The 44,921-nt window shown below is 72.5% G+C and carries 37 protein-coding genes; 11 read left to right on the top strand and 26 right to left on the bottom strand.

The genetic code is table 11. The annotated features are described in order from the left end of the window. Positions 1-137: 137 nt before the first annotated feature. The 6 genes from rpsO to ACFT2C_RS11145 form a co-directional block, all read right to left on the bottom strand. The gene (gene rpsO, locus ACFT2C_RS11120) at positions 138-407 is read right to left on the bottom strand and encodes a 30S ribosomal protein S15 (RefSeq protein ID WP_020016810.1); all 270 of its coding nucleotides are present in this window, start codon (positions 405-407) and stop codon (positions 138-140) included. Between the two features lie 137 nt (positions 408-544). Further along, complete coding sequence (locus ACFT2C_RS11125; protein ID WP_377207113.1) at positions 545-2,104, bottom strand: DUF6297 family protein; 1,560 nt, start codon at positions 2,102-2,104, stop codon at positions 545-547. Continuing rightward, entirely contained in the window at positions 2,101-2,781 is a 681-nt protein-coding gene (locus ACFT2C_RS11130) for an ATP-binding cassette domain-containing protein (protein ID WP_377207114.1), read from the bottom strand. The genes ACFT2C_RS11125 and ACFT2C_RS11130 overlap by 4 nt, the downstream gene beginning before the upstream one ends. Before the next feature lie 46 nt (positions 2,782-2,827). Continuing rightward, the gene (locus tag ACFT2C_RS11135) at positions 2,828-4,261 is read right to left on the bottom strand and encodes an ATP-binding protein (RefSeq protein ID WP_377207115.1); all 1,434 of its coding nucleotides are present in this window, start codon (positions 4,259-4,261) and stop codon (positions 2,828-2,830) included. Positions 4,262-4,321: 60 nt separating this feature from the next. Further along, entirely contained in the window at positions 4,322-5,344 is a 1,023-nt protein-coding gene (locus ACFT2C_RS11140; protein ID WP_377207116.1) for a bifunctional riboflavin kinase/FAD synthetase, read from the bottom strand. Positions 5,345-5,473: 129 nt separating this feature from the next. Next, entirely contained in the window at positions 5,474-6,067 is a 594-nt protein-coding gene (locus tag ACFT2C_RS11145) for a TetR/AcrR family transcriptional regulator (protein ID WP_377207117.1), read from the bottom strand. A gap of 121 nt (positions 6,068-6,188) precedes the next feature. Here ACFT2C_RS11145 and ACFT2C_RS11150 point away from each other — a divergent pair, with 121 nt between their 5' ends. Then, complete coding sequence (locus ACFT2C_RS11150; RefSeq protein ID WP_377207118.1) at positions 6,189-7,364, top strand: hypothetical protein; 1,176 nt, start codon at positions 6,189-6,191, stop codon at positions 7,362-7,364. A 7-nt stretch (positions 7,365-7,371) separates the two neighbouring features. Here the strand turns inward: ACFT2C_RS11150 and truB are convergent, their stop codons facing one another. From truB to rimP, 6 genes are all read right to left on the bottom strand, one after another. Continuing rightward, complete coding sequence (gene truB, locus ACFT2C_RS11155) at positions 7,372-8,352, bottom strand: tRNA pseudouridine(55) synthase TruB (RefSeq protein WP_377207119.1); 981 nt, start codon at positions 8,350-8,352, stop codon at positions 7,372-7,374. Between the two features lie 136 nt (positions 8,353-8,488). Then, complete coding sequence (rbfA, locus tag ACFT2C_RS11160; RefSeq protein ID WP_377207120.1) at positions 8,489-8,926, bottom strand: 30S ribosome-binding factor RbfA; 438 nt, start codon at positions 8,924-8,926, stop codon at positions 8,489-8,491. Between the two features lie 89 nt (positions 8,927-9,015). Next, on the bottom strand, positions 9,016-12,015 hold the full coding sequence (gene infB, locus ACFT2C_RS11165; protein WP_377207121.1) for a translation initiation factor IF-2: 3,000 nt from the start codon (positions 12,013-12,015) through the stop codon (positions 9,016-9,018). Between the two features lie 177 nt (positions 12,016-12,192). Beyond that, positions 12,193-12,465, bottom strand: coding sequence for a YlxR family protein (locus ACFT2C_RS11170; RefSeq protein WP_377207122.1), 273 nt, complete (start codon positions 12,463-12,465; stop codon positions 12,193-12,195). Between the two features lie 78 nt (positions 12,466-12,543). Continuing rightward, a complete protein-coding gene (gene nusA, locus ACFT2C_RS11175; RefSeq protein ID WP_377207123.1) occupies positions 12,544-13,593 on the bottom strand; it encodes a transcription termination factor NusA in 1,050 nt (349 codons plus the stop codon). A gap of 1 nt (position 13,594) precedes the next feature. Further along, complete coding sequence (gene rimP / locus ACFT2C_RS11180) at positions 13,595-14,188, bottom strand: ribosome maturation factor RimP (RefSeq protein WP_377207124.1); 594 nt, start codon at positions 14,186-14,188, stop codon at positions 13,595-13,597. 292 nt (positions 14,189-14,480) lie between these two features. Between rimP and ACFT2C_RS11185 the strand changes: the two genes are divergently transcribed. After that, entirely contained in the window at positions 14,481-15,449 is a 969-nt protein-coding gene (locus ACFT2C_RS11185) for a DUF4439 domain-containing protein (protein ID WP_377207125.1), read from the top strand. 120 nt (positions 15,450-15,569) lie between these two features. Here the strand turns inward: ACFT2C_RS11185 and ACFT2C_RS11190 are convergent, their stop codons facing one another. Next, positions 15,570-17,396 carry a proline--tRNA ligase gene (locus ACFT2C_RS11190; protein WP_377207126.1) on the bottom strand — a complete coding sequence of 609 codons (1,827 nt, stop codon included), beginning with the start codon at positions 17,394-17,396 and terminating at the stop codon, positions 15,570-15,572. 457 nt (positions 17,397-17,853) lie between these two features. Between ACFT2C_RS11190 and ACFT2C_RS11195 the strand changes: the two genes are divergently transcribed. Beyond that, positions 17,854-18,780, top strand: a complete 927-nt coding sequence (locus ACFT2C_RS11195) for an Fpg/Nei family DNA glycosylase (RefSeq protein ID WP_377207127.1) — start codon at positions 17,854-17,856, stop codon at positions 18,778-18,780. Then, positions 18,777-19,331, top strand: a complete 555-nt coding sequence (locus ACFT2C_RS11200) for a putative glycolipid-binding domain-containing protein (RefSeq protein ID WP_377207128.1) — start codon at positions 18,777-18,779, stop codon at positions 19,329-19,331. The genes ACFT2C_RS11195 and ACFT2C_RS11200 overlap by 4 nt, the downstream gene beginning before the upstream one ends. Before the next feature lie 7 nt (positions 19,332-19,338). Here ACFT2C_RS11200 and ACFT2C_RS11205 read toward each other — a convergent pair whose 3' ends face one another. The 3 genes from ACFT2C_RS11205 to ACFT2C_RS11215 all read right to left on the bottom strand — a co-directional run bounded on the left by ACFT2C_RS11205 (position 19,339) and on the right by ACFT2C_RS11215 (position 22,862). Beyond that, positions 19,339-20,298 carry a GNAT family N-acetyltransferase gene (locus ACFT2C_RS11205; protein ID WP_377207129.1) on the bottom strand — a complete coding sequence of 320 codons (960 nt, stop codon included), beginning with the start codon at positions 20,296-20,298 and terminating at the stop codon, positions 19,339-19,341. A 26-nt stretch (positions 20,299-20,324) separates the two neighbouring features. Then, positions 20,325-21,467, bottom strand: coding sequence for a flavodoxin-dependent (E)-4-hydroxy-3-methylbut-2-enyl-diphosphate synthase (gene ispG, locus ACFT2C_RS11210; RefSeq protein WP_377207148.1), 1,143 nt, complete (start codon positions 21,465-21,467; stop codon positions 20,325-20,327). Positions 21,468-21,539: 72 nt separating this feature from the next. Further along, positions 21,540-22,862 carry a M50 family metallopeptidase gene (locus tag ACFT2C_RS11215; protein WP_377207130.1) on the bottom strand — a complete coding sequence of 441 codons (1,323 nt, stop codon included), beginning with the start codon at positions 22,860-22,862 and terminating at the stop codon, positions 21,540-21,542. Positions 22,863-22,999: 137 nt separating this feature from the next. Here ACFT2C_RS11215 and ACFT2C_RS11220 point away from each other — a divergent pair, with 137 nt between their 5' ends. After that, entirely contained in the window at positions 23,000-25,306 is a 2,307-nt protein-coding gene (locus ACFT2C_RS11220; protein WP_377207131.1) for a hypothetical protein, read from the top strand. Here the strand turns inward: ACFT2C_RS11220 and ACFT2C_RS11225 are convergent. The 5 genes from ACFT2C_RS11225 to ACFT2C_RS11245 form a co-directional block, all read right to left on the bottom strand. Beyond that, the gene (locus tag ACFT2C_RS11225; RefSeq protein WP_377207132.1) at positions 25,284-26,120 is read right to left on the bottom strand and encodes an ABC transporter permease; all 837 of its coding nucleotides are present in this window, start codon (positions 26,118-26,120) and stop codon (positions 25,284-25,286) included. The genes ACFT2C_RS11220 and ACFT2C_RS11225 overlap by 23 nt on opposite strands. Continuing rightward, complete coding sequence (locus tag ACFT2C_RS11230) at positions 26,117-27,007, bottom strand: ABC transporter permease (protein WP_377207133.1); 891 nt, start codon at positions 27,005-27,007, stop codon at positions 26,117-26,119. The genes ACFT2C_RS11225 and ACFT2C_RS11230 overlap by 4 nt, the downstream gene beginning before the upstream one ends. Beyond that, positions 27,004-28,167, bottom strand: a complete 1,164-nt coding sequence (locus tag ACFT2C_RS11235; protein ID WP_377207134.1) for an ABC transporter ATP-binding protein — start codon at positions 28,165-28,167, stop codon at positions 27,004-27,006. Before ACFT2C_RS11235 ends, ACFT2C_RS11230 begins: the two co-directional genes overlap by 4 nt. Beyond that, complete coding sequence (locus tag ACFT2C_RS11240; RefSeq protein ID WP_377207135.1) at positions 28,164-29,435, bottom strand: PotD/PotF family extracellular solute-binding protein; 1,272 nt, start codon at positions 29,433-29,435, stop codon at positions 28,164-28,166. Before ACFT2C_RS11240 ends, ACFT2C_RS11235 begins: the two co-directional genes overlap by 4 nt. Before the next feature lie 108 nt (positions 29,436-29,543). After that, a complete protein-coding gene (locus ACFT2C_RS11245) occupies positions 29,544-31,004 on the bottom strand; it encodes an aminobutyraldehyde dehydrogenase (protein ID WP_377207136.1) in 1,461 nt (486 codons plus the stop codon). A gap of 165 nt (positions 31,005-31,169) precedes the next feature. Here ACFT2C_RS11245 and ACFT2C_RS11250 point away from each other — a divergent pair, with 165 nt between their 5' ends. Together ACFT2C_RS11250 and ACFT2C_RS11255 are read left to right on the top strand one after the other, a co-directional pair. Then, positions 31,170-31,649, top strand: a complete 480-nt coding sequence (locus ACFT2C_RS11250; RefSeq protein WP_377207137.1) for an Lrp/AsnC family transcriptional regulator — start codon at positions 31,170-31,172, stop codon at positions 31,647-31,649. Between the two features lie 5 nt (positions 31,650-31,654). Further along, positions 31,655-33,064 (top strand): aspartate aminotransferase family protein, encoded by a 1,410-nt coding sequence (locus ACFT2C_RS11255; protein ID WP_377207138.1) that lies wholly within the window; start codon positions 31,655-31,657, stop codon positions 33,062-33,064. A 105-nt stretch (positions 33,065-33,169) separates the two neighbouring features. On the opposite strand, the gene ACFT2C_RS11260 is transcribed toward ACFT2C_RS11255, so the two are convergent. Beyond that, positions 33,170-34,165: an SDR family NAD(P)-dependent oxidoreductase gene (locus ACFT2C_RS11260; protein WP_377207139.1), complete on the bottom strand. Its 996-nt coding sequence runs from the start codon at positions 34,163-34,165 to the stop codon at positions 33,170-33,172. Positions 34,166-34,167: 2 nt separating this feature from the next. After that, positions 34,168-35,196: an aldo/keto reductase gene (locus ACFT2C_RS11265; RefSeq protein WP_377207140.1), complete on the bottom strand. Its 1,029-nt coding sequence runs from the start codon at positions 35,194-35,196 to the stop codon at positions 34,168-34,170. A 123-nt stretch (positions 35,197-35,319) separates the two neighbouring features. On the opposite strand from ACFT2C_RS11265, the gene ACFT2C_RS11270 reads away from it, so the two are divergent. Both ACFT2C_RS11270 and ACFT2C_RS11275 read left to right on the top strand, forming a co-directional pair. Then, positions 35,320-35,910 (top strand): TetR/AcrR family transcriptional regulator, encoded by a 591-nt coding sequence (locus ACFT2C_RS11270; protein WP_377207141.1) that lies wholly within the window; start codon positions 35,320-35,322, stop codon positions 35,908-35,910. Continuing rightward, positions 35,907-36,887, top strand: coding sequence for a hydroxymethylpyrimidine/phosphomethylpyrimidine kinase (locus tag ACFT2C_RS11275; RefSeq protein WP_377207142.1), 981 nt, complete (start codon positions 35,907-35,909; stop codon positions 36,885-36,887). The genes ACFT2C_RS11270 and ACFT2C_RS11275 overlap by 4 nt, the downstream gene beginning before the upstream one ends. 80 nt (positions 36,888-36,967) lie before the next feature. Here the strand turns inward: ACFT2C_RS11275 and ACFT2C_RS11280 are convergent, their stop codons facing one another. Next, positions 36,968-37,543 (bottom strand): TetR/AcrR family transcriptional regulator, encoded by a 576-nt coding sequence (locus ACFT2C_RS11280; protein WP_377207143.1) that lies wholly within the window; start codon positions 37,541-37,543, stop codon positions 36,968-36,970. A 141-nt stretch (positions 37,544-37,684) separates the two neighbouring features. On the opposite strand from ACFT2C_RS11280, the gene ACFT2C_RS11285 reads away from it, so the two are divergent. Continuing rightward, entirely contained in the window at positions 37,685-38,569 is an 885-nt protein-coding gene (locus ACFT2C_RS11285) for an NmrA/HSCARG family protein (RefSeq protein ID WP_377207144.1), read from the top strand. On the opposite strand, the gene dxr is transcribed toward ACFT2C_RS11285, so the two are convergent. Together dxr and ACFT2C_RS11295 are read right to left on the bottom strand one after the other, a co-directional pair. Beyond that, positions 38,566-39,735, bottom strand: a complete 1,170-nt coding sequence (gene dxr / locus ACFT2C_RS11290) for a 1-deoxy-D-xylulose-5-phosphate reductoisomerase (protein ID WP_377207145.1) — start codon at positions 39,733-39,735, stop codon at positions 38,566-38,568. The two genes, ACFT2C_RS11285 and dxr, sit on opposite strands and share 4 nt — an antisense overlap. A 26-nt stretch (positions 39,736-39,761) precedes the next feature. Further along, positions 39,762-41,606, bottom strand: a complete 1,845-nt coding sequence (locus ACFT2C_RS11295; RefSeq protein ID WP_377207146.1) for a RyR domain-containing protein — start codon at positions 41,604-41,606, stop codon at positions 39,762-39,764. 150 nt (positions 41,607-41,756) lie between these two features. Here ACFT2C_RS11295 and ACFT2C_RS11300 point away from each other — a divergent pair, with 150 nt between their 5' ends. Beyond that, the gene (locus tag ACFT2C_RS11300) at positions 41,757-44,885 is read left to right on the top strand and encodes a hypothetical protein (protein ID WP_377207147.1); all 3,129 of its coding nucleotides are present in this window, start codon (positions 41,757-41,759) and stop codon (positions 44,883-44,885) included. Positions 44,886-44,921: the final 36 nt, after the last annotated feature.

The following is a 44,921-nucleotide window of genomic DNA, read 5'->3' on the forward strand; positions in this document are numbered from 1 at the left end:
CGAGGCCTACCGAACCAGGTGTTCGGGAAGCCACTACCGAGGACCGGACGAGGTCACGGGCGGCGCCTTCTTGTACTACAGCATCTCACCAGACCAGCCCGGCCCCCGCAGCGGGGGCCGGGCTGGTGGGCGTCATGTCAGCGGCGCAGGCCGAGCTTGTCGACGAGGGCGCGGTAGCGCTCGATGTCGATCCCCTTGAGGTAACCCTGGAGACGACGGCGCTGGCCCACGAGGAGCAGCAGACCACGACGGCTGTGGTGGTCGTGCTTGTGCTCCTTGAGGTGCTCGGTGAGGTCCTTGATGCGCTGCGTGAGGAGCGCGATCTGCACCTCCGGCGAGCCCGAGTCGCCCGGCTTGGTTCCGTACTCGGAAATGATCTGCTGCTTCGTGGCAGTGTCGAGCGGCATGGCTCTCCTTCAGTGTCGTTGCGCGGTGCTCCGGGACTTGTTCACCGGGGCGCTCTCGATCCGCGGCCGTTCAGACGGCGATACCACACTACCAGTGCCAGCCCTGCCCGCCCGACGCGAGAGTGAGACCTCCGGCACTACCGACCAGCCGCCTTCACGTGCGCCGCCCACAGCACCGCGCCGGTCGCGAACAGCACCTGCACGACGACGAGTGACGGCGTCGCAACCCCCGCGACCGCCACCCACGCGAGCGGGAGCGTGCCGAGCACCGCCAGGTCCAGCCCCTTGAGCTGGTGGAGCACCAGCCCGGTCGGCACGCCGCCCGCCGGCGTCGCGATCATCGGCACGTCCCACGGCACGGGCCCGCGGTACGCGGTACGCACGGCCGCGGCCCCGAGCACGACGGCGGAGGGCACCGCCATCGCGAGCCACTGCCCGCCCCCGACCGCCACCGCGACGGCGCCCAGCACGATCCCCGCGGTCAGCACCGGCCACGCCGTGCGGACGACCCGCGCGGCCCGGGCGCTCAGCGGCACCAGCGCGTCCAGGCGCGGGTTCTCCCCCGCCGACCGCGGGCCGACGGCGCCCGCGAGCGCCCCCGCGTATCCCACGCCGGCGAGGACGGCCCACAGCCCGATCCCGTCGGCCAGCCCGGGCACCTGGACGGCGACGGCCCCGGTCGCGGCGAGCGCGACCAGCCCCGCCAGGGCGGCGGGCGAGCGGGCCAGCAGGGTGGCGTCGGCGGCGAGCAGCGCCCCGGCGGGGCCGCGCGCCGTGCCGGGCAGCCAGGGCAGGACGCGCGACGCCGTCGGGCCGCCGCTGAGGAGTGCGCGGCTCATGCCGCCGCTGTCGAGCGAGAGCAGGGCTGCCGAGGCCTGCATCGCCGCCGACGCGCGGGCGCGCAGCTCACCAGCCCGGAGCCGGTCCAGCCGGGTCGCCCAGACCGCGAGCGCCGCGCCGCCCAGGACCGCGAGCGCGGCGGGCACGGGCCAGGGCACAGCCCACGCCGCCCATCCGGGGGCCCACAGCGCGGCCCCGAGGCCCGCCACCGGCACCGCGGCGAGCAGCAGAGTGAGCATGCGCTGCGGCAGGTCGCCCGACGCCGCTCCGGTCACCTGGAGCATGCCCGTACCGGCGACCACGACGAGCCCGAGCGCCCCGCCCAGTGCGGCATCGACGAGGACTCCGGTGACGCCGACGCCGACGAAGGCCGCGGGCACGCCGCCCACGACCAGGCCCGCGCCGATCCCGACGAGCACCAGGCGCACGACGGACGGCGACATCAGGCCGGTCCGGTCGGCGCTGGTGGGTACCCACCAGCGCACGCCGGCGGCGGGCAGGCCCGCCGGCCCCAGGCGCAGCGCGAGCGCCGCGCCCGCGACGACCGCCAGGGCGAGCACCATGGCCTGGACCAGGCCGGGCCCCAGCCCGAACCCTGTCGCGTCGGACCCGAGCAGCTCCCGCACGGGCGCCCCGAACCCCCACATGTACAGCGTGACGAGCGCGAGCGAGATCGCCACCTCGCCGACGTCCATCGCCACGCGGCCTGGCTCGGCGGGCAGGTTGTGGGCGCGCACGCGCGCGGTCAGCCGGCGCAGCTCGGCGCCGGTGAGCCGTTCGTCCTCGTCCCCGACGAGGCGGGGCAGGGCAGGTCCGACGGCGGGGGCGGCCCCCTCGCCCGTCTGGTTGTCCGTCACCTGAAGCCCGCCAGCACGCCCGGGGCTTCGGCCGGCGGCAGCAGGACGGCGCCGTCGTCGGACAGGTACAGGGCGCTTGCGCCGGTGGCGGCGAGGAGCCGGTCGTCGTGCGTGGCGAACAGGACGGCGGTGCCGGCGTCGGCCTCGGCGCGCAGCGTGTCGCCGAGCCGGGCGCGCATGGCAGTGTCGAGACGCTGCTCCGGCTCGTCGAGCACGAGCAGGTCCCGCGGCCGCACCAGCGCGCTCGCGAGCAGGAACCGGCGGCGCTGCCCGGACGACAGGGTGTGCGGCATCGCGCTGCCGTGGCCTGCGATGCCCACGTGGTCGAGCACGTGGTCGGTGACGGCGCCGGCGTCGGGCACGCCGTGGCCGCGCGCGGTGAGCACGAGGTGCTCGCGGACGGTCACGCCGGGGAAGAAAGCGTCGTCGTCCAGCACGCCCGCGACCCGGGCCCGGAAGCCCCGTTCACGCTCGTCCACGACCTGTCCGAACACGCGGACCGTGCCCGACAGCGGCTCCTGCAGCCCGAGCACCGTGCGCAGCAGCGTGGACTTGCCGGTGCCGTTGGTCCCGATCACGGCGACGACGTCGCCCGGCGCCAGCGTGAGCGACACCGGCGGGCAGACGGCGTTGCCGCCGTACCCGACGACCAGGTCGGACAGTTCGAGGAGCGTCATGCCCACCTCAACGCGCGAACCGGCTCGGGTTCTCCCGTCCGTGGCCTCACTTCCACGCCCCGACGATCTCGTCCGGACCCCAGTGCGCCGCCAGCGGAAGACCCGGCTCGACACCACACCGCGAGACGGCGACCAGTGGGGTGTCGTCGCCGGTCCCCGGCACCGTGCCACGGGCGCGGGCGAGGTCCTCGAGCTCATGCGTCCCGAAGGTGTCGGTCTCGTACCACTTCACCGATCCGATGAACTCCACATGCCGTGCCGTTGGCGCGCGGTCCGCACCGATCAGGTCCACCTCGGGGTTGTTCTGCCGGTTCCACCAGCCCCCGACGGCCTCGACCTCGGGCCACTCGGAGTCCAGCAGGATACGCATCAACGACTCCCGGACGAGCGGCTCCACCGCCCTGCCGCGCCAGGTCGACCACGACCGCTCGATCCGCTCCAGCGCCACGTCGCCGCGCCCGCGTTCCACGAAGGGAATCGCACGGCGCAGGAACGCGAGCCAGAAGCGCAGGTACGGGTCGCTGATGCGGTACCGCTTGTTCTTCGTGTCGGACGCCGTCGACAGCGGGAGGTCGGTCTCGACGATCCGCTTGGCCTCCAGCCTCCTGAGCAGGGGGTTCAAGGTGCCCGCCGGCAGGGCGCCGGAGTTCCCGGCCGCGGCGGCGATGGCGGTGAACGTCCGCTCGCCGTCGCCGATCGCCTCGAGGATCGCCCGGCTGCGCGAGGACTCGGGAAACTCGCCGAGCAACGACAGCTCGCCGGCGACCAGGAGCGGCGAGAGGGGGTCGCTGAGCATTCCCCGGAGAAAATCCACCCTCGACTGCCCGGACTCCCAGGTCTGGACGATCTCGGGGAACCCACCGGTGATCAGGTGAGCGTCGACCGCGTCCGCGGCCCCCAGGCCCGTCATTCCCTGGACGTCAGCCACGTTCAGGGGCGCGATGTCGATCTTCGTCGCCCGTCCGAAGAAGGGGCGACCGTATGTCTGCAGGGCCTCCATCACCGACAGGTCGCTGCCGATGAGCAGGAGCAGCACTGGCTTCGCCGACAGCTGCTGGTCCCAGACGGTCTGGAGCGCTCCTTCGAACTCCGCGTCCTGCTCGACGAACCAGGGGACCTCGTCGAGCACGACCACCGTCGGCCTGTCATCCGGCAGGAACTCGGCGAGCGCACGCAGCGTGCCGTTCCAGTCGGGCGGGCTCAGGTGCGCGAAGATGGCGGGCGCATTCAGGCCCGACTGGGCGAGCGAGGCGAGGAACTCGCGCCGCTCGGCCGTCGCGTTGCGCCCACGGGTCGCCTGGAAGACGAAGTACTCGCCGCCGGTGCGGTCGCAGAACTCCTGCGCGAGCCGCGACTTGCCGACGCGGCGGCGGCCGGTCATGATCGCGGCTTTGCCCCGCGTGGTGCCGGTCCCCGCCTCGACGGCTTCCAGCAGTCCCGCGAGCCGCCGCAGGTCAGCGTCCCGACCGTGAAACCGCATCTGGGCTCCTCAACTAAGATCGAATCTTACTAAGATTCAATCTTAGTTTACGTTCGGCGTCTACGCCCGCAGGATCTTCCGGGCCCGCGCGACGTCGTCGTTCATCTGGGCGATGAGCGGTTCCATGCCGTCGAAGCGCAGGGTCGGCCGCAAGTGGGTCACGAACTCGAACGCCACCGCCTGGTCGTACAGGTCGAGGTCGGTGCGGTCGAGCACGTACGCCTCGACGCGCCGCTCGACGCCGTCGAACGTCGGGTTGGTGCCGATGGAGATCGCGGCGGGCAGGATCTCCTCCTGGCCCAGCCCCGCGCCGGACACGGCGGCCCGGTCGCCCTCGGGCGCGGCGAGGCTCGCGCAGGTCGCCGCGCTGCCGCGGCGCAGCCACCCGGCGTAGACGCCGTCGGCCGGGACGAGGCCGGTGATGTCGCCGAGGTTGGCGGTCGGGAAGCCCAGCTCGCGGCCCCGGGCGTCGCCGTGCACCACGGTGCCGCGCACCAGGTGCGGACGGCCGAGCACGTCGGCGGCCTGGTCGACGTCGCCCTCCGCGAGCAGCGCGCGCACCGCCGTCGACGACCAGCGCTGGTGCCCGTCGCCGTCGGCCGGGAGGGAGTCGCCCACGTCCTCGATCGCGACCACCTCGAACCCGTGCTGCCCACCCAGCTCCACCATCGTGGCGAGCGTGCCGGCGTTCTGCTTGCCGAAGCGCACGTCGTGCCCGACCACCACCGTGCGCGCCCCGAGGCCGTCCACGAGGTACCGGGACACGAACTCCTCGGGGGTCTGGGCGGCGAAGTCGAGCGTGTAGCGCACCAGCAGCGTCGCGTCGAGGCCCGTGCGCTCCATGAGCGCCAGGCGGTCCTCCAGGCCGGTGATCAGCTCCGGCGCCGACTCCGGCCGGTGCACGAGCGACGGGTGCGGCTCGAACGTGACCGCGACGGCGCTGGCCGCGTCGCTCCGGGCGAGGCTGAGGATTCGTCTCAGCACCGCCTGGTGGCCGCGGTGGACGCCGTCGAAGTTGCCGATCGTCACCACAGATGGCCCGAATCCCGGGGGAACCTGTTCCAGGTCCGTCCACAGCTGCACGCGGGTTGCTCCTCATGAATCGGGTGGCGTGGGCGCGACGGCCGCTCACGCGACATCCCGCACCGATCGTCAAGCCTATCCGGAGCCCGGGGATTCCCCATGATCGGTGTGGGCGGGCGCTTCGCGCGGTCAGTGCGGCAGGAGCCGGCGCGCCCCGTCGAGATAGGCCGCCCGGTCGAAGCCGTCGAACATGGCCGACTGGAAGATGAACCCCTGCCCCATGCCCATGAGCACCGGCACCAGGTCCTCCGCGGCCGCGTCGGGCCCATCGGGCGCATGCTCCGGATGCACCTCGAACCAGCGTCGCAGGGCTGCGACGAAGGCGCTCCTGAGCACCTTGACCCCGGTGTTCACCACGTCCCGCATCTCGGGGTCCACGGTCGCCTCGCCCCACAGCTGGACCAGGAGCCGCAGCTCGAGGCCCTCGGAGAGCACGCCGTCGAGCACGATCTCCAGCACTTCCGCCGGAGCGGGCGGGCTGCCGTCGGACGCCGCCTCGACGAGGTCGGCGTTCCGCCTGCCCAGCACGTTCCGGGCCACCGCCGCGAACAGGTCGCGCTTGCCCTCGAAGTAGCCGTAGACGGCGCCGGTCGACAGGCCCGCCTCGGCGATCACGTCGGCCATCGAGGTGTGCTGGTAGCCCTTCGCCGTGAACGCTCGCCGGGCGGCGTCCACGATCTCGGCACGGCGGGCATCACGTCGAGCGTCGCTGATCTTCGGCACCGGCCACCTCCCGTCGTCATGCCCGGGCTGATGCCCGAGGCGATTGACAAGCATACGTTCGCGGAGCATCGTGGGCCATACAAAACGAGCGTTCGTTTTTTATCGAGACGGAGCATGCCCCATGTCCCACGACGCACCAGCGCCCCACACCCCGGCGGGCCGTGTCATCGGCGTCGCCCTCGCCCTCACCCTCGTGCTCACCGTGTTCGTGCTCGCGTTCTCGTGGCCCTCGGTCACCGCGGAACCGCGGGACCTGCCCGTCGCCGTCGTCGGGTCCGACGACGCCGTCGCCACCCTCCGCGACCAGCTCGACGAGGCGCAGCCCGGCAGCATCGAGCTGATCGAGGCCGACGACCGGGCCGTGGCCGTCGAGGCCATCGAGACCCGCGAGGTCTACGGCGGCGTCGTGCTCGGCGACCCGGCGGCGGGCGAGGCGCCCGAGGTGCTCACGGCGTCGGCCGCGAGCGGCGTGACCCACCAGCTCATGACGCAGCTCGCCACCCAGATGCAGCAGGGCATCCAGGCGCAGGCCAACGCGGCGACCGCCGAAGCGCTGGCGGCGGCGCAGGCACAGGCCTCCGAGGCGGTCGAGACCGCGGTCCGGCAGGCGCTCGAGGCCGCGGCGCAAGGCGACCAGCCCCAGGCTCCGCCGTCCGGCGAGAGGGAGGCGCCGCAGCTGCCCGAGGTCCCGAAGGTGACCGTCGCCGACGTCGTCCCGCTCTCCGCCGACGACCCGCGCGGGTCCGGCTTCACCGCCGCCCTCTTCCCGATCCTGCTGGGCGGCATGATCGGCGGCATCGGCATCTCGATCGCCGTGACCGGCGCCCTGCGCCGCGTGCTCGCCGTCACGGTCTACTCGGTGGTCGGCGCCGGGATCCTCGTGGGGATCCTGCACTTCTGGTTCGGCACCGTGCAGGGCGACTGGCTGCTCGACGGCGGCGTCCTCGCCCTGTCGATCGCCGCGATCGCGGCCCCCATCACCGGGTTCGTGGCGGTGCTCGGCCGGGCCGGCATAGCGCTCGGCCCGGTGCTCATGATGCTGGTCGGCAACCCGATCTCGGGCGCCGCCATGCCGTCCGAGTTCCTGCCGTGGCACTGGGGCGAGATCGGCCAGTGGTTCCCGCCGGGCGCGAGCGCGACCCTGCTGCGCGACGTCTCCTACTTCCCCGACGCCGACGCCTCGGCGGCCTGGCTGGCGCTCGCCCTCTGGACCGCGGCGGGGGTGCTGCTGTCGATCGTGGGCCACGCCCGCGCCACCGGCGCCCGCCGGGCGCCGGTGCTGACCGCTCCGGCCTGAGCCGGGCTCAGCTTGCGGGCGCGAGCACCAGCACGGGCTTGGCGAGGTTCTCGCCCCGGCGGCGCGTGTCCTCCAGCAGCGCCACCAGCGTGCCCGACGGCGACAGCGCCGCCACCACGTCCGGACGCCCCGACGGCTCCACCCACTGGCCGTAGCCGAGCGCGCGGACCTCAACCTCGTCGAGCTCGCGCACCGGGAACGTGCCGCGCGCTGCCTCGGCCAGCGGGATCGTGGCCAGCGTGCCGTCGGCGTCGGCCTGCGTCTCCATCTGCTCCAGCGTGCGGGCGCCGGCCAGGTCGTAGCCGCCCACGCGGGTGCGGCGCAGCATGGTGAGGTGCCCGCCGGCGCCGAGCGCGGCGCCCAGGTCGCGCGCCAGGGCGCGTACGTAGGTGCCGGAGGAGACCGTGACGCGCACGTCGACGTCGATCACGGGGACGTCCTCGACGTCGGGCACCGCCGCCGTCACCTGGCGCACGTCCAGGACGTCGAACCGGGAGACGGTGACCGACCGCGCCTGCAGCGCGACCTCCTCCCCCGCCCGGACCCGCGCGTATGCGCGCTTGCCGTCCACCTTGATCGCCGACACCGAGGTGGGCACCTGCAGGATGTCGCCCGTCAGCTCGGCGACGGCGGCGTCCAGCGCCGCCCGGTCCACCCGTGCGACGGCGCCCTCGCCGGCCACGGTGACGACGGCGCCCTCGGCGTCGTCAGTGGTGGTGGCCACGCCCAGCCGGATCGTGGCGTCGTAGTCCTTGTCCGCGCCCACCACGTACGTGAGCAGGCGGGTGGCCTTGCCGATACCCAGCACGAGCACGCCCGTGGCCATGGGGTCGAGCGTCCCGGCGTGGCCCACCTTGCGCGTCCCGGCCAGCCGTCGCATCCGCCCGACGACGTCGTGGCTGGTCCAGCCCTGCGGCTTGTCGACGACGACGAACCCGTCGTCGGCCGTCGGACGGCGCACCGGCGCCTGCGGGGTGGGTGAAATCATGGGTACCAGTATCTCGTGACTCGGGGCTGGCGCGCGGCGTCCGGGGACGCCGACGCCACCCACGCCGGCCGGAACGAGAGCGTCCCGGCCGGACGGCGGGTGGCGGCGACGGCGTCCGTCCGCGGAGGGCTGGAGGCTACTCGGCCTCGTCGTCCTCGCGCGGCTTCTTGTAGGGGTCCTCGTCGCCCGCGTACCGGGCACCGGCCCGCAGCGCCTCGAGCTCGGCGTCGCGGTTGCGGGCCTCGATCAGCGCGGCGTCCAGGTTGGCGGCCGTGTCGGGGACGGAGTCGAGGTGGAACTCGAGCGTGGGCGTCAGGCGGATACCCGTCTGCTTGCCCACCTCCGAGCGGATCAGGCCCGTGGCGCTCTTCAGCGCCGCGGCAGTGCCTTCACGCTCCTCGTCCGAGCCGTAGACCGTGTAGAACACCGAGGCGTTCTGCAGGTCGCCGGTCACCCGGACGTCGGTGACCGTCATGAAGCCGAGCCGCGGATCCTTGATCCGCGTGTCGATCATCTGCGCGACGATCACCTTGATGCGGTCGGCGAGCTTGCGAGCCCGCGGATTGTCGACCATGAACATTCCTTTCAGCGTGAGTGCGGGGCATTCGCCTGGTCCGGACCAGCCGGCCGGGCGAATACCCCGCACTCAATGAGCCATCAGCGTCAGACGCGCGGCTTCTCGCGCATCTCGAACGTCTCGATGGTGTCGCCCTCGGTGACGTCGTTGAACGACCCGAGACCGATACCGCACTCGAAGCCCTCGCGGACCTCGGTGACGTCGTCCTTCTCGCGACGCAGCGACTCGATGGTGAGGTTGTCCCCCACGACCGTCCCGTTGCGCAGCACACGCGCCTTGGAGTTGCGGCGGATGCTGCCCGAGCGGACCACCGAACCGGCGATGTTGCCGAACTTCGAGGAACGGAAGACCTGGCGGATCTCCGCGGTCCCGAGCTGGACCTCCTCGTACTCCGGCTTGAGCATGCCCTTGAGGGCCGCCTCGACGTCCTCGATCGCCTGGTAGATGACCGAGTAGAACTTGACGTCGACGCCCTCGCGCTCCGCCAGCTCCTCGACGCGCTCGCCGTACTTCACGTTGAAGCCGATGATCACGGCGCTGTCGACGGTGGCCAGGTTGACGTCGTTCTGCGTGATCGCACCCACACCACGGTGGATGACGCGCAGCTCGACCTCCTCGCCCACGTCGATCTTGAGCAGCGCGTCCTCCAGTGCCTCGACGGCACCGGACACGTCGCCCTTGAGGATGAGGTTGAGGCTCTCGACCTTGCCCTTCTTGAGCTCGGAGTCGAAGTCCTCGAGGCTGATCCGCTTGCGGCGCTTGGCCAGCGTCGCAGCACGCTCCGCCGCCTGGCGCTTCTCGGCGATCTGGCGGGCGGTCCGGTCGTCCGGCGCCACGAGGAACGTGTCGCCGGCGCCCGGGACGCTCGTCAGGCCCAGCACCTGGACCGGGCGGGCCGGGGTGGCCGCCTCGACCGAGTTGCCGTGCTCGTCGAACATCGCACGGACGCGGCCGTAGGCCGTGCCCGCGACGATCGCGTCCCCGACGTGCAGCGTGCCGGCCTGGACCAGCACCGTCGCCACGGGACCGCGACCCTTGTCGAGGTTCGCCTCGATGGCCACACCACGCGCGTCCTTGGTCGGGTTCGCCCGCAGGTCGAGCGACGCGTCCGCGGTGAGCAGGACGGCGTCGATCAGGTCGTCGATACCGATGCCCGGCTTCGCCGCGACGTCGACGAACATCGTGTCGCCGCCGTACTCCTCGGCCACCAGGTTGTACTCGGTGAGCTGCTGACGCACCTTCGCCGGGTTGGCGCCCTCGACGTCGATCTTGTTGACGGCCACCACGATCGGCACACCTGCCGCCTGCGCGTGGTTCACCGCCTCGACCGTCTGCGGCATCACGCCGTCGTCGGCCGCGACCACGAGGATCGCGATGTCGGTGACCTGCGCACCACGCGCACGCATGGCGGTGAAGGCCTCGTGACCCGGGGTGTCGATGAACGTGATCGCACGCTCGGTGCCCTCGTGCTCGTGCGTGATCTGGTAGGCACCGATGTGCTGCGTGATCCCGCCGTGCTCGCCTGCCACCACGTCCGACTTGCGGATCGCGTCCAGCAGCTTGGTCTTACCGTGGTCGACGTGACCCATGACGGTCACGACCGGCGGCCGGATGGCCAGGTCCTCGTCGGACTCGTCGGCCTCCTCGGCCTCCAGGTCGATGTCGAACGACCCGAGCAGCTCGCGGTCCTCCTCCTCGGCCGAGACCATCTCGATCTGGTAGCCGAGCTCGGTGGCCAGCGTGCCGAACGTGTCCTCGTCGAGCGACTGCGTGGCCGTGGCCATCTCGCCCAGGTGGAACAGCACGGTCACGAGCGCCGCGGGGTTCGCGTCGATCTTGTCCGCGAAGTCGTTCAGCGACGCACCGTGGCGCAGCCGGACGACGGTGGTGCCGTTGCCGCGGGGGACCTGCACGCCGCCGAGCGACGGGGCCTGCATGGCCTCGAACTCCTGGCGCTTCGCTCGCCTCGACTTGCGTCCGCGGACCGGCTTGCCGCCGGCGCGCCCGAAGGCACCCTGCGTCGCACCACGACCGCCGGCGCCGCGACGCGGGCCGCCGAAGCCGCCACCGCCGCCGCCCGCACCGGGACGACCCGGAGCGCCTGCACCCGCGGGGCCGCCACCGGCACCGGGACGGCCACCGCCGCCACCGGGGCGGCCACGGCCGCCACCCGGCGCCGGGCGGTCACCCGGACGCGGCATGGAGGTCTTGCCCGGCATCATGCCGGGGTTCGGACGCGGACCGCCGCCACCGCTACCACCGGGGCGAGGGGCCGAGGGACGCGGGCCACCCGGACGGGGACCGCCGGAGCGGTCGCCGCTGGGGGCGTCGGTGCGCTCGGGGCGCTGCCCCGGACGCGGCATGCCCTGGCTGGTCGCGAACGGGTTGTTGCCCGGACGCGGGTTGCCACCGGCGGGCCGGTCGCTGGGACCGGCACCCGGCCGGCCACGGCCGCCACCGGGACGGGGCATGCCCTGGCTGGTCGCGAACGGGTTGTTGCCCGGACGCGGGGTACCGCCACCGGGACGGTCGCCGCTCGGACGGCCGCCGCGGCCGCCGTCCCGGGCGGGACGCGCGCTCGAGGGAGCGGTGGGCGGCTTGGGCGCGCCGGGCTTGGGGGCCGCGGCGGGCTTCGGCGCACCAGGCTTGGGGCCTGCTGCGGGCCTGGCGGACGCCGCGGGCGCCACCGAGGTCTCGTCAGGTGCCGGGGCCGGGGCGGGTGCCGCCGGCGCAGGGCTGGGTGCCGGAGCGGGCGCCGGTGTGGGCGCGGCCTCGGCCTCGGTCCTGCGGGGTGCCGGCGCGGGGGCCGGTGCCGGAGCCGGGGTCGGCTCGGCGGGCTTCTGGGCCGCGGGCTTCGCGGCCGGCTTGGGTGCACTCGTCGCAGGGGACTTCGCCGCTGCGCCCTTGTCGGACGGGCCGGCGGCGCCACCTGCGGGGAACTTGTCGCGCATGCGCCGCACGACGGGCGGCTCGAGCGTCGATGACGCCGAGCGGACGTACTCGCCTGCCGACTTCAGCTCGCCGAGCAGGGTCTTGCTTTCCACTCCGAGCTCTTTTGCGAGCTCGTAGACGCGGACTTTAGCCACAACTCTCCTGTCTCGGTCCATCCCAAGACAGGGAGGACCACCGTTAGTACTGAGTACTCATCGCTGGGGGCTCATCGGGTGCCCATCGGCGTCTGACCCGCTTCCTTGTCGACGAATCGCATACTTCGGCCGGACGCACTGTTGCGCCCGGTCGGGACGGTCTTGCGGCCTACGCACTCACTGGCCGAGGTGTGCTCGCACCTCGCCGAGGTCAAGGGGCCCGTCCACACGCAGTGCGCGCGGTACGGCCCTGCGACGCTCGGCGAGCTCCAGGCACCGCGGCTCCGGGTGAACCCAGGCACCGCGACCCGGCAGGCAGGCACGGACATCGACGACGATACGCCGTGGCTCTGCCACGTCACCATCTACCGAAGAGCCCAGCACCAGACGTAGGAGTGCAGACCGCTGGTCGCGCCCCCGGCATCCGACGCACGTGCGCACCGGACCCATGACGGGTGGAGCGGGGTATGTCGAAAGACGGGCGCGTGGCCCAGACTCGGACAGTCTACCGCGCCGGCCCACCGGCCGTTACCGACCGCTCTGCGCGCCGGAAGCGGCACCACCTGCGTCGGCGTCCGCTGCCTCGTCCGAGCGGATGTCGATGCGCCAGCCCGTCAGCTTCGCGGCGAGACGGGCGTTCTGCCCTTCCTTGCCGATCGCGAGGGACAGCTGGTAGTCGGGGACGATCGCCCGGGCGGCACGCGCATCGGCGTCGACCACTGTGACTGACGACACACGGGCCGGCGACAGCGCGCTCGCCACGAAGGCGGCGGGGTCGTCGCTGTGGTCGACGATGTCGATCTTCTCGCCGTGCAGCTCGGCCATCACGGCGCGGACGCGAGCACCCATGGGACCGATGCACGCGCCCTTGGCGTTGAGCCCGGCCACCCGGGTCCGGACGGCCATCTTGGTGCGGTGCCCCGCCTCGCGGGCGATGGCGGTGATCTCCACCGAGCCGTCCGCGATCTCCGGGACCTCGAGCTCGAAGAGCTTGCGCACGAGGTTCGGGTGGGTACGGCTCAACGTGATCTGGGGGCCCTTCATTCCGCGGCTGACCTCGACCACATAGGCGCGCAGCCGCTCGCCGTGCACGTACTCCTCGGTGGGCACCTGCTCGTGCGGCGGCAGGATCGCCTCGGTTCCGCCCACGTCCACCAGCACCATGCGCGGGTCGCGGCCCTGCTGGATGACGCCGGCCAGGACCTCGCCCTCCTTGCCGCGGAAGGTGCCCAGTACCTGGTCGTCCTCGGCGTCGCGCAGCCGCTGCACGATCACCTGGCGGGCCGTCGCGGTGGCGATGCGGCCGAAGTCCTGCGGCGTGTGGTCGAACTCGGGGCCGAACTCCAGGGCGGGGCGCGCGTCGGGGTCGTCCGGGTCCGGGGTGACGGGCAGCTCCTCGCGTGCCCATACGGTGACGTGGCCCGACGAGCGGTCCACCTCGACGCGGGCCCGGTTGTAGGCGTCGGGAGTGCGGTGGTAGGCCGAGAGGAGCGCCTGCTCGATGGCCGCGACGAGGACGTCCAGGCTGAGATCCCTCTCGCGCTCCAGCATCCGCAGGGTGGTCATGTCGATGTCCATGTCAGCCTTCCTCGTTGCGGCCGGGGTGACCCTCGGTCGTGTCGTCGAAACCAGCACCGTCCGAGTCCTCGTCGGTGTCTTCACCTGCACTCTCGCCCAGTTCTGGTGCCTCGGCATCCTGGGCGTCCTCGAGCCGTTTGAGCTCCACCTCGACCTTGCCACGGACGACGTCGCCGACCGGGATCCGCCTGTCGTCGTCGAGCACCAGGACGGCGTCGTCGCCGTCCGTGAGCACGTCGGTCAGCCGGCCCTCGGCCTGCCCACCGTCGGCCAGCTTCAGCGTCACCAGCCTCGTGCGGGCGCGCTTGAAGTGCCGCAGCGCGGTCAGCGGCCGCCCCGTGCCCGGCGTCGAGATCTCGAGCGTGTAGGCACCGGCGACGACGTCGTCCTCGTCCAGCGCTGCCGAGATGGCGCGCGACGCCTCGCCGAGCGCGTCGGAGTCCAGGCTGCCCACGGCGTCGTCCGGCAGGTCGATGGTGATCCGCACCACCGACTTGCTGCCCGCCCGGGTAGCGGTCACCTCCTCGAGGTACAGCCCCGCGGCCTCGACCACCGGGCCTACCACCTCGCGGACCGCATCCGCCTGCTGTGTCATCGACTGCCTTCCGTCGGCTCCCCCACGTGCGGGGGCACGGTTCGAGCCGGAACGGTTCGACCGATGTGCTGTTGTTGTCTGCGTCAAGCGTAACGAAGCGCCGGGCCTCGGCACTTCGCGTAGAACGTGATGTCCGTGACCCGACCGCAATCGGCGCGGGCACGAATGGGCTTAAGGAAACATGGCATCATCGGCCACGATGAACCCCAACGGCCCCACGGCCCGAACCCGACGCCGGTCAGGTCTGACCGCGCTGGCTCTGACCTGCGCGATCATTCTCTCAGGTTGCGGGGTGCGGCTCGAGACACCGCCGCCCACGGAGCCGGTCCCGGACGCGGCGGAGGTCCTGCGGCGCACCGCTGTCGCGGACGCGCTGCTCGTGGCCGAGCAGGCCGGGGCCGCGGCGGCCGGCGAGGGGGTCAAGGCCGATGTCGTGGTCGAGCTCGGCACGATCTCCGACGCCGCGATCGAGCAGGCGCAGCAGCTCGGCGGCGAGTACGACTCCGGCCTGGGCGACATCCTGACCGAACGATCGGGCGCCTCCCCCTCGGCGAGCACCCCGGAGCACACGCCCCGGGCGGTCGTCACGTCGCTGATCGACGCCGCCACCCGCACGCGGGCCGCGGCCGACCAGGCCCAGCTCGGGCCGCTCGGCCGGCTGCTGGGCTCGATCTCCGCGTCCCAGACCCGGTACGCCACCGACCTCGCGGAGCTCACCGGGGCCAAGGCCCCCGAGCTGCCGCCGACCCAGGTCCCCGAGCCCGCCGAGCCCGGCGACGAGCCGACCGAGGACGCCGAGACCTCGGCGACCCCGGCGGTGGCCGCGGCCGCGGTTCCCGCCGTCGTCCCGACCGGGCTGTCGGCCGAGGACCTGAGCGCCCTCGTCCTGGCCGAGGACACCGCCGGCTACGCGCTCGAGGTGCGGGCGGCCCAGGCCAACGATGCCGTCCGCACCCTGGCCCAGGAACGCGCCCAGCTGCACCGGACACGGGCCCAGGCCTGGGCGCAGGCCGCCGGGATCGACGGCACGAACCAGGACCCGCGCCGCGTCGCGTACGCGATACCCGGCGCGGACACCGCCACGCCGGAGCTGGCCCGCAGCCTCGAGGACGACCTCGCGCAGAACTATGCCTCGCTGACCGCCGTCGCCGAAGCGGGTACGCGCGCCGTCCTGGTCGCGCTCCTCACCGAGACCAGCCTGGCGACCGCCTCGTGGGGCGCCCCGGCGATCCCGTTCCCGGGCCTCCCCGAACAGGCCTGACTTCCACAGGCCGAGCCCGCTCGCGCTGGTCACGGTCCGCTGGTGGGGCTCCGCTGGTCGAGCTTGTCGAGACCGGTCCCGACAAGCTCGGGTCTCGGCAGGCTCGACCAGCGAGGGCGGTCAGGCGAGGAGGGCCGCTACCTTGTCGGCCACCGCGGTCGCGACGTCGGCGAGCGGGAGCTGCTCCGCCTCGCCGACGCGCGGCCGGACCTCGACCACGCCGTCGGCCAGGCCCTTGCCCACCACGACCACCAGCGGGGCGCCGAGCAGCTCGGCGTCCTTGAACTTCACTCCCGGCGAGACCTTGGTGGGCCGGTCGTCGTAGAGGACCTCGACGCCGCGGGCAGCGAGGTCGGTCGCGATCGACTCGGCGGCCTCGTACACCTCGGTGCCCTTGCCGGTGGCGATCAGGTGCACGTGCACCGGGGCGACGTGCGCGGGCCAGGCCAGGCCCTTCTCGTCGTGGTTGGCCTCCGCGAGCGCCGCGAGCGCGCGCGTGACGCCGACGCCGTAGGAGCCCATGGTCACGCTTGCCTGCTTGCCGTTCTCGTCGAGCACGGACAGGCCGAGCGCCTTGGCGAACTTGCGTCCGAGCTGGAAGATGTGGCCCATCTCGATGCCGCGGGCGAGCTCCAGCGGGCCGGAGCCGTCGGGCGCGGGGTCGCCGGCGCGCACCTCGGCGGCCTCGACCGTGCCGTCCGCGGTGAAGTCGCGGCCGGCGACGAGGTCGAACACGTGCTTGCCGGGCTCGTTGGCGCCGGTGATCCACCGGGTGCCGGGCACGACGCGCGGGTCGAGGAGGTAGCGGATCGCGGGAACCTTCTCACCGTCGGACCCCTCGACCTGCGCGCCCTGCGGGCCGAGCGCCTGCGGGCCGATGTAGCCCTTGACGAGCTGCGGGAACTTCTTGAAGTCCTCCTCGGTGGCGGCCTCCGGCTCGGCGGGGTGGAGCCCCGCCTCGATGCGCTTGAGGTCGACCTCGCGGTCGCCGGGCAGACCGACCACGAGCAGCTCGCGGGTGCCGTCGGGCTGGACGAGGGTGAGCACCACGTTCTTCAGGGTGTCGGCGGCGGTCCAGGGCCGGTCGGGGCGCGGGAACTTCTCGTTGGCCACCGCGACGAGCGTGGCGATGGTGGGGGTGTCCGGCGTGTCCTCGACGTGCGCGGCGGGGGCGCCGTCGTACGGGATCGCGTCGGGAACGAGCGTGACCACGGCCTCCACGTTGGCGGCGTAGCCGCCGGGCGACCGCACGAAGGTGTCCTCACCGATCGGGGACGGGCTGAGGAACTCCTCGGAGCGTGACCCGCCCATGGCGCCCGACATGGCGGAGACGATCACGTAGTCCAGGCCGAGGCGCGAGAAGATCTTCTCGTACGCCTCGCGGTGCTTCTGGTAGCTGACGTCCAGGCCCTCGTCCTTGACGTCGAAGGAGTAGGAGTCCTTCATGATGAACTCGCGCCCGCGGATCAAGCCCGCGCGGGGGCGCGACTCGTCGCGGTACTTGGTCTGGATCTGGAAGAGGATGACGGGCAGGTCCTTGTAGGACGAGTACAGGTCCTTCACCAGGAGCGCGAACATCTCCTCGTGCGTCGGCGCCAGGAGGTAGTCGGCCTGCTTGCGGTCCTTGAGCCGGAACAGGTTGGGGCCGTACTCCGTCCACCGGCCTGTCGCCTCGTAGGGCTCCCGCGGCAGCAGCGCCGGGAAGTGCACCTCCTGGCCACCGATCGCGACCATCTCCTCGCGGACGATCGCCTCGATCTTGGCCAGCACACGCAGGCCGAGCGGCAGCCACGAGTAGATCCCCGGGGCGGCACGGCGGATGTACCCGGCCCGCACGAGGAGCTTGTGGCTGGCGACCTCGGCCTCGGCCGGGTCCTCGCGCAGGGTACGGACGAAGAGGGACGACATGCGGAGCACGTCGCCCTGAGTGAGGCGTGCGGAAGACATGGGGCACAGCCTATCCGCGAGGGGCGCTCCGGCTCGCCTGGAATTCGGACCCTCCCCCGAAGTCCCGGTGCCGAACCGCAACGTGCACGTCCATCGCGGCAGGGATGGACCAAGAACCCCCGATTCGCCGATCAGGTTGACGCGGAACCTGCGGTTCGCCGATCAGATGGACGGAGGGACTTGCGGCTCGGCCCGCCCGACAAGCCCAAGCACAGCCCTCCGTCCAGGGGTGCCGAGCCGCAACCTACGCGTCCATCCCGGCACGGATGGACCTACAACCTTCGGTCCAGCGATCAGACCGACGTGCAACCTGCGGTTCGGCGCCGCCGACCGGACCGGCCAGACCAGCAGCTTGCGGTTCGGGCACAACCGACCGCACCAGCCAGACCAGCAACTTGCGGTTGGGCCAGATCAGCCAGACCTTGCCGACGTCCGGGAACTCTCGGAGGATGAGGCCATGCCGGAGCTGCCCGAGGTCGCCGCACTCGCCGACTTCCTGCGCGAACGGACCTCCGGGCGCACCCTCGCCACGGTGGAGGTCGGGTCGATCGCGGCGCTCAAGACGTTCGACCCGCCCGTCGACGCGCTCGTCGGGGGTGCGGTGACCGACGTCGCGCGGCACGGCAAGTGGCTGGACGTCGTGGTCTCCCCCGCACCCAGCCATGCGCTGCCCGACGGGGCCCCGCTCCACCTGGTCTTCCATCTCTCGCGGGGCGGCTGGGTGCGCTGGTCGGACGCGCTGTCCACGAAGCCGGTCCGGCCCTCCCTCGGCGGCTCCAGCCGGGGCGCGATCCTCGCGCTGCGCGTGCGGCTCGACGACGGCTCCGGGTTCGACCTGACCGAGGCGGGCACCCGCAAGCGGCTGGCGGTGCACGTGGTCCGGAACCCGGCCGAGATCGAGATGATCGCGTCCCTGGGCCCGGAGCCGCTCGCTCCGGAGTTCACCGCCGAGGTCCTGGCTGGCCTGCTGTCCGCGAAGAACCAGCAGATCAAGGGGCTGTTGCGGGACCAGCGGGCGATCGCGGGCATCGGCAACGCCTATAGCGACGAGATCCTGCACGCGGGCCGGTTCAGCCCGTACAAGCAGACCAGGTCGTTCACGCCCGAGGAGACCGCCCGGCTGCACGCCGCGATCGGCGAGGTGCTCGCCGAGGCGATCGCGGCGGCGTCGGGCAAGCCGGCCAAGGAGCTGAAGGACGCCAAGCGCGCGGGGATGCGGGTGCACGGCCGCACGGGCCTGCCCTGCCCGGGCTGGAACGGGGTGCCGTGCGGCGACGTCGTGCACGAGGTGTCGTTCGCCGACCGGTCCATGCAGTACTGCCCCACCTGCCAGACGGGCGGCAAGCCGCTGGCGGACCGCCGGATGTCCAAGCTGCTGCGGTGAGCGCCGTCGTCTACTGGCGACGGACCGACGTCGAGGGCCTGGAGCGCCTGGAGCTGACGACCGGACCCGGCGGGGTGACGGCGTCCGGAACCGTCGTCTGCCTCGAGGACGGCGGGTTCCGGCTCGACCACACGTGGTCGCTCGACGCCGACTGGCGTGCCCTCCGGGTGGAGGTGGCGGTGCGTGGGGCGCACGTCCACGGAGCCCTGCGCCTGGAGCGCGCCGGGGACAGCTGGCTGGTCGACGGCGTGCCGCGGCCCGACCTGGACGGCGCACAGGAGCCCGACCTGTCGGTCACCCCCTTCTGCAACACGTTCCCGATCCGGCGGATGCGCGCCGACGAGGACCTGACCCTGGACACCGCGTTCATCGACGGTCCGGCGCTCACGGTCGCCCGGTCCCGGCAGCGCTACGAGCCCCTGGGCCCGGGCCGGGTGCGCTACGTCGACCTCGGGCTGTCCCAGGGCTTCGAGGCGGACCTGACCGTCGACGACGCGGGCCTGGTCGTCCGCTACGAGCACCTGTTCGAGCGGGTGGAGCCGGCGCGATGACGGCGCGTCAGAACAGCACCGTCGCGAACGTGCCCACCTGCTCGAAGCCGACCCGGCGGTAGGCCGCGACCGCCCGCTCGTTGTAGGCGTTGACGTACAGCGACACCACGGGTGCGATGGACGCGCGCGTCGCGGTGACCACGGCGGCCATGCCGGACTCGGACCAGCCGCGGCCCCGGAACGCCGGCTCGACCCAGACGCCCTGGACCTGGGCGACGCCGCCCGCGACGGCGCCGAGCTCGGCCTTGAACGCGACGGCGGGGTTGCCGCCGACGTCGGGCACCAGCCGGACGAACGAGCGGCCCTCCGTGATGAGCGAGCGCACGCGCTCCGCGTAGGCGGAGCCGCCCGTGGCGACCGGCGAGTAGCCGACCTCCTCGGTGAACATGCGCACGCAGGCCGGCAGGACGAGGCCCAGCTCGGCGGGCACCGAGCGGCGGACGGTCGGCTCGGGCGGCAGCGCGGGCGCCGTCCCGATGGCCATGGAGGGCTGGTCGGCGCGGACGTCGCGCGCCGGGGGCCAGTACGGCGACAGGTGCTCCCAGAGAGCCAGCGCCGCCCACTGCTCCCCCACGATCGACGACGACCGCCGCCCGTGCACGCGCGCCACCTCCGCGAAGGCGGCGACCGCCTCAGCGCGCCGGCCGGGGTCGGTGAGCGGGATCACGGGCACCAGGTTGGCGCCGGCCCAGCAGACCGCCTCGAGCGGCCCGACGTCGGGGAACCCCCACGCCTGGCCCGCGGCGGCGCCGAACCCGGCGCGCGCCGCGATCTCCAGGCGTGCGGTGGCCAGCACGGACGAGACGGGGTCGACCGCGCAGACCGCGAGCGCCTGCGAGAGGTCCGCGCGGGTCAGGGCTCGCGCGAGGTCGCGCTCGTCACGGCGTGGCAGGATGCCCTGTTCGCCCGGTTGCGGCGGCCCGTTAGGGCGCGCTCCGGCGGGAACCGGGGTGCGCCAGCGGGCCATGCTCTGCTCCGTTCGAAATCAGACTCTCAGCCGACAGAGACGACCGGCGAACCGGCCTGGACCTCATTCTCCGGTGTCGGCATCTCATCCGCGATCCGCATCGCCTCTTCGATGAGCGTCTCGACGATCATCGACTCGGGCACGGTCTTGATGACCTCGCCCTTGACGAAGATCTGCCCCTTGCCGTTGCCGGAGGCTACACCCAGGTCGGCCTCGCGAGCCTCGCCCGGCCCGTTCACGACGCAGCCCATGACGGCGACGCGCAGCGGGACGGTCATGCCCTCGAGCCCGGCGGTGACCTTCTCGGCGAGCGTGTACACATCCACCTGGGCGCGGCCGCAGGACGGGCAGGACACGATCTCGAGCTTGCGCGGGCGCAGGTTGAGGGCCTGCAGGATCTGGTTGCCGACCTTGACCTCCTCGACCGGAGGGGCCGAGAGGGAGACGCGGATCGTGTCGCCGATGCCCTTGCTCAGCAGCGAGCCGAACGCGGTGGCCGACTTGATGGTGCCCTGGAACGCCGGGCCCGCCTCGGTGACGCCGAGGTGCAGCGGCCAGTCGCCGCGCTCGGAGAGCAGCTCGTAGGCGCGCACCATGATCACCGGGTCGTTGTGCTTGACCGAGATCTTGAAGTCGTGGAAGTCGTGCTCCTCGAAGAGGCTCGCCTCCCAGACGGCGGACTCGACCAGTGCCTCCGGGGTGGCCTTGCCGTACTTGGCCAGCAGACGCTTGTCGAGCGAGCCCGCGTTGACGCCGATGCGGAGCGAGATCCCGGCGTCCTTCGCGGCCTGGGCGATCTGCTTGACCTGGTCGTCGAACTTGCGGATGTTGCCCGGGTTGACGCGGACGGCGGCGCAGCCCGCGTCGATCGCCTGGAAGACGTACTTGGGCTGGAAGTGGATGTCCGCGATCACGGGGATCTGGGACTTCTTCGCGATGATCGGCAGCGCCTCGGCGTCGTCGGAGGTCGGGACGGCGACGCGGACGATGTCGCAGCCTGCCGTCGTGAGCTCCGCGATCTGCTGGAGGGTCGCGTTGATGTCGGTGGTGGGCGTTGTGGTCATGGACTGCACGCTGATCGGCGCGTCACCGCCCACCTCCACCTTGCCGACCTTGATCTTTCGAGTCTTGCGGCGGGGGGCGAGAACCGGCGGAGGTGCTGCGGGCATGCCGAGGCTGATTGCGCTCACGAGATCAGTATCCACGCTTCAGAAGGTGCAAAACGCACATGGTGTCTGGCATCACGTGATCCGCACCGGATCCACCAGGTCCGCCACGATCAGGACGCCGCCCACCCCGAGCAGGATCACGAACACCGCGTAGGCCACGGGTGTCATGCGCGCGACGTCGGCCGGCCCGGGCAGCACCGCGGCCCCGCGCACCCGGGCGATCGTGCGCTTGCCGCCCTCGTAGAGGGCGTTGACGAGGTGCCCGCCGTCGAGCGGCAGCAGCGGGATCATGTTGAAGACGAAGAGCGCGATGTTGAGGCTCGCGAGCAGGCTCAGGTAGATCATCACCCGGTCGAGGATCGCCTCGTCCAGGGCCATGATCTCGCCGCTGATCCGCGCGACGCCCACCACGGACTGCACCGAGTCCTGCGAGCGCTCCTCGTCGGTGAAGGCCTGGGTCGCGGCGTCGGCCACGCGGACCGGGAGCGTGGCGACCATGGTCGCCGTCTGCCAGGTCATGCCGCCCACCTCGGGCAGGACGCGCGACAGCGGCTGCGGCTCGCGCACCTGGAGCGGCGAGAAGCCCACGAACCCGCCGGGCCGGACGACCGGCTCCCCGGCGGCGTCCAGGACCGGCGCGCCCTGCTCGTCCACGACGGGGCGATCGGTCTCGGCGGGCGTGACCTCGAGGGTCAGCCGCTCGCCGTCGCGCAGCACGGTCACCTCGGACTCGCGCCCGGCGGAGTCGTTGATGAGCCCGACGAGCTGCTGCCAGCTGTGCACGTCGGTCCCGCCGAAGGCGACCACCTCGTCGCCCGGCTTCAGCCCGGCGGCCGCGGCGGGCGCGGCCGGCTGCCCCTCGCAGTCGTCACCCGTGGCGGTGGACGTCACCGACGCGGGCACGCACTCCGAGAGCTGGGCGACCGTGGTGGAGATCGCCGGCAGGCCGTAGCCGACCAGGATCACGCCCATGAGGAACGTCGCGATCACGAGGTTCATGAACGGCCCGCCGAACATCACTATCAGCTTCTTGGGCGTCGAGAGGTTGTAGAACGCGCGGTGCTCCTCGCCGGGGCGCACCTCCGCGACGGAGGCGTCGCGCGCGTCGGCGACGAGCTCGTTCCAGAAGCCCTTGCCGCGCCGCGTGCCGGCCGGGGCGGGCGGCATCATGCCGACGAGGCGCACGAACCCGCCGAGCGGGATCGCCTTGATCCCGTACTCCGTCTCGCCCTTGGTCCGCGACCAGACGGTGGGCCCGAAGCCCACGAAGTACTGGCTCACGCGCACGCCGAACTTCTTGGCCGGGATCATGTGGCCCAGCTCGTGCAGGCCGACGGATACGACGACGCCCAGCAGGAGGACGAGCACACCAACGATGTGCGGAACGATGCTCACGAGACCGAGACTACGGCAACCCGCTGACAGCCCGGAAGGCGGCGCACGCCTCCCCCGCGACGGCCGTCTGAACTCACTTCCTTCCGAATTCATGATGATTCGTTGAAACATCGGTTACTGATCATTAACCTAGCGACATGTCGGTTTCGTCCATTCCTGGGTTCCGGGAGCTGCATGCCCACGGCCCCACGTCGCTGGTGGAGAGCCTCACCTCCATGTTCCAGACCGAGGCCTGGCCCGGCGCGGACGGCGACTCCCGCGTGGCGCGGCAGCTACGCGAGATCGGCGTCGACGTCAGCGCGATCTGGGCGGCCTCACGCTGGAACATGGGCGCGGACGGCGAGGCACCGAACCGCCGTCATCCACTGCCCGGCGACCCGCGCGGGCCGCAGACCGCCGCGGCCCTGGCCGCCGTCGCCGATCAGCCCCGGGCCGCCGCCCTGCTCGGCGTCTACCTGTGGTCGCAGGCGAGCGACGCGCTGCAGTACACGTTCCGGCACGGCCGGATCATCGTCCCGCTGCGCGCCTTCGTCGAGACCTGGGCGACGTGCCGCGACGACGCCCCGGACGACGTCTGCCGCGCCGAGGGCGACGCCGTCGCCGTGCTCCTGCGCACGCTCATCACCCAGATGCACACGTCGGCCGCCCGCAGCGCGGGCAACCTGCCGCGCCTGGCCGACGCCGCCGCCCAGGCCGGCGAGCGGTGCGGCGACCTGCTGCGCGCTGCCCGGGCCATCCCCGACCCGACGTCCCCGTTCCGCCGCGTCCTGGTGCCCCAGGCCGTGACGCGGATCCGGTACTTCCGCGCGCTCGCCGAGGCGGCCCGCGCCGCCGACGAGGCGATGGCGGGCAAGCCGGCCCGGCTCGGCCCCGCCCTGGCGGGCCTGCGCGCCGCCGAGACCGACCGGCACCTCAACTACATCCTGGCCAGCGAGCTGCGCTCCTACCGGATGCACCTGGCGGAGCTGCACCGCAACCTCGACTCGACCTGGCTCACGCTCGACCGCCTGCGGACCGTCTACGTGTACCCGTTCGGGCTGCGGGACGTCAGCCCGGCCGCGGCCGTGGCGGCGATCCGGTGCCTCGCAGACCGGGACGAGCGGCCCGAGCTGCTCGGCGTCCAGGCCTTCGCGGTGCGCGGCCGGCTCAAGATGGACGATGTCTGGGCGAGCGTCGACCGGGCGGCGCGCCCGTACGGCGGGGTGTCGCTGTCGATGCCGAACGTGCGGCTGGAGCAGCCCGACGGCTCGTTCATCGCCGAGCTGTCGTGCGACGTCCGGTTCACCGAGTTCGGCAACCACTACGTGCGGTTCCGGTACTCGGCGCGCGACCAGTCGCCGCAGCAGGTACGGGACGCCCGGTTCCGGCTGTCCAACCTGCACGCCGACATCCGGGTGCGGTGGATCGCGCCGGACGGCTCGCCCGTCGACGTCGACCACGGCGACGGGCTGCCGCCGGAGCGCCTGTTCGACCTGGCCGACCTGCTGCAGCGCGCGACCACCGACCTGGTCCACGAGGGCACCGAGATCGCCCAGGGGCGGGCGCACGTGGTCACCACGGTCTACGAGGCGAGCCGGGGTCGCGGCCCGGCCGCGCCCCGGGCCGAGCGGACACAGGTCAGCATGGGCGACGAGCTGCTGGCGGCGTTCGGCTCGCAGGTGCTGCTGCAGCCCGTCTCGTACGGCACCGCGACGCTGTGCGACTGGACGCTGCGCCAGCGCAACCCGGTGCTGCTGGAGGGCGTGCGGCACCTGGGCGACGTCGTGGCGGTCGCCACCAACTCCACCACCGTCGCGCTGGTCGGCACCGCGCACTTCAAGATCTCCCAGTACGGCTCGCTCGCCGAGTTCGTCGCGAGCCTCAACGGGCTGTTCAGTGCGTGGAACGCCACGCTCGCCGACCACCTGCGGATCGTCGCGACCATGCTCGCCGACCACGACGTGAACAACGGCGCCGATCTCGCCGAGCGCAAGGAACGGCTCACGCGCGAGCAGCTGCGCCTGCACGAGTTCGCCTCGGAGGTCCGCACCACGCTGACCACCATCACCTCGCCCACGTTCCTCGCGTCCGCCCTGGAGTCCAGGATGCTGAACCAGCTCCTGCAGGCGTCGCACTTCGAGCAGCAGGCGGCCGTCGTCACCGAGCGGCTGCGCGAGCTGCTGCAGGAGCCCATCGCCGCGCGGCTCGCGGCCCTCGAGCGGCTGCACGGCGACCGGGAGCGGGCGGCCGAGATCAAGCGCGAGCGGGGGCGCCGTCGGCTCATGGACGGCACGCTCTCGGCCATCACCGTGTTCGCCGGCGTCTACGCCCTGATCGGGACGGTCCAGGTGGCGCTGGACGCGGAGCTGATCGGCCCGCTCCAGGCGGTCACGGCCACGGCCATGGTCACGATCGGCGCGCTGGTGACGGGCATGGCGGTCTTCAACTGGACCCGCCGCCGCTGACCCGCGTGGCGCGACGGCGGAACGCCGACAGGACCTGCGCACCGATCACCACGACGAGCGCCGCGACGAACATCGCCGTGCCGATCACGTTGGCCTGCGCCGGGATGCCCCGGGCCGCCGAGACGTACACGAACTTCGGGAACGTGGTGAACGAGCCGGAGTTGAAGTTGGTGACGATGAAGTCGTCGAAGCTCAGGCTGAACGCGAGCGCCGCCGCGGCCACGATGCCCGGCACGAGCAGCGGGAACGTCACCTTCCAGAAGGCCTGCCAGGGCGAGGCGTACAGGTCGGCCGCGGCCTCCTCCAGGCGCGGGTCCATGGACTGCACGCGCGCCTTGACCGTCACCACGACGAACGAGATGTTGAACATGACGTGCGCGAGCACCACGGTCCAGAACCCGAGCTGGACCTGCAGCGTGAGGAACTGCGCCAGCAGGGCCGCGCCGAGCACCACCTCCGGGGTGGACATGGGCAGGAAGATCAGCAGGTTGGCCAGCGCCCGCCCGCGGAACCGGTAGCGCACCAGGGCTATCGCGACGAGCGTGCCGAGCGTGGTGGCGACCAGCGTGGACAGCAGGCCCACCTGCAGCGAGTTCGCGAACGCCTCGCACACCTGCGGCGCGCCGCAAGGGTTGCGCCAGTTGTCGAGCGTGAAGCCCTGCCACACGAGGTTGCGCCGGCCGCCGTCGTTGAACGAGTACAGGACGGTGTAGACGCTGGGCGCGAGCAGGAACAGGAAGGCGAGCGCGCAGTAGGCCGGGATCAACGCGCCGGTCAGGCGGCGGTCGAGCCCCGCGGTAGAACGTCCGGTCACAGCAGGTCCTCCGTCCCCGTGCGGCGCACGTAGAGCCCCACGAGCACCGCGATGGCCACCATGAGCACCACCGAGAGCGACGCGGCGGTCGGGTAGTCGAGCAGCCGGAAGAACCGGGTGTCGATGACCTGGCCGACCATCGCCGTGTTGGTCGAGTTGCCCAGCAGCGACGCGGACACGTAGTCGCCGGCCGCCGGGATGAACGTGAGCAGCGTCCCGGACACGACGCCCGGCATGGACAGCGGGAGCGTGACGGTGCGGAACGTCGTCCACGGCCCGGCGTACAGGTCGCCGCCCGCCTCCACCAGGCGCGGGTCCAGGCGCTCCAGCGACGCGTAGATCGGCAGCGCCATGAACGGCACGAAGTTGTGCGTCAGGGAGACGACGACGGCGAACGACGTCGCCGTCAGCCGCCCGTCCGGCGGCAGCACGTGCAGCCAGTGCAGGGCCTGGACCACGTACCCGTCGTCGGCCAGGATCTGCTTCCAGGCGATGGTGCGCAGCACGAACGACGTGAAGAACGGCGCGACCACCAGCACGAGGAGCATGCCCTGCAGCAACGGCCGGCCCCGGCAGCGCACGGCGACGAGGTAGGCGATCGGGTAGCCGACGGCGAGCGCCCCGGCCGTGGCCAGCAGCGCGAACCAGAAGGAGCGCGCCAGCGGCTGCCAGAAGTCCGCGAGCGCCGTGGCGTAGTTCTGCCAGTGGAGGGCCGGCATGAACTGGCCCACGTCGCCCCCGGGCACCGGCACGTAGAGCGACGTCGCCAGGAGCGCGAACACCGGGATCACGAAGAATGCGACCAGGTACAGCGTGCCCGGCAGCATGAGGCCGACGCCGACGGTGCCCGCGCGCCGGGCCGCGACGTCCTGCGCCGACGTGGTCACTGGCCGCTCCCCGAGGGCCGGCCGGGCAGGCCGAAGGTGTGGTCGACGTCCCAGGCCAGCCGGACGGCGTCGCCCACGCGCACCGTGGGCGCACCTGACGAGTTCTGCGCGAAGACCTCGTGCACGCCCAGGTCCCCGAGGTCCACCTGGTACTGCGTGGAGACGCCCGTGAACGACACATCGGTCACCTTGCCCGGCCCCAGCACGTTGCTGCCCGGCGTCGGCTCGCCGCCGTTCAGCAGTATCCGCACCTTCTCGGGGCGGACGCCGAGCTGCACGACGGCGCCGGCGGTGGTCGAGCTTGTCGAGACCCCGGTTTCGCCAGGCTCAACCCGCGAGGTGGTCGAGACGCGCCCCGCCGGCACCTGGAGGCGCGTGCCCGCGACGTCGACGCCGACCACGTCCCCGGCGTCGACGACGGTGCCGGTCACCAGGTTGGAGCGGCCCAGGAAGTTCGCCACGAACGCGGTGCTGGGCAGCTCGTACAGCTCGGCGGGCGGGCCGAGCTGCTCGACGCGGCCCTCGTTCATGACAGCGACGGTGTCGGCCATGGTCATGGCCTCCTCCTGGTCGTGCGTCACGTGCACGAACGTGATGCCGGCGTCCGCCTGGATGCGTTTGAGCTCGAGCTGCATCTCGCGCCGCAGCGCGAGGTCGAGCGCGCCGAGCGGCTCGTCCAGGAGCAGCACGGACGGGCTGTTCACGAGCGCGCGGGCCAGGGCCACGCGCTGCTGCTGCCCGCCGGAGAGCTGGCTGGGCCTGCGGTCGGCGAGGTGCGCGAGCTGCACGGTCTCCAGCCCGGCCCGGGCCTTGGCCCGCGCGTCGGGCACCCGCTTGCGCTTCAGCCCGAACGCGACGTTGTCCAGCACCGTCATGTGCGGGAACAGCGCATAGGACTGGAAGACGGTGTTGACCGGGCGGCGGAACGCAGCAGTGCCGGTGACGTCCCGCCCGCCGATCGAGATGGTGCCCGACGTCGGCTGCTCCAGCCCGGCGACCATGCGCAGCGTGGTGGTCTTGCCGCAGCCGGACGGGCCGAGCAGCGCGAAGAAGGATCCCTCGGGGACCGTCAGGTCGAGGGACTCGACGGCGGTGAAGGCCCCGAACTCCTTGTGCACGCCCCACAGCTCGAGGCTCGCCCTCCCCCGAGGCGCGCTCATGCCCCGATGACCTCGAGGTACTGGCCGTTGTACCTGGTCTCCTCGTCCGGGGTGAGGGTGCGGAACACGTGCACCTTCGCCAGGGTCTCCTCGTCCGGGAAGATGTTGGTGTCGGCGGCGAGCTCCGGGTCGGACTTCGCCATCGCCTCCCGCGCGCCCGCGACGGGGGTCACGTAGTTGACCCACGCCGCGACCTCGGCGGCGACCTCGGGCTCGTAGTAGTAGTTCATGAGCGTCTCGGCGTTCTTCTTGTGCGTGGCGCCGATCGGGATCAGCATCTCGTCGCTCCAGAGCGTGCCGCCGGCCTCGGGCACCACGAAGTCGAACCTGTTGTCGGCCTCGTAGTTGAGCCCCGTGATGTCGCCGGACCAGCCGATGCAGGCCCAGCAGTCCCCCGACACCAGGTCCTGCGTGTACGAGTTGCCCTTGACCTGGCGGATGTGGCCCGAGGTGATCTTCTCGCGCAGGAGCTCGATGGCGGCGTCGTACTCCGCGTCGCCCCAGTCGCCCGATGGGTCCACGCCCTGGCTGAGCATGATCAGCCCGATGGTGTCGTGCATCTCGGACAGCACCTCGACCTTGCCGGCCAGCTCCGGCTTCCAGAGGTCGTCGAGGCTCTGCATCCCGCCGGGCACCTTCGCCTTGTCCCAGGCCAGGCCGCCGAAGCCCGACTGCCAGGTCAGGGCGTGCTTGCGGCCCGGGTCGTAGTCGACGTCGCGGAGCGTGGAGACGAGGTTGGCCGCGTTCGGGATGGTGGCCGGGTCCAGCTCCTGGGCGTACCCGAGGCGGATCATGCGGCCCGTCATCCAGTCGGTCAGCGTCACGATGTCGTAGCCGATGTCGTCGCCGTTGGCGAGCTGCCCGGACACCTTTCCGTAGAAGGTGTCGTTGTCCTCGACGTCCTCCAGGTAGTCGACGTCGATACCCGTCTGCTTCGTGAAGGCGTTCAGGGTCGGGTACTCGGTGCCGGCGTCGTTCTGGTCCAGGTACAGGGTCCAGTTGGCCCAGCGCACGAGCTTCTCGGCGTCGGACACGTCGGCCGCCGCGCTGGGCGCGGCAGTGGAGGAGGCCCCGGGCGCACCCCCGGTCCCGCAGGCCGCCAGGAGCGCGGCGGTGCCCGCCACCCCCGCGCCCACGGTGAGGAACTGGCGGCGGGACAGGGCGGCGCTCCCGGTCGAGGCGCGGCGGGCCGCCGCCGCGCCGCGGGCCTGCCGGATCAGGGCGCGGACCATCGGGTCCGCCGGGGGACGACGTCGGGGGTTGCTCACGGGTGCTCCTCGGAAGTTCGCTGGGGTGCTCGGGCCGGTCGCCGGTCGCCGGTCGCCGGTCGCCGGTCGCCAGCCGCCTGCTGCCGGCTGCTGGCTGCCGGTTCAGGCTCAGAACGCGGTCATCACGTGCTTGACGCGGGTGTAGTCCTCGAACCCGTACATCGACAGGTCCTTGCCGTAGCCGGAGTGCTTGAAGCCGCCGTGCGGCATCTCCGCGACGAACGGGATGTGGGTGTTGATCCACACGCAGCCGAAGTCGAGCGCGCGGGACACGCGCATCGCCGTGCCGTGGTCGGCGGTCCAGACCGAGCTCGCCAGCCCGTAGGCGACGTCGTTCGCCTTGGCTATCGCGTCGCTCTCGTCCGAGAACGTCTGGACGGTGATGACCGGGCCGAAGATCTCGGTCTGCACCGCCTCGTCGTCCTGCCGCAGGCCCGCCACGACGGTGGGCTCGTGGAAGTAGCCGGTGGTCCCGACCCGGTTGCCGCCCGCCACGACCTGCGCGTGCGCCGGCAGGCGGTCCAGGAAGCCGAGCACCCGGTCGAGCTGGTGCACGTTGTTCACGGGCCCGAAGTCGGCTGACGGGTCGTCAGGCAGGCCCGTCGTCGTCGCCCTGGCCTGCTCCGCAAGGGCCGCGGTGAAGTCCGCCGCGACCGACTCGTGCACCAGCACGCGCGAGGCCGCGGTGCAGTCCTGGCCGGCGTTGTAGAAGCCCGCGCCCGCGATGCCCTCGGCGGCGGCTGCGATATCGGCGTCGGCGAACACGACGACGGGAGCCTTGCCGCCCAGCTCGAGATGCACGCGCTTGACGTCGGACGACGCCGCCCGCGCCACCTCCATCCCCGCCCGGACCGACCCGGTGATGGCGACCATGTCGGGGCGCGCGTGCGACACCAGGGCGCGGCCGGTCTCCCGGTCGCCGCAGATCACGTTGAGGACGCCGGCCGGCACGTGCTCGTTCACGATCTCGGCCAGGAGCAGGGTGGACGCCGGGGTGGTGTCAGACGGCTTGAGCACGATGGTGTTGCCCGCGGCCAGGGCCGGGGCGATCTTCCACACGGCCATCATCAGCGGGTAGTTCCACGGCGTCACCTGCCCGACGACGCCCACGGGCTCTCGGCGGACCCACGACGTGTGCCCCGCCAGGTACTCCCCCGCCGCCTTGCCCTCCAGGATGCGGGCCGCGCCCGCGAAGAACCGGAGCTGGTCGGCGCACGGCGGCACCTCGTCGACGGCGGTCAGGTGCAGCGGCTTGCCGGTGTTGCGGCTCTCGGCGCTCACGAGCTCGGCCGCGCGGGCCTCGATCGAGTCGGCGATCCTGAGGAGGGCGAGCTGCCGCTCGGCGGGCGTGGTGTTCCGCCACTGACGGAACGCGCGGTCCGCCGCCGCGTAGGCCGCCGAGACGTCCTGCTCGCCGCTGTTCGGCGACGTCGCATAGCCCTCGCCGGTGCTCGGGTCCACGACGGTGAGCGTGCGGCCGTCGGCCGCGACGGTGCGTTCGCCGCCCACCAGGTTGAGCAGCTCGGTCCTGGCCCCTGTGCTCGATTCTGTGCCGGTCGTGATGCCCACGGCCCTCCTCGGTCTCGACGTGGTCAGGACCGTAGAGGACAGAGGTGCACTCGACGAAGGATTCCGTGTTACTCGGCGGTAAATTCCTGCGGATTCGGTTGTCGCGAGTGTTTCTCACAACGGATCGGCTTGCGCTCGGCGGTCTGGCGTGGTCAACATTCAGCCATGCCATCCCGCTCCCCAGCCGCCAGCTCCGCGCCGGTGCTCGACGACGCCGCGAAGGCGATCATCGAGCAGCTCCAGGCCGACGGCCGACGCTCGTACGCCGCCATCGCGCAGGTCGTTGGCCTGTCCGAGGCCGCGGTGCGCCAGCGCGTGCAGCGGCTCGTGGACCACGGAGTGGTGCAGATCGTCGCCGTCACCGACCCGCTCCAGGTGGGCTTCGCGCGGCAGGCGATGATCGGCATCAAGGCCAGCGGAGACATCGAGGTCCTGGCCGACGCGCTGGCCGACGTCGACGGCGTCGACTACGTGGTGATCACTGCGGGCGGTTTCGACCTGCTGGTCGAGGTGGTCTGCGAGGACGACGACCAGCTGCTGGAGATCGTCAACCGGCAGATCCGCTCGCTACCTGGTGTCCTGACTACAGAGACGTTCGTCTATCTCAAGCTCCGCAAGCAGCTCTACAACTGGGGGACCCGATGAGCCACATGTCCACGCCCGCCGCCACCTCCGTCGTCGGGCCGAACGTCACGCCGCGCGGAACCCCGCGGGACGACGCCGCCCGCCGCAACCTCTGGGGTCACTTCACGCGCCAGTCCGCGTGGGACGCGGGCGTGCCCACGCTCGTGCGCGGCGAGGGCCACCACGTCTGGGACGCCCAGGGCCGCAAGTACATCGACGGGCTCTCGGGGCTGTTCGTGGTCCAGGCCGGGCACGGCCGCCGGGCGCTCGCCGAGGCCGCGGCCAAGCAGGCGAGCGAGCTCGCCTTCTTCCCGCTGTGGTCGTTCGCGCACCCGCCGGCCATCGACCTGGCCGAGCGGCTCGCCCACCACGCCCCCGGCGACCTGAACCGCGTGTTCTTCACGACGGGCGGGTCCGAGGCCGTGGAGACGGCGTTCAAGCTGGCCAAGCAGTACTGGAAGCTGCAGGGCAAGCCGGGCAAGCACAAGGTGATCTCCCGGTCCATCGCCTACCACGGCTCCACCCACGGCGCGCTGTCCGTGACCGGCCTGCCGGGGATCAAGCAGCCGTACGAGCCCCTGGTACCGGGCGCGCACAAGGTGCCCAACACCAACATCTACCGGGCCGCCGACGACCTGCGTGACGACCCGAAGGCGTTCGGCCGCTGGGCCGCCGACCAGATCGAGACACTCATCGAGATGGAGGGCCCGGACTCGGTGGCCGCCGTCTTCCTCGAACCGGTGCAGAACGCCGGTGGCTGCTTTCCGCCGCCGCCCGGGTACTTCGAGCGGGTGCGCGAGATCTGCGACAAGTACGATGTCCTGCTGGTCTCCGACGAGGTGATCTGCGCGTTCGGGCGCATCGGGTCGATCTTCGCGTGCGACGACTTCGGCTATGTGCCCGACATGATCACGTGCGCCAAGGGCATGTCGTCGGGCTACTCCCCGATCGGCGCCTGCATCGTCAGCGACAAGATCTTCGAGCCGTTCGCCACCGGGTCCACGAGCTTCGCGCACGGGTACACGTTCGGCGGGCACCCGGTGTCGGCGGCGGTCTCCATGGCAAACCTCGACATCTTCGAGTCCGAGAACCTGACCGGGCGGGTCAAGGAGAACGCGGGGACGTTCAAGGCGACGCTCGACCGGCTGTACGACCTGCCGATCGTGGGCGACGTGCGCGGCGCCGGGTACTTCTACGGGATCGAGCTCGTCAAGGACAAGGACACCCGGGAGTCCTTCTCCGACGAGGAGGCCGAACGCCTGCTGCGCGGGTTCCTCACCCCCGCCCTGTTCGAGGCGGGCCTGTACTGCCGGGCCGACGACCGCGGCGACCCCGTGATCCAGCTCGCGCCGCCCCTGACCACGGGTCCGGCGGAGTTCGACGAGATCGAGCAGATCCTGCGGAGCGTGCTGAGCGAGGCCTGGACCAAGCTGTAGTCCGCCGGCCAGCGAGGTAGATCTCCGAGGCAGGCACAGCGCTTGTTCGGGTCTCGACAGGCTCGACCACCGGTGGTCGAGCCTGTCGAGACCGGGACACGCGCTCTACTTCGCGGAACCCTCCTTCAGGAGCTGCTCCGTCAGGTGCCAGAGGCGTTCGGCCGACTTCGGGTCGACCGAGTGCGACACGACGTCGGCCGTGACCTCCTCCGCGGTGGGGGCCGGCTGGTCGTCGTCGAGCTGCGAGACGTCGCTGTTGTTCAGGTAGAGGCCGCCCCTACCGGCCAGCAGCGGGCTGGTGGCCCCGAACACGATGGTGGCGGCGCCCTGGGCCTCGTTCTTCTTGCCGTGCTCGGGGTCGATGATCGGCTCGCCGGCCTCGTCGATCAGGCCCTGGGCACGCTGCGCCGCCACGCCCACCGCGCTGTTGAACGACGTCGTCGCGATGACGCCCGGGTGGGCCGCGAAGGCACGGATGCCCTCGTCGGCCCACCGCCGGTCCAGCTCGACCGTGAACAGCACGTTGGCGGTCTTGGACTGGGCATAGGCGAGGCCGGGGTGGTAGCCGCCGCCGGTGAAGTTCGGGTCGTCCCACAGGATGTCCGACATCCGCTGGGCGCCCGACGTCGTGGTGACCACCCGGGCGCCGTCGGCCGCCTGGAGCGCGGGGTGCAGCCCCAGGGTGAGCTGGAAGTGGCCGAGGTGGTTGGTCGCGAGCTGCGCCTCGTAGCCGCGCGCGTCCCGCACGATCTCGGCAGGCGCCGGGTAGCCGGCGTTGTTGATCAGGATGTGCAGCGGGCGGCCGGACTCCAGGTAGCGCGCGACGAAGGCGTCGATCGAGGCCGGGTCCATCAGGTCGAGCCTGCTGACCTCCACCCGCTCGATGCCGGCGACGGCGGCCGCGGCGCGCTCGGTGTCCCGCGAGCCGACGGTGACCGAGGCGCCCGCCGCGGTCAGCGCGCGCGTGGTCACCAGGCCGAGCCCGGAGTGGCCGCCGGTGACGATGATGTTCTTGCCGGTCAGGTCGATGCCGGCCAGGACGTCGTCGACCGTCGAGGCCGCCGTAAACCCGGTGCCGATGGGCTGCTGCCTGTGCGTCATGGTCAGGCGGCCGCGCGCTCGTCGGCGGGCCGACGGCGCAGTGGCGCGTGCTGGATGGCGGGCGGGTCGTACGCCATGTCGAGGCGGCTGACGTCGGTGCCCGGCGGCACGATGGCGTCGATCCGGTCGAGGATCTCGTCGCTCAGGGAAACCTCCGCGCCGGCGAGCGCGCTGTCCAGGTGCTCCATGGTCCGCGGGCCGATGATCGCGGACGTGACGCCTGGGTGGGAGATGGCGAACGCCATGGCGAGGTGGTTCAGCGGGAGCCCGGCATCCTGGGCGACGGGGATGAGCTGCTCGACGACGTCGAGGCGCTGCTCGTCGCGCAGGTGCTCGAAGCCGAACTGCGCCCGGTGGGTGTCGTTGCCCTGGCCCTTGCGGTACCGGCCGGTGAGCATGCCTCCGGCCAGCGGGCTCCAGACGAGGGTGCCCATGCCGTACTGCTGGGCGACCGGCAGGACGTCGCGCTCGATACCGCGGTTCAGGATCGAGTACGGCGGCTGCTCGGTCCGGAAGCGTTCCAGGCCGCGCCGCTCGGCGACCCACTGCGCCTCGACAATGTCGGCGGCGGGCATGGTGGACGAGCCGATGGCCCGCACCTTGCCGGAGTTGATCAGGTACGTCAGCGCCGCCAGCGTGTCCTCGACGTCCGTCTCGGGGTCGGGCCGGTGGATCTGGTAAAGATCGATGTGGTCGGTGCCCAGGCGGCGCAGGGAGTTCTCGACCTCGGTGATGATCCAGCGGCGGGAGTTGCCGCGGTGGTTGGGGTCGTCGCTCATGGGCAGGTGCACCTTGGTGGCCAGCACGACGTCGTCGCGCCGCCCCTGCAGCGCCTTGCCCACGATCTCCTCGGACTCTCCGCGGGAGTAGGCGTCGGCCGTGTCGATGAAGTTGATGCCCGCGTCGAGGGCCTTGTGGATGATCTTGATCGAGGCGTCGTGGTCTGGGTTGCCGATCGCGCCGAACATCATCGCGCCGAGCGCGTAGGGGCTGACCTTGATGCCGGTCCGGCCGAGGTTGCGGTACTGCATGGGGCCCTCCTGGGGTCGAGAGGTCTGGTGAGCGCCGCCGAGATGCCGTACTCTGGAGCTAAGCGGAACGCTCTTCCAGAACTATATGGAAAGTCATTCCGGTTAGCAAGCGATCGGAGTGAAGTGACCCAGAACACAGCCGCGCGACCGCTGCGCGCCGACGCGCAGCGCAACATCGACGCGCTGCTCGACGCCGCCAAGGCCGTCTTCGGCACGTCGGGCGTGGACGCGCCCGCGAAGGAGATCGCCGACCTGGCCGGCGTCGGCGTCGGCACGCTGTACCGGCACTTCCCCAAGCGCTCGGACCTGGTCAAGGCCGTGTTCCAGGCCGAGGTCGACGCCACCGCCGACGCCGCCCCCGCCCTGGCGGCGAAGCACGAGCCGGTCGTCGCGCTCGAGAAGTGGCTCCACAGGTACACGGAGTTCCTCGCGACCAAGCGCGGGCTCGCCTCGGCCCTGCACTCGGGCGACCCTGCGTTCGACGCCCTGCCCAGCTACTTCATCGCGCGGCTGGCGCCCGCCGTCGGCTCGCTGATCGACGCCGCGGTCGACGCCGGCGAGATCCGCGCCGTCGCCAGCCCCAAGGACCTGCTGTACGCCGTCTCCAAGCTGTGTCTGCCCATGGGCGACGAGGAGCCGAACCACGGCCGGCGCATGCTCGACCTGCTCGTCGACGGGCTGCAGTACGGGACGGGCAAGCCCTGCTCCTCGTGAACGCATCCGCCGACGCGCCACTGCCCGACGCCGTCGCGCGCACCCGCCCGCCCGGCCACCCCGTCGTCGCGCTGACGATCGCCGGGTCGGACCCCTCCGGGGGCGCCGGGGTCCAGGCCGACCTGAAGACCTTCGCGGCGCTCGGCGGTTACGGCTGCGCGGTGCTCACCGGGCTGACCGCGCAGTCCACGACCGGCGTGACGCGGGTGCTGCCGGTGCCCGCCGACATGGTGACCGCGCAGCTCGAGACGCTGTTCGCCGACGTCGCGGTGGACACCGTGAAGATCGGCATGACGACGGACGCCGCCGTCGCCCGGGCCGTCGCGGCGGCGCTGCGGGACCTGCGGTCCGCCGGGCGTGCGCCGTTCGTGGTGCTGGACCCGGTGATGGTCGCGACATCGGGCGGCCGCCTGCTGGCGCCCGACGCCGAGGCGGTGCTCCGGGACGAGCTGCTGCCCCTGGCCGACCTCGTGACGCCGAACCTGGCCGAGGCCGCCGTGCTGCTCGGCGTCGAGCAGGCGCGGGACGACGGTGAGGCGGCCGAGCAGGCTCTCGCGCTGCTGCAGCTCGGCGCAGGGTTCGCCCTGGTCAAGGGCGGGCACCTGGACTCGGCGGAGTCGATCGACCACCTGGCAGGACCGGGTCTCGGTCCGAGGCCGGGAACGGCTATCGGCCCCGAACCAGTCACCGGGCCGCACGGCGAGCGAGACGGCGTCGTCGCCCTGACCGCCCCGCGGATCCCCACGCGCAACACCCATGGGACGGGCTGCACGCTCAGCTCCGCGTGCGCCGTCCTGCGCCCGCTGCACGACGGGTGGGAGCCAGCGCTGCGCGCCGCGAAGGACTACCTCACCGAGGCTCTCCGCGCGGCAGACGGCCTCGTCATCGGCGGCACCGGGACAGTGTCAGGCCCGTGGCGCGGGCACGGCCCGGTCGACCACGGGTTCGCCATGCGCGGGGCCGTGCCAACCGACTGATCCGAGCCCCACGGAACCAAGCTTCGAGACCGGCCGTGGCCCACGAGTGCCGCAGGCCGTCCGCCTTCAGACGCTGACGATCACCGGGGTCGCAGGCCGTCCATCACGATGGCCAGAAGCGCGTCTGCCTGCTGTTCGCCGTCGGGCTCGCCTTCGGTGACGAAGGCGACGGCGTTGACGAGCTTGAGCACCTGGCCCGCAGCGACGTCGGCGCGGACGGTTCCGGCCTGCTGCGCCCGGTCGAGCAAGGCCGCAGCGGCGGCGTACATCGCCTCCCGGCACCAGGACACGTCGGAACCCTCATCGCGCAGTGCGATCATCAGCGCCGTCGCCAGGCTGCGTGACGTGCTCCCCTGCCTGGCGAGCTCCCGTAGCCAGGTCGCCAGCCCATCGTCCGGCGACGGTGCGGCGAGCAGTTCTTGAGCCCGCGAGCAGAGGGCATCGATCTGGTCGCGGTGCACGGCCTGCAGCAACGCCTCCCGGGTCGGGAAACGGCGGTAGAGAGTCGCACTCCCGACGCCGGCGTGGCGCGCGATGTCGTCCATCGGGACATCGATTCCACGCGCGGCGAAGACTTCACGAGCAGCGCTGACCAGCCGTTCGTAGTTGCGCCGGGCGTCAGCTCGGAGTGCGGGCTGGGGTGCAGGTGTGGTCATGGCGCCCTCGCTGGCTAACTGGGGAGTTTCCCCATATAGTACCAGCCATAACTGGGGGGATTCCCCAGTTATGGTGGCTCCCGGGCCCAGCAATGCCCGGCGCTCGTTCCGGAGGTAGAAGTGACCACAACGAATCCCACCGTGCTGGTGATCGGGGCCACCGGCCTGCAAGGCGGCGCCACTGCGCGCCAGCTGCTGGCCGCCGGCTGGGGGGTGCGAGCCCTCGTCCGGGACCCGGCCGGCTCCAAGGCTCAAGCTCTGGTGAGGGCTGGCGCCGAGGCGGTCTCGGGCAACATGGGCGACCGTGCCTCCCTCGACGCGGCGATGCAGGGCGTGCACGGGGTATTCAGCGTTCAGCCCACCACCGGCTACCCCGGCACTCCGCCCACCTTCACTGTCGAGGACGAGATCCGGCTGGGTGTGAATGTCGCCGAAGCGGCAAACGACGCCGCCGTCCGGCACTTCGTCTACACCTCGGTGGCCGGCGCCGAGCGCTCACCGGGCATCCGCCGCTGGGAGAGCAAGTGGCAGATCGAGGGGCGCATCGGCGCCCTGGGCCTGCCCGCCACCATCCTGCGTCCCGTCCGGTTCATGGAAAACCAGTCCGACCCGACCATGGGGGTGCGCGATGGCGTTCTGACCGATGTCATCAAGCCGGAGGTGCCCGTCCAAGTCATCTCGGGCACCGATATCGGCGCCTTCGCGGCCCTGGCATTCACCAACCCTGACCAGTACATCGGCCAGGCGCTCGAGATCGCCGGCGATGAGCTGACGCTCCCGCAGATCGTCGATGCGATCGGCCGCACCACCGGAGCTGCCATCACCTATCGGGCGATCCCGCGAGAGGCTCTCGCGGGACTCGACCCGGACGCCCGCGCCGGCTACGACTTCGCCAATCACAGGGGCGGCTGGCGGGCCGACATCCCCAAGCTGCGAAGCCTGCACCCGGCTCTGATGGACTTCGACACCTGGCTGCGCAAGGAGGGCAAGGGGCAGTTCGACGCTCTGTTCGGCAACCAGGCCTAGACGGACTTGAGGAGCTCCGCGGCGCGGGCGCGGGCCCAGGCGTCCGCCTCCAGCACACCCTCGACCGAGCTCGCATCGCCCGCGGCCGTCGTCGCATGGGCCTCCACGACGGCGGCCACCGTGTCGACGATGTCGAGAAAGCCGATGGCGCCGTCGTGGAAGGCGTCCACGCACACCTCGTTCGCAGCGTTGTAGACGGCGGGGTGCGTCCCGCCGGCCTCGCCGACCTGACGGGCGAGGCGGACGGCGGGGAAGGCGTCGTCGTCCAGGGGCGCGAACTCCCAGGTGGCGGCCGTGGTCCAGTCGATCGCCACGTCGACGTCGGGCAGGCGATCGGGCCAGGACAGGCCGAGCGCGATCGGCACGAGCATCCGCGGCGGCCCGGCCTGCGCGATGGTGGAGCCGTCCACGAACTCGACCATCGAGTGGATCATCTGCTGCGGGTGCACCACGACGTCGATGGCGCTGAACGGCACGTCGAACAGCAGGTGCGCCTCGATCACCTCCAGCCCCTTGTTCACCAGGGTCGCGGAGTTCGTCGTGATCACGCGGCCCATCGAGAAGTTGGGGTGCCGCAGGGCCTGCGCCGGCGTCACGTCCCGCAGCTCGGCACGCGAGCGGCCGCGGAACGGCCCGCCGCTCGCGGTCACGACCAGCTTGCGGACCTCGGACGGCGCCCCCGAGCGCAGCGACTGCGCGATCGCGGAGTGCTCCGAGTCCACCGGCACGATCTGCCCCTCGTGCCGCACCGCCGCCTTGACCAGAGCGCCGCCGACCACCAGCGACTCCTTGTTCGCGAGCGCCAGCGTCGAGCCGGCCGCGAGCGCGGCGAGGGTGGGGCGCAGGCCCACCGACCCGGTGATGCCGTTGAGCACGACGTCGCTCCCCCGGCCGGCCAGCTCGGTCGCGGCGCCGGGCCCGGCGAGCACCTCGACGCCGTCGGCCCCCGCCTCCCGGAGCAGGTCCAGCAGCGCGGGGCGCGCGGCGTCGTCGGCCACCGCGACGGCGCGGACGCCGAGGGCGGCCGCCTGGCCGGCGAGCGCGGGCAGGTCGGAGCCGCCGGCGGACAGCGCGTCGACGCGGAACCGGTCGGGGTTGCGTCCGATGACGTCGATGGCCTGAGTGCCGATGGAGCCGGTGGAGCCGAGGAGGGTGACGCTTCGCATGGTGCCCATCCTCGCAGCCCTCGGCGTCAGCCCTCGCCGGACTGCTCGGACCGGCCAGCCTCGGCACGGCTGACGTCCCCGCGGCCACCCTCCCCACGGCCCCGCCCGAAGATCCGCCAGCCCCGGACCACCCCGAGCGGGTCAGGAGCGGGCTCCCCCGGGGCCTCCCAGCCGGCGTCGTTGTCGAGCGGGACCACGTGCAGGCCGAAGTCCGCCAGGATCACCGGGATCGCGCGGATCGCCGCGCGGTCCTTCTCGCGGTCCGGCTCGGACAGCTCCTCCCAGGGGCGCAGGTCGGGGTGCAGGCGGCGGACGTCGTCCCGCTCGGGCCCGTAGGTCCAGCCGGCGGCGAGCTTCTCGGCCATCCAGCGCTCGTGCTCGTCCACGGCCCGCGCGTCGACCACGGGTTCGGGGATGCGGCCGTGCTCGACGTCGCGGGCGGGCGCGACGGTGCAGCCCATCTGGCGGAGCCGGTCGGGGATGGCGCGCACCTGGGCGCGGTTGGCGGCCCGCAGGTCGTCCGACAGCTCCGGCCACGAGACCATGGCGGGCGTGCTCTGCCAGGCCACGCCGCGAGCGCGCTGGTTGCGCAGGTAGGTCAGGTGCGCCGAGACGGCCATGAGGTCGTAGACGTCGTCGTGCACCAGGACGCCGGGCGCGGTCGCCCGGCGCAGCAGCCTGCCCGGTTCGACGACGTCGAGCCGCCCGCCGAGGTCGTCGAGGATCGCGCCGTCGTGGGTGCCGAACAGGCCGCCGAGCCCCGCGAGGCGGTTGAGGCGGAGCACGACGGCGCCCTCGCTCGCGCGCCAGAGATCGCTGTCGCGCAGGGCGTGGAGGAGGGCGTCGCCGTCGTCGTCGTGGCACACGTAGACGCGCTGGGGCGTGCCGATGGCGCGGACCTCGGCGAACGTCTCCACCGGGACGAGCCGGCAGGCCGCGCGGACGGCAGGCCACCGGGCGCGCAGCGTCCGGGCGGCGTCCTGCGCGCCGGGCCCGACCAGGGTCACCGTGAGAGGCTCGCCGCCCGACGCGATCTCGACGCTCCGCAGGCGGGCGAAGGCGACCACGAGCGCCCTGCCGAACGTGTCGTGCCCGACGACGGAGATGTGCGGGGCGTCGCCGCGGGCCACCGTCTGGTCGCGCCGGGCCAGGGAGCGGGCGACGAGCTCGCCGAGGGTGAAGAAGTCCACGCCCGGCTGCGGGTGGCTCAGGTGCCGGGCCTGCAGGGCCAGCGCGAGCTCGGGGTCGCTGACGTGGGCGTTCAGCCGCAGGCCGGGCTGGTCGGGGTACCGGTCCGCGCGTTTGGCCACGGCCACGGTCAGGACGTTGACGCCGGGCTCGTCGTCCTCGGCCTCGCAGGCGTAGAGGACGGCGGCCCCCGCCACCCCGGCGCTGCGCAGCGACTCGGCGTCGCCCCTGGTGGTCCGCGAGACGAGCGCGCCCCGCGCGGCCAGCGCCTCGGCGATGAGGTCGGCGACCGGCGTGCGGCCGACGACTATCGCGTGCCCGCGCATCCGGCGGGTGCGCATCAGTACGAACTGGTCGGCGAACAGGGAGCGCACGGCCTCGAACACCGCGTAGCCGGTGGCGACCGGGGCGAGGAAGCGCGCCGCCTGGAGCTGCCACGGGAGGTCGCCGCCCTCGTTGGTGGCCTCCGCGCCGAGCACGAAGAGCTGGACGGAGTAGTAGACGACGTCCCACCCGGTGGTGCCCCAGGCGAAGTCCGGGGAGGTCCGGTAGAGCCAGAAGCCCCACAGGCCCAGCCCGAACGCCACGCCGAACAGCGCGGCGAAGCCCGCGCGGACCCATGACCGGCGCACGCGCAGCCGCCGTGGCCCGCCACGGGGTGCCATCAGCTCCGGTGCCGCCATCTCACGCCTTCCTCGTCGACCCGCGAGCCTACCTGTACGGTGCATCTCGCACTGAATGTCGCTAGCGTCATGACCTGCGGCGACACTACACACCGGGGAGCTGTTCCTCCCCGGTCCGCGACATTCGCCGAGGAAAGGCTGCGGGCAAGGATGACCGACCGGAGAGTCCGTTCCCTGCTGCCCAATGCCCGAGCGCACGTGGCGCCGCGCACCGACCGGTACGACGGGTTCCTCTCCTACAGCCGCGACTCCGACGGCGAGTTCGCGCCGGCGTTCCACGCGCAGCTCCTCGAGTTCGACCGGCGCGACGACGTGCCCCACCTCAACATCTTTCTCGACCGGACCGGCCTGGCGAACAACCCCAGCCTGTGGGACGCCATCGAGCGCAAGCTGGAGCGCTCGGACTACCTGATCCTGTTCGCCTCCGAGGGCGCGGCCAGCTCCCACTACGTGGCCAAGGAGGTGGCGTGGTGGCTCGACCACCGCGAGCCCGAGACGCTCCTCGTCGCGCTGACCAGCGGAAAGATCGTCTGGGACCAGACGGCGAACAAGATCGACACGATCAGCACCACCGCGCTGCCCGCGCCGCTCGCCGAGCGGATCGACCACGAGCCCAAGTGGACCGACCTGACCCGGCTGCGCCAGCGGCGGTTCTGGCGGCACCACCCGGACCGGCCCACCGCGCTCGCCGAGCTGGTGGCACCGCTGCGCGGCGCGGACGTCAGCACCGAGGAGATCCTCAGCGCGCACATCGCCCGCCAGAGCTCGGCGGGCCTGCGCAACCGGCTGGTGAGCGTCCTCCTCGCGGTCCTGCTGATCGTTGCCATCGGCGCCTTCGGGTACGCCCAGCGGCAGGCGACCCGGGCGAACGACGCGGTGAACGCGAACGCTGCCCACCTGCTCGGCGCGACGTCGCACGTGGTGTACCAGGACGATCCGGCGACGGCGCAGCTGCTGGCCGTCGAGGCGGTCCACCGGCTGCGCGACGGGCAGACCCGCACCGCGCTGTTCAACGCCGTCACGGCGAACGAGCCCGCCGACCCGTACCTGCTGCGGACCGTGGACGTGCCCGAGGAGACCGGGCTCGCCGACGTCGCCGCGACCAGCACCGGCATCGTCGGCCGGACCGACACCGGCGACCTGGTGCGGTGGAATCCCGACGACGGCGCTCCCGCCGTCCTGCGCGGCGACCGCACCCCGTTCGGGACGGTCACCGTCCCCGGCCGGGCGGGACCCGCGCTGGCCGGGAGCGCGGACGGCACGGTGGTCGCCGCGGTGGACGACCTCGGCGTGACGCTCGGCAGGTTCGGGCCGCTGCCCGAGGGCGGCACGAGCCGCCAGACGCACCTCGACCTGCCGGGCACGACGGCGGTGGCGGTCACGCCGGAGGGCGACACGCTGCTCGTCGCGTGGCGCGACGAGGTGACGGGGAAGAGCCGGATCGGCAGCATCAACCTCGCAGGCCGGGACCTGGCGCTCCTGGAGTCCGACGACGGCCCCGAGCGCTCCCCCGAGCAGCAATTGGCGTTTGGCACCACATCGGCCTCGGACCTGTCGGTCACGTCCCTCGCGGTCGGCTCCAGCCGCACCGTAGCCGTGGCGGACGCCGCGGCGGGCACGCTCGAGATCCGCAGCCTGGACAGCCTGGAGCTGACCAAGGCCGGCCCGGTCGCCCTGCCCGACGGCGCCGTCCCGTCGCCGTCGCTCGACGACTGGGCGACCCTGAGCGCCGCCCCGGACAGCACGACGGTGACCGTGCACCACTGGGCCGACGGCTCGGTGCGCACGGCGGACTGCCCGGTCCCGCGCGCCTGGTCGAACCCCGCGATCGTGGCCATCGACGACGCCACCACGCGCGCCCTGGTGGCCACCGACGACGGGCTGGTGGCGTGCGATATCTCCGGCGACGCCGACGCGCACCGCACGTGGCACCTGTCGGGCATCCGGCGCACCGGCCCGCCCGTGCTGGTCGGCGACGGGCGTATAGCGGCGGCGTCGAACGGCCGGATCGCGCTGTGGAGCACCGCGGGCACGCGCGGGGACGTGCCGCTGCCGAGCGCGGCGGGCGCGGCGGCGGAGGCCGCGGAGGGGGCGCCCGCGGGGGGTGCGGCGTCCGCCGGGGATGCGGCGTCCGCCGGAGAGGGCGAGGCGGGGTCGAGCCCGTCGAGCCCCGGCCCGACGGCGGTCCTGGCCACCTTCCGGGACGGGTCGGCGCCGGAGGCGAGCACCGCCGCGTCGTGGTCGGACGGCACCGTCACGATCCACGGACTCGGCACGGTGACCCTGCCCGCCGACAGCCCCGACGCGGGGCAGCCGCTTCTCCCGGTGTGGCTGGACCGGGACCGGCTCCTGCTCATCACCCCGGACGGCGACGCCTACCGGACGCAGGGCGGGACCACCGCGGGGTACGAGGCGGGCTTCCGCGACCTCGTCGCGGCCGGCCTCGACCGGGGCGACCGGGACGCCACCGCCGGGCAGGACGACCCGGACGACCCGACGTGCGGCACGATCGTCAGTGCCCAGCGCACGCGGGACGACGTCCTGCTGGTCGACGCGTGCTCCGGGCTCCACCTGCTGGACGCCGGGCTCCAGGAGCGGGCCGTGTACGTGCCCGGCCCGCTGGGCAGCACGCCGCGGCTCGCGGACGCGTGGGCGGAGCCCGGCCGGGTCGCTGTCGCCGACGACGGGAGCCACGTCGCCGTCGCGCCCCGCGACTTCTCGCTGCGGGTCGCCGACCTGGCGGCCGCGGCACGGGGAGAGACCGACGTCTGGACCGTGCGGGGCAGCAGCGTGGCGCAGGTGCACATGATCGGAGCGCGCAGCAGCACCGAGGACACGGCCCTGCCGGACCAGCTCGTCACGCTCGGGCTGGACTCGACGGTACGGCTGCGCAGCGTCGCCGGCCCGGGCGAGCCCGAAGGGCTGGACCTCACGGGTACGTACGGCGACGTCATGGCGGTGCTGCCGGGCCCGGACCTGGTGGCACGGAACGAGGGCACGGCCCTGGCGTTCTTCGACATCGAGACCGGCCAGAAGGTCGGCGAGCTCGCGACCCGGCTCTACTCGCCCGGCGGCCAGGTGGCGGCGAGCGACGTGCACGCCGCCGACGGCCAGCTCCTCGTGGTGCAGGACCACGGCGTCACCACGGGCTGGACCTTCTCGGACGACCAGATGATCGCCCGCGCCTGCGCGATGGCCGGCCGCCAGCCGACCCCGGCCGACATGCCGGACGGCGTCACCCTTTCGCCGGACCCGGTCTGCCGGGGTATGCCGAAGTAGAGCGCCTGTCCGAGTCTCCCGTGGTGACCACGGGAG

The sequence above is a fragment of the Promicromonospora sp. NPDC057138 genome, assembly GCF_042670845.1.
GTDB lineage: Bacteria > Actinomycetota > Actinomycetes > Actinomycetales > Cellulomonadaceae > Promicromonospora.

Bases quoted from the DNA above. Each gene is read 5' to 3' on its own strand.
- rpsO (WP_020016810.1), bottom strand. From the start codon at position 407: ATGCCGCTCGACACTGCCACGAAGCAGCAGATCATTTCCGAGTACGGA.
- ACFT2C_RS11130 (WP_377207114.1), bottom strand. From the start codon at position 2,781: ATGACGCTCCTCGAACTGTCCGACCTGGTCGTCGGGTACGGCGGCAAC.
- ACFT2C_RS11135 (WP_377207115.1), bottom strand. From the start codon at position 4,261: ATGCGGTTTCACGGTCGGGACGCTGACCTGCGGCGGCTCGCGGGACTG.
- ACFT2C_RS11150 (WP_377207118.1), top strand. From the start codon at position 6,189: ATGTCCCACGACGCACCAGCGCCCCACACCCCGGCGGGCCGTGTCATC.
- truB (WP_377207119.1), bottom strand. From the start codon at position 8,352: ATGATTTCACCCACCCCGCAGGCGCCGGTGCGCCGTCCGACGGCCGAC.
- rbfA (WP_377207120.1), bottom strand. From the start codon at position 8,926: ATGGTCGACAATCCGCGGGCTCGCAAGCTCGCCGACCGCATCAAGGTG.
- ACFT2C_RS11170 (WP_377207122.1), bottom strand. From the start codon at position 12,465: ATGGGTCCGGTGCGCACGTGCGTCGGATGCCGGGGGCGCGACCAGCGG.
- nusA (WP_377207123.1), bottom strand. From the start codon at position 13,593: ATGGACATCGACATGACCACCCTGCGGATGCTGGAGCGCGAGAGGGAT.
- rimP (WP_377207124.1), bottom strand. From the start codon at position 14,188: ATGACACAGCAGGCGGATGCGGTCCGCGAGGTGGTAGGCCCGGTGGTC.
- ACFT2C_RS11190 (WP_377207126.1), bottom strand. From the start codon at position 17,396: ATGTCTTCCGCACGCCTCACTCAGGGCGACGTGCTCCGCATGTCGTCC.
- ACFT2C_RS11195 (WP_377207127.1), top strand. From the start codon at position 17,854: ATGCCGGAGCTGCCCGAGGTCGCCGCACTCGCCGACTTCCTGCGCGAA.
- ACFT2C_RS11205 (WP_377207129.1), bottom strand. From the start codon at position 20,298: ATGGCCCGCTGGCGCACCCCGGTTCCCGCCGGAGCGCGCCCTAACGGG.
- ispG (WP_377207148.1), bottom strand. From the start codon at position 21,467: ATGCCCGCAGCACCTCCGCCGGTTCTCGCCCCCCGCCGCAAGACTCGA.
- ACFT2C_RS11220 (WP_377207131.1), top strand. From the start codon at position 23,000: ATGTCGGTTTCGTCCATTCCTGGGTTCCGGGAGCTGCATGCCCACGGC.
- ACFT2C_RS11235 (WP_377207134.1), bottom strand. From the start codon at position 28,167: ATGAGCGCGCCTCGGGGGAGGGCGAGCCTCGAGCTGTGGGGCGTGCAC.
- ACFT2C_RS11250 (WP_377207137.1), top strand. From the start codon at position 31,170: ATGCCATCCCGCTCCCCAGCCGCCAGCTCCGCGCCGGTGCTCGACGAC.
- ACFT2C_RS11255 (WP_377207138.1), top strand. From the start codon at position 31,655: ATGTCCACGCCCGCCGCCACCTCCGTCGTCGGGCCGAACGTCACGCCG.
- ACFT2C_RS11260 (WP_377207139.1), bottom strand. From the start codon at position 34,165: ATGACGCACAGGCAGCAGCCCATCGGCACCGGGTTTACGGCGGCCTCG.
- ACFT2C_RS11265 (WP_377207140.1), bottom strand. From the start codon at position 35,196: ATGCAGTACCGCAACCTCGGCCGGACCGGCATCAAGGTCAGCCCCTAC.
- ACFT2C_RS11280 (WP_377207143.1), bottom strand. From the start codon at position 37,543: ATGACCACACCTGCACCCCAGCCCGCACTCCGAGCTGACGCCCGGCGC.
- dxr (WP_377207145.1), bottom strand. From the start codon at position 39,735: ATGCGAAGCGTCACCCTCCTCGGCTCCACCGGCTCCATCGGCACTCAG.
- ACFT2C_RS11295 (WP_377207146.1), bottom strand. From the start codon at position 41,606: ATGGCGGCACCGGAGCTGATGGCACCCCGTGGCGGGCCACGGCGGCTG.
- ACFT2C_RS11300 (WP_377207147.1), top strand. From the start codon at position 41,757: ATGACCGACCGGAGAGTCCGTTCCCTGCTGCCCAATGCCCGAGCGCAC.